Source organism: Streptomyces sp. NPDC004658, assembly GCF_040609555.1.
Lineage (GTDB): Bacteria > Actinomycetota > Actinomycetes > Streptomycetales > Streptomycetaceae > Streptomyces.
Genome location: NZ_JBEXKG010000026.1, coordinates 1 through 56,345 on the forward strand (window position 1 = coordinate 1; position 56,345 = coordinate 56,345).

The 56,345-nt window shown below is 72.2% G+C and carries 52 protein-coding genes, 1 pseudogene and 1 riboswitch (1 of these 54 running past the window's edge); of the genes and pseudogenes, 15 read left to right on the plus strand and 38 right to left on the minus strand.

Annotated elements, in window-relative coordinates; translation table 11 throughout:
- The 16 genes from ABZV94_RS12420 to ABZV94_RS12495 all read right to left on the minus strand — a co-directional run.
- Positions 1–2,741 (minus strand): AAA family ATPase (locus ABZV94_RS12420; protein ID WP_356340150.1); only part of this gene is annotated, 2,741 nt, incomplete at its 3' end.
- 137 nt (positions 2,742–2,878) lie between these two features.
- The gene (locus ABZV94_RS12425) at positions 2,879–3,058 is read right to left on the minus strand and encodes a hypothetical protein (protein ID WP_356340037.1); all 180 of its coding nucleotides are present in this window, start codon (positions 3,056–3,058) and stop codon (positions 2,879–2,881) included.
- Between the two features lie 256 nt (positions 3,059–3,314).
- Positions 3,315–3,908: a hypothetical protein gene (locus tag ABZV94_RS12430; RefSeq protein ID WP_356340039.1), complete on the minus strand. Its 594-nt coding sequence runs from the start codon at positions 3,906–3,908 to the stop codon at positions 3,315–3,317.
- Positions 3,909–3,943: 35 nt separating this feature from the next.
- A complete protein-coding gene (locus ABZV94_RS12435) occupies positions 3,944–4,516 on the minus strand; it encodes a GNAT family protein (RefSeq protein WP_356340041.1) in 573 nt (190 codons plus the stop codon).
- Positions 4,494–6,725, minus strand: a complete 2,232-nt coding sequence (locus ABZV94_RS12440) for an MMPL family transporter (protein WP_356340043.1) — start codon at positions 6,723–6,725, stop codon at positions 4,494–4,496. Before ABZV94_RS12440 ends, ABZV94_RS12435 begins: the two co-directional genes overlap by 23 nt.
- A 108-nt stretch (positions 6,726–6,833) precedes the next feature.
- Positions 6,834–7,142: a hypothetical protein gene (locus ABZV94_RS12445; RefSeq protein ID WP_356340045.1), complete on the minus strand. Its 309-nt coding sequence runs from the start codon at positions 7,140–7,142 to the stop codon at positions 6,834–6,836.
- A gap of 121 nt (positions 7,143–7,263) precedes the next feature.
- Positions 7,264–8,778 carry an Asp-tRNA(Asn)/Glu-tRNA(Gln) amidotransferase subunit GatB gene (gatB, locus tag ABZV94_RS12450; RefSeq protein WP_356340047.1) on the minus strand — a complete coding sequence of 505 codons (1,515 nt, stop codon included), beginning with the start codon at positions 8,776–8,778 and terminating at the stop codon, positions 7,264–7,266.
- A gap of 16 nt (positions 8,779–8,794) precedes the next feature.
- Positions 8,795–9,034 (minus strand): hypothetical protein, encoded by a 240-nt coding sequence (locus tag ABZV94_RS12455; RefSeq protein ID WP_356340049.1) that lies wholly within the window; start codon positions 9,032–9,034, stop codon positions 8,795–8,797.
- Entirely contained in the window at positions 9,031–10,533 is a 1,503-nt protein-coding gene (gene gatA / locus ABZV94_RS12460) for an Asp-tRNA(Asn)/Glu-tRNA(Gln) amidotransferase subunit GatA (RefSeq protein WP_356340051.1), read from the minus strand. The genes ABZV94_RS12455 and gatA overlap by 4 nt, the downstream gene beginning before the upstream one ends.
- Before the next feature lie 5 nt (positions 10,534–10,538).
- Complete coding sequence (gene gatC / locus ABZV94_RS12465) at positions 10,539–10,835, minus strand: Asp-tRNA(Asn)/Glu-tRNA(Gln) amidotransferase subunit GatC (protein ID WP_004925108.1); 297 nt, start codon at positions 10,833–10,835, stop codon at positions 10,539–10,541.
- A gap of 93 nt (positions 10,836–10,928) precedes the next feature.
- Complete coding sequence (locus ABZV94_RS12470; RefSeq protein ID WP_356340052.1) at positions 10,929–11,423, minus strand: cupin domain-containing protein; 495 nt, start codon at positions 11,421–11,423, stop codon at positions 10,929–10,931.
- A gap of 232 nt (positions 11,424–11,655) precedes the next feature.
- The gene (locus ABZV94_RS12475) at positions 11,656–13,893 is read right to left on the minus strand and encodes a bifunctional diguanylate cyclase/phosphodiesterase (protein ID WP_356340055.1); all 2,238 of its coding nucleotides are present in this window, start codon (positions 13,891–13,893) and stop codon (positions 11,656–11,658) included.
- A gap of 259 nt (positions 13,894–14,152) precedes the next feature.
- Positions 14,153–16,348 carry an NAD-dependent DNA ligase LigA gene (ligA, locus tag ABZV94_RS12480; protein ID WP_356340057.1) on the minus strand — a complete coding sequence of 732 codons (2,196 nt, stop codon included), beginning with the start codon at positions 16,346–16,348 and terminating at the stop codon, positions 14,153–14,155.
- Positions 16,349–16,363: 15 nt separating this feature from the next.
- Positions 16,364–17,371, minus strand: coding sequence for a methionine synthase (locus ABZV94_RS12485; protein WP_356340059.1), 1,008 nt, complete (start codon positions 17,369–17,371; stop codon positions 16,364–16,366).
- 31 nt (positions 17,372–17,402) lie between these two features.
- Complete coding sequence (locus ABZV94_RS12490; protein ID WP_356340062.1) at positions 17,403–18,101, minus strand: SDR family oxidoreductase; 699 nt, start codon at positions 18,099–18,101, stop codon at positions 17,403–17,405.
- Positions 18,102–18,108: 7 nt separating this feature from the next.
- On the minus strand, positions 18,109–18,648 hold the full coding sequence (locus ABZV94_RS12495; RefSeq protein WP_356340064.1) for a TIGR00730 family Rossman fold protein: 540 nt from the start codon (positions 18,646–18,648) through the stop codon (positions 18,109–18,111).
- A gap of 66 nt (positions 18,649–18,714) precedes the next feature.
- On the opposite strand from ABZV94_RS12495, the gene ABZV94_RS12500 reads away from it, so the two are divergent.
- Together ABZV94_RS12500 and ABZV94_RS12505 are read left to right on the plus strand one after the other, a co-directional pair.
- On the plus strand, positions 18,715–19,038 hold the full coding sequence (locus ABZV94_RS12500) for a DUF427 domain-containing protein (RefSeq protein WP_356340067.1): 324 nt from the start codon (positions 18,715–18,717) through the stop codon (positions 19,036–19,038).
- A gap of 63 nt (positions 19,039–19,101) precedes the next feature.
- Positions 19,102–19,884 (plus strand): alpha/beta hydrolase, encoded by a 783-nt coding sequence (locus ABZV94_RS12505; protein ID WP_356340068.1) that lies wholly within the window; start codon positions 19,102–19,104, stop codon positions 19,882–19,884.
- A gap of 25 nt (positions 19,885–19,909) precedes the next feature.
- Here the strand turns inward: ABZV94_RS12505 and mnmA are convergent, their stop codons facing one another.
- Positions 19,910–21,040: a tRNA 2-thiouridine(34) synthase MnmA gene (gene mnmA / locus ABZV94_RS12510; protein ID WP_356340070.1), complete on the minus strand. Its 1,131-nt coding sequence runs from the start codon at positions 21,038–21,040 to the stop codon at positions 19,910–19,912.
- Between the two features lie 106 nt (positions 21,041–21,146).
- Between mnmA and ABZV94_RS12515 the strand changes: the two genes are divergently transcribed.
- The gene (locus ABZV94_RS12515; RefSeq protein WP_356340152.1) at positions 21,147–21,833 is read left to right on the plus strand and encodes an N-acetylmuramoyl-L-alanine amidase; all 687 of its coding nucleotides are present in this window, start codon (positions 21,147–21,149) and stop codon (positions 21,831–21,833) included.
- Here ABZV94_RS12515 and ABZV94_RS12520 read toward each other — a convergent pair.
- The 3 genes from ABZV94_RS12520 to ABZV94_RS12530 all read right to left on the minus strand — a co-directional run bounded on the left by ABZV94_RS12520 (position 21,826) and on the right by ABZV94_RS12530 (position 23,980).
- A complete protein-coding gene (locus tag ABZV94_RS12520) occupies positions 21,826–22,995 on the minus strand; it encodes a cysteine desulfurase family protein (protein ID WP_356340073.1) in 1,170 nt (389 codons plus the stop codon). The genes ABZV94_RS12515 and ABZV94_RS12520 overlap by 8 nt on opposite strands.
- 470 nt (positions 22,996–23,465) lie before the next feature.
- A complete protein-coding gene (locus tag ABZV94_RS12525) occupies positions 23,466–23,750 on the minus strand; it encodes a DUF4190 domain-containing protein (RefSeq protein WP_356340075.1) in 285 nt (94 codons plus the stop codon).
- 62 nt (positions 23,751–23,812) lie between these two features.
- A complete protein-coding gene (locus ABZV94_RS12530) occupies positions 23,813–23,980 on the minus strand; it encodes a hypothetical protein (RefSeq protein WP_356340077.1) in 168 nt (55 codons plus the stop codon).
- Positions 23,981–24,127: 147 nt separating this feature from the next.
- Between ABZV94_RS12530 and ABZV94_RS12535 the strand changes: the two genes are divergently transcribed.
- Positions 24,128–24,754 (plus strand): TetR family transcriptional regulator, encoded by a 627-nt coding sequence (locus tag ABZV94_RS12535; RefSeq protein WP_356340078.1) that lies wholly within the window; start codon positions 24,128–24,130, stop codon positions 24,752–24,754.
- 27 nt (positions 24,755–24,781) lie between these two features.
- Here ABZV94_RS12535 and ABZV94_RS12540 read toward each other — a convergent pair whose 3' ends face one another.
- Positions 24,782–25,786 (minus strand): YafY family protein, encoded by a 1,005-nt coding sequence (locus ABZV94_RS12540; RefSeq protein ID WP_356340081.1) that lies wholly within the window; start codon positions 25,784–25,786, stop codon positions 24,782–24,784.
- Positions 25,787–25,886: 100 nt separating this feature from the next.
- On the opposite strand from ABZV94_RS12540, the gene ABZV94_RS12545 reads away from it, so the two are divergent.
- Positions 25,887–26,486, plus strand: coding sequence for a TIGR03086 family metal-binding protein (locus tag ABZV94_RS12545; protein ID WP_356340083.1), 600 nt, complete (start codon positions 25,887–25,889; stop codon positions 26,484–26,486).
- Here the strand turns inward: ABZV94_RS12545 and ABZV94_RS12550 are convergent.
- Positions 26,473–27,336, minus strand: coding sequence for a thioesterase family protein (locus tag ABZV94_RS12550; RefSeq protein WP_356340085.1), 864 nt, complete (start codon positions 27,334–27,336; stop codon positions 26,473–26,475). The genes ABZV94_RS12545 and ABZV94_RS12550 overlap by 14 nt on opposite strands.
- A 164-nt stretch (positions 27,337–27,500) precedes the next feature.
- Here ABZV94_RS12550 and ABZV94_RS12555 point away from each other — a divergent pair, with 164 nt between their 5' ends.
- Positions 27,501–28,760: an alpha/beta hydrolase-fold protein gene (locus ABZV94_RS12555; RefSeq protein ID WP_356340087.1), complete on the plus strand. Its 1,260-nt coding sequence runs from the start codon at positions 27,501–27,503 to the stop codon at positions 28,758–28,760.
- Here the strand turns inward: ABZV94_RS12555 and ABZV94_RS12560 are convergent.
- The 10 genes from ABZV94_RS12560 to ABZV94_RS12605 form a co-directional block, all read right to left on the minus strand.
- Positions 28,669–29,328, minus strand: a complete 660-nt coding sequence (locus ABZV94_RS12560; protein ID WP_356340089.1) for a trimeric intracellular cation channel family protein — start codon at positions 29,326–29,328, stop codon at positions 28,669–28,671. The two genes, ABZV94_RS12555 and ABZV94_RS12560, sit on opposite strands and share 92 nt — an antisense overlap.
- A gap of 47 nt (positions 29,329–29,375) precedes the next feature.
- Positions 29,376–30,767, minus strand: a complete 1,392-nt coding sequence (locus tag ABZV94_RS12565; protein WP_356340092.1) for a M1 family metallopeptidase — start codon at positions 30,765–30,767, stop codon at positions 29,376–29,378.
- A 97-nt stretch (positions 30,768–30,864) separates the two neighbouring features.
- Entirely contained in the window at positions 30,865–32,679 is a 1,815-nt protein-coding gene (locus ABZV94_RS12570) for a dipeptide ABC transporter ATP-binding protein (RefSeq protein WP_356340094.1), read from the minus strand.
- Positions 32,676–33,770: an ABC transporter ATP-binding protein gene (locus tag ABZV94_RS12575; protein ID WP_356340096.1), complete on the minus strand. Its 1,095-nt coding sequence runs from the start codon at positions 33,768–33,770 to the stop codon at positions 32,676–32,678. Before ABZV94_RS12575 ends, ABZV94_RS12570 begins: the two co-directional genes overlap by 4 nt.
- Complete coding sequence (locus ABZV94_RS12580; RefSeq protein ID WP_356340099.1) at positions 33,767–34,774, minus strand: ABC transporter permease; 1,008 nt, start codon at positions 34,772–34,774, stop codon at positions 33,767–33,769. The genes ABZV94_RS12575 and ABZV94_RS12580 overlap by 4 nt, the downstream gene beginning before the upstream one ends.
- 72 nt (positions 34,775–34,846) lie before the next feature.
- On the minus strand, positions 34,847–36,622 hold the full coding sequence (locus ABZV94_RS12585) for an ABC transporter substrate-binding protein (RefSeq protein WP_356340101.1): 1,776 nt from the start codon (positions 36,620–36,622) through the stop codon (positions 34,847–34,849).
- 34 nt (positions 36,623–36,656) lie between these two features.
- Entirely contained in the window at positions 36,657–37,655 is a 999-nt protein-coding gene (locus tag ABZV94_RS12590; RefSeq protein ID WP_132791285.1) for an ABC transporter permease, read from the minus strand.
- A gap of 350 nt (positions 37,656–38,005) precedes the next feature.
- Positions 38,006–38,824 (minus strand): enhanced serine sensitivity protein SseB C-terminal domain-containing protein, encoded by an 819-nt coding sequence (locus tag ABZV94_RS12595; protein WP_356340103.1) that lies wholly within the window; start codon positions 38,822–38,824, stop codon positions 38,006–38,008.
- Positions 38,825–38,960: 136 nt separating this feature from the next.
- Entirely contained in the window at positions 38,961–39,752 is a 792-nt protein-coding gene (locus tag ABZV94_RS12600) for an enhanced serine sensitivity protein SseB (RefSeq protein ID WP_356340105.1), read from the minus strand.
- 66 nt (positions 39,753–39,818) lie between these two features.
- A complete protein-coding gene (locus ABZV94_RS12605) occupies positions 39,819–40,487 on the minus strand; it encodes an AAA family ATPase (protein ID WP_356340107.1) in 669 nt (222 codons plus the stop codon).
- A 179-nt stretch (positions 40,488–40,666) separates the two neighbouring features.
- A riboswitch (glycine riboswitch) is annotated at positions 40,667–40,762 on the plus strand.
- A 155-nt stretch (positions 40,763–40,917) separates the two neighbouring features.
- Here ABZV94_RS12605 and gcvT point away from each other — a divergent pair.
- The 4 genes from gcvT to ABZV94_RS12625 all read left to right on the plus strand — a co-directional run bounded on the left by gcvT (position 40,918) and on the right by ABZV94_RS12625 (position 45,263).
- On the plus strand, positions 40,918–42,036 hold the full coding sequence (gene gcvT, locus ABZV94_RS12610) for a glycine cleavage system aminomethyltransferase GcvT (RefSeq protein ID WP_356340110.1): 1,119 nt from the start codon (positions 40,918–40,920) through the stop codon (positions 42,034–42,036).
- Positions 42,037–42,173: 137 nt separating this feature from the next.
- Positions 42,174–42,551 carry a glycine cleavage system protein GcvH gene (gcvH, locus tag ABZV94_RS12615; RefSeq protein WP_014675120.1) on the plus strand — a complete coding sequence of 126 codons (378 nt, stop codon included), beginning with the start codon at positions 42,174–42,176 and terminating at the stop codon, positions 42,549–42,551.
- Positions 42,552–42,565: 14 nt separating this feature from the next.
- Entirely contained in the window at positions 42,566–43,831 is a 1,266-nt protein-coding gene (gene glyA, locus ABZV94_RS12620) for a serine hydroxymethyltransferase (RefSeq protein ID WP_356340112.1), read from the plus strand.
- Positions 43,832–43,895: 64 nt separating this feature from the next.
- Positions 43,896–45,263 (plus strand): L-serine ammonia-lyase, encoded by a 1,368-nt coding sequence (locus ABZV94_RS12625; RefSeq protein WP_356340115.1) that lies wholly within the window; start codon positions 43,896–43,898, stop codon positions 45,261–45,263.
- An 86-nt stretch (positions 45,264–45,349) separates the two neighbouring features.
- On the opposite strand, the gene ABZV94_RS12630 is transcribed toward ABZV94_RS12625, so the two are convergent.
- Complete coding sequence (locus tag ABZV94_RS12630) at positions 45,350–47,110, minus strand: M28 family peptidase (protein WP_356340117.1); 1,761 nt, start codon at positions 47,108–47,110, stop codon at positions 45,350–45,352.
- Between the two features lie 237 nt (positions 47,111–47,347).
- Between ABZV94_RS12630 and ABZV94_RS12635 the strand changes: the two genes are divergently transcribed.
- A complete protein-coding gene (locus tag ABZV94_RS12635) occupies positions 47,348–48,379 on the plus strand; it encodes a phosphatidylinositol-specific phospholipase C domain-containing protein (RefSeq protein WP_356340120.1) in 1,032 nt (343 codons plus the stop codon).
- A 36-nt stretch (positions 48,380–48,415) separates the two neighbouring features.
- Positions 48,416–48,973 carry a glycoside hydrolase family 25 protein gene (locus ABZV94_RS12640; RefSeq protein WP_356340122.1) on the plus strand — a complete coding sequence of 186 codons (558 nt, stop codon included), beginning with the start codon at positions 48,416–48,418 and terminating at the stop codon, positions 48,971–48,973.
- Between the two features lie 29 nt (positions 48,974–49,002).
- Here ABZV94_RS12640 and ABZV94_RS12645 read toward each other — a convergent pair whose 3' ends face one another.
- Both ABZV94_RS12645 and ABZV94_RS12650 read right to left on the minus strand, forming a co-directional pair.
- Positions 49,003–49,716, minus strand: coding sequence for an NAD(P)-binding domain-containing protein (locus ABZV94_RS12645; protein ID WP_356340123.1), 714 nt, complete (start codon positions 49,714–49,716; stop codon positions 49,003–49,005).
- Between the two features lie 295 nt (positions 49,717–50,011).
- Entirely contained in the window at positions 50,012–50,704 is a 693-nt protein-coding gene (locus ABZV94_RS12650) for an FCD domain-containing protein (RefSeq protein WP_356340155.1), read from the minus strand.
- A 206-nt stretch (positions 50,705–50,910) separates the two neighbouring features.
- Between ABZV94_RS12650 and ABZV94_RS12655 the strand changes: the two genes are divergently transcribed.
- Together ABZV94_RS12655 and ABZV94_RS12660 are read left to right on the plus strand one after the other, a co-directional pair.
- On the plus strand, positions 50,911–52,596 hold the full coding sequence (locus tag ABZV94_RS12655) for a 2-isopropylmalate synthase (protein WP_356340125.1): 1,686 nt from the start codon (positions 50,911–50,913) through the stop codon (positions 52,594–52,596).
- Positions 52,593–53,426: an ATP-binding cassette domain-containing protein gene (locus tag ABZV94_RS12660; RefSeq protein ID WP_356340128.1), complete on the plus strand. Its 834-nt coding sequence runs from the start codon at positions 52,593–52,595 to the stop codon at positions 53,424–53,426. Before ABZV94_RS12655 ends, ABZV94_RS12660 begins: the two co-directional genes overlap by 4 nt.
- A gap of 51 nt (positions 53,427–53,477) precedes the next feature.
- On the opposite strand, the gene ABZV94_RS12665 is transcribed toward ABZV94_RS12660, so the two are convergent.
- Both ABZV94_RS12665 and ABZV94_RS12670 read right to left on the minus strand, forming a co-directional pair.
- Entirely contained in the window at positions 53,478–53,690 is a 213-nt protein-coding gene (locus ABZV94_RS12665) for an EF-hand domain-containing protein (RefSeq protein WP_189819657.1), read from the minus strand.
- 59 nt (positions 53,691–53,749) lie between these two features.
- A pseudogene (locus ABZV94_RS12670) lies at positions 53,750–54,540 on the minus strand (MerR family transcriptional regulator).
- Between the two features lie 48 nt (positions 54,541–54,588).
- On the opposite strand from ABZV94_RS12670, the gene ABZV94_RS12675 reads away from it, so the two are divergent.
- A complete protein-coding gene (locus ABZV94_RS12675) occupies positions 54,589–55,245 on the plus strand; it encodes a GNAT family N-acetyltransferase (RefSeq protein ID WP_356340130.1) in 657 nt (218 codons plus the stop codon).
- On the opposite strand, the gene ABZV94_RS12680 is transcribed toward ABZV94_RS12675, so the two are convergent.
- A protein-coding gene (locus ABZV94_RS12680; protein WP_356340132.1) for a beta-propeller fold lactonase family protein crosses the window boundary here: on the minus strand, positions 55,212–56,345 show its 3' portion. It continues 54 nt past the right edge of the window; 1,134 of the gene's 1,188 nt are visible here — the last part of the coding sequence; its start codon lies off the right edge, out of view; its stop codon occupies positions 55,212–55,214. The genes ABZV94_RS12675 and ABZV94_RS12680 overlap by 34 nt on opposite strands.

Consider the following 56,345-nt stretch of genomic DNA (forward strand, 5'->3'; position numbering starts at 1 on the left):
GCGACGGCGTCGGCGAGGGGGCGCGCGTCGAGGTGGGCGGCGACCGCGGCGGCCAGCCGGAGCAGTTCCACGGCGCGCTCGCGTTCGTCGTCGCCGCCCTCGGCCAGCAGCGCCGCGGCGAGGCGGTGCCGGACCCGGGCGAGGTCGTAGGGCCGGTCCAGGCATTCGAAGGCGGTGACGACCGGGGACCAGGTGTCGGCGGTGTCCCTGCCCTCGGCGCGGAGCAGTTCCGCCCGGGTCCACTGACCGTAGGCCTGCCAGAGCGGGACGCCGGTGGTGAGGGTCCGTACGGCCGTGGCGAGGCGGTCGAGGGTCTCGGAGCGGCCGGGCCGCGCGGCGGGCAGGCCGCGGGCGTCGGCCTCGGCGGTGGCGGCGGCCAGCAGCAGCGGCCAGCCGTAGCGGTGGGTGCCGGGCGGGAAGCCGGCGTCCAGGGCCGGGAGCAGTGCCGCGCGGGCGTCGGCGATCCGGCCCTCGGCGGCGGCGACGCCGAGGACGATGCGGGCCACGGGCAGGGACTGCTGGGGCATCGGGTCATGGGTGCCGTACCAGGCGCGAGAGGCGGCGAGGTGCCGGCCGGCCTCGGCGAGGTCGCCGCGGGCGAGGGCGAGGTGCGCCTGGAGCAGCGCTCCCGCGCCGCGGGGCATGGCTCCGTGGCCGACCCGGGTGGCGTGCGCGGCGGCCTCGGCGGCCTCGTTCCACTGGCCGAGCGCGTACAGCGCCTCCGACAGGTTGCCCCATATCCAGGCTCCGGAGTCCAGCAGCCCGTACGCGCGGCAGAAGTCGATGCCCTCGCGCAGCAGGGGGACGGCCTCCCGGTCCCGGCCGACGCTCTGCAGCACGGACGGCAGGTTCACGTAGGCGCGGGCCGCCACCTGGTGCATGCCTTCCGCGCGGGTGTCCCGCAGGACCTGCCGCATCTGCGCGAGGCCGGCCTCCGGCTCGCCGGACTCCACGGTCAGCCCGCCCAGGGTGAGGCGGGCGTCCAGTTCGGTCTCGCGGGCGCCCACCATGCGGGCGTACTCCACGGCCCGCTCGGCGGCGGCCAGGGCCTCGGGTCCCGGCCGGCGCTGCATGGACCAGCTGGCGGCGACCGCCAGCACCTCCGCGTGCACCTCGGACGGCGGCAGGCCGCGCACCATGTCCTGGGCGGTGGCCAGTTCCTGCCGGCCGTCGCCGCGCGCCATGGCTTGGACCAGCCGGGACCGCTGTACCCAGAACCAGGCGGCGCGCAGCGGGTCCGGTTCGTCCTCCAGCAGGCGCAGGGCCCGCTTGGTGATCTTCAGGGCGCGTTCCCGCTCGCCGCCGAACCGGCCCGCCACGGCCGCCTCGGCCAGCAGGTCGAGGTAGCGCAGCGGGGTGGTGGCCGGGTCGCAGCCGCACGGAGGGTAGACCTCGGCGTAGTCGACGGGGCGCAGGGCGGAGCGCACCTCCTCGGGGGCGCTGTCCCACAGCTCCATGGCCCGCTCCAGCAGCCGCAGCTGCTCGGTGTAGGCGTGCCGGCGGCGGGCGGCGACGGCGGCGGACAGGACGGCGGGCAGGGCCTTCGCGGCGTCGTGGGCGTGGTACCAGTAGCTGGCCAGGCGCATCACGCGGGCGTCGGCCGGGACCAGCGTCGGGTCGGCCTCCAGGGCCTCGGCGTAGCGGCGGTTGATCCGGGACCGTTCGCCGGGCAGCAGGTCGTCGGCCACGGCCTCGCGGACCAGGGAGTGCCGGAAGCGGTAGCCGTCGCCGGCCCGGGTGGCGGTGAGGATGTTGGCGCCGACGGCGGCCCGCAGCGCCTCGATGAGGTCGTCCTCGGCGAGCCCGGCCACGGCGGCGATCAGCCGGTACTCCACCGTGGAGCCGCCCTCGGCGACGACGCGGGCGACCCGCTGGGCGCTCTCGGGCAGTGCCTCGACCCGGACGAGGAGCAGGTCGCGCAGGGAGTCGGTGAGGCCGGCGCAGCCGCCCGCCGAGGCGGCGACGGCGAGTTCCTCGATGAAGAAGGCGTTGCCGTCGGAGCGGGCGTAGATCTCGTCCACCTGGGCGGGGTCGGGTTCGGCGGCGAGGATGCCCGCGATCTGGCGGCCGGCCTCCTCGCGGGTGAAGCGGGCCAGTTCGATGCGGCGGACGGTGCGCAGCCGGTCCAGTTCGGCCAGCAGCGGGCGCAGCGGGTGCCGGCGGTGGATGTCGTCGGAACGGTAGGTGGCCAGGACGAGGAGGCGGCCGGCGCGCAGGGTGCGGAAGAGGTAGGCGAGGAGGTGGCGGGTGGAGGCGTCGGCCCAGTGCAGGTCCTCCAGGACGAGCACGACGGTGTGCTCGGCGGCGACCCGCTCCAGCAGCCGGGCGGTCAGCTCGAACAGGCGGGCCGTGCCCTGTTCGTCGTGGCGGCCGGCGCCGGCCTCGCCGAGGTCGGGCAGCAGCCGGGCGAGCTCCTCCTCCTGGCCGGCCGCCGCGGCGGCGAACTCCTCGGGCAGGGCGTCGCGCAGGGCGCGCAGCGCGGCGGAGAAGGGCGCGAACGGCAGCCCGTCGGCGCCGATCTCCACGCAGCCGCCGACGGCGACGACGGCGCCGTGCCGGGTGGCGGCGGTGGCGAACTCCTCCACGAGGCGGGTCTTGCCCACGCCCGCCTCGCCGCCGAGCAGCAGCGCCTGCGGCTCGGCCGCGGCGGCACGGGCGAGCGCGTCGTTCAGCGTGTCCAACTCGTCGGTGCGGCCGACGAACACGGGACTGACGGACCTGTTCTCCACGGGCCCGAGCATCGCACGAGGCCGGAACGGCCCGGCACCGGTTTTCCACAGCCCCTGTGCGATGGTCGTACCGATGGCCGGCACTGCCGTACCCATGGCGGGCAGTGCCGTACCCGTGGCGGGCAGTGCCGTGCCGGCGGACCGCGGGGTCACGCGGTGCGGGGCACGCGGTGCCGGCGGGGGCGGCCGGTATGCGGCTCGGCGCCCGGGGCACCGTCGTCGGCGGACCCGGCGCGGCGGGACCGCACGGCCTCGCGGGCCAGGCGCTCCTCCTGGGCGGCGCGGCGCAGCTCGGCGGAGCGCAGGCGGTGCAGTTCAAGGGCGTACATGGCGGTTCCTCCGGAGAGAGACGGTGCGGGGTGCCGCTTTCCGCGACGCCTCCACCCTCGTCTCCCAGGGGGGTCCGCCACATCGGGAGAGTGCCGCATCTCCGGGCGGCCGGCGGACCGCACGCGCGCGTTAAGGGGCCTTAGGGCGGCGACGAGTCGCTCACGCGCGCCCTAAGGCCCCTCAGGCCCACGGTTCCTTCCTGGACGGCCCCCGCTGCCGGTCGCGGGCGGGTGCCGGGCGGTTCGCCGGCCCTTCTCAGCCGGTCGAGGGCAGGCCGAGCAGGGCGTCGGAGTACTTCAGGACGGCGAGCAGCAGCCCGATGACGCCGAGCGAGACGCCCGCCCAGGCGACCGACTTGATCCACGCGGCCTGCGGGCGGCCGGGGGTGCCGAAGGCGGGCCGGGCCAGCACGACCACGCCGGTGATCAGCGCGACCAGCGCGAACAGGCCGGCCCACAGGGCGGTGGTGTGCCAGGCGTCGCCGTAGACCTCCTTGATCTGCTTGGCGACGCTCGCGGTGGAGGACGTCTGGAGCTGGCCGACGAGCTGCTCGCGCGCGGACGCCACGGTGCCTATCCAGCCGCCGCTGAGCGAGACCAGGCCCAGCGCGGCGGAGACGACGGCGCCGGCGCCCTGGCCGACCCCGGAGGGCGCCTTGCCGCCGGCGGCTTCCGTCGCATCGCCCGCCTCGCCGCCGTCGGCCTCCGCGGCCCGCTCCTCGGCGGACCCCTCCTCGGACCGCTCCTCGGCGGCGGCATCGGCCGCCGCCGTCGTCGTCTCGTCGTCCTTGCGCGCCTCGGTGCCGGCCTCAGTGCCGCTCGTGGCGCCTTCCGCTGTCTTCGTTGCCATGCCTGGCACCGTACGGACGCTGTCTGAGAGGTCCCTTAATGATCGTCGTGCGCGGCACGCGCGCGGGCCGCGCGCCACTCGGGAGCGAGCACCGACCAGATCTCCGTGCTGGTGCGCTCACCGCGGTGCCGGTAGTTCTCGCGGAGCACGCCCTCGCGGGTCATGCCGAGCCGCCGGGCCACGTTGATGCTCGGCTCGTTGGCCGAGGACACGTACCACTCCACCCGGTGCATGCCGCGCTCCTCGAAGGCCCAGTCGAGCAGCACCCGCATCCCGCGCGTGACCAGCCCGCGCCCGGCCGCGGCCGGCTCCAGCCAGCAGCCGGCCTCGCAGACCCCGCCCGGTGTGTCCCAGACCCGGAACAGCAACCCGCCGACGAGCTTCCCGGCCAGCCAGATCCCGTGCACGCTGCCGGCGTCGGCGCCGCGCTTGTCGGCGTACGCCTTCAGCCAGCCACGGGCGCCGTCGAGGTCGGACACCACGTCGGGCAGCCCGACGTGCCGGCCGATGAACTCCCGCCCGCGCTCGATGTTGGCGAGCAGTTCCTCCGCGTGCCAGACCTCCAGGGGCCGCAGTTCGGCGCCGTCACCGAGCGGTATCGCGTACATCGTGCCGTTCTTCCTTCCGTGGTTCGTGCACCGGGACCCGGCCGGGCCCGTTCCGCGCCGCGCGGCACTCGGACGGCTCGATGCTGAGGCGCGGCAGGCGGCGCTCCAGCCAGCCGGGCAGCCACCAGTTGGCGGCGCCGAGCAGATGCATCAGGGCGGGCACCAGCAGCGTACGCAGGACGAAGGCGTCGAGGGCGACGGCGGAGGCGAGCGCGATGCCGAACATGGCGATGACGCGGTCACCGCTGAGCACGAAGGCGAGGAAGACCGAGATCATGATGACCGCGGCGGAGTTGATCACCCGGGTCGTCTCGGCCAGGCCCACGCGGACGGCGCGCCGGTTGTCGCCGGTGTGCAGCCACTCCTCGTACATCCGGCTGAGCAGGAAGACCTGGTAGTCCATGGAGAGCCCGAAGAGCACCGAGACCATGATCACGGGCAGGAAGGGCTCGATGGGGCCCGCGCGGCCGAGGCCGAGCGGTTCGCTGCCCCAGCCCCACTGGAAGACGGCGACGACGATGCCGAACGCGGCGGCGACGGCGGCGACGTTCATCGCGGCGGCCTTCACGGGGATGCCCAGCGAGCGGAAGGCGACCAGCAGCAGCAGGCAGCCGAACCCGACGACCGCGCCGACGAACAGCGGCAGTTTGCCGACGATCACTTCCGCGAAGTCGTCGTAGCCGGCGGTGACACCGCCCACCTGCACGGCGAGCGAGGTGCCGCGCTCCGCGCGCGGGAGCACACGGGTGCGCAGCCGGTCCACGAGGTCGCTGGTGTCCCGGGACTGCGGCGCGGAGTCGGGCACCACGGTGAGGTACGCCGTGTCGCCTCCGGTGGCGTAGGTGACCGGGGTGACGGAGGCGACGCCCGGGGTGGCGCGCAGGGTGGTGTCGAGGTTGTCGAGGGCGAGTTTGTCGTCGCCGCCGTCCACGTGTGTCACCAGGGTCAGCGGCCCGTTCACGCCGGGTCCGAAGCCTGCCGTGAGCAGGTCGTAGGCCTGGCGGGTGGTGGAGGTGCGGGGATCGTTGCCCTGGTCGGAGGTGCCGAGGCGGAGGGAGAGGGCGGGCAGGGCGAGCACGGCGACGACCGCGAGGGCGAGCGAACCGAGCAGCCGGGGGTGGCGTTCGACGAGCGCCGACCAGCGGGCGGCGAGGCCGGTGGGGAGTTCCGGGCGCGGCCCCTGCTCGGCGAGCCGGCGCCGTTCCCGCCGGCTGAGCGCGTACGGGCCGAGGTACGACAGCAGGGCGGGCAGCAGCGTCACGGAGGCCGCGACGGTGAGCACGACCGTCAGACAGGCCGCCACGGCGACCCCGTTGAGGAAGCCGAGCCGCAGGATCAGCATCCCCAGGAGGGCGATGCACACCGTCGCACCCGCGAAGACGACCGCGCGTCCGGTGGTCGCCACGGCGTGCGCCGCGGCCTCCGGGACGCTCAGGCCGCGCTTCAGGCCGCGCCGGTGCCGGGTCACGATGAACAGCGCGTAGTCGATGCCCACGCCGAGGCCGATGAGCATGCCGAGCACGGGCGCGAAGTCGGCCACGGTCATGGCGTGTCCGAGCAGTCCGATGCCGGCGTACGCGGTGCCGACGCCGACCAGCGCGGTGGCGATCGGCAGCAGGGAGGCGGCGAGCGAACCGAAGGCGAGGAACAGCACGACGGCGGCGACGAGCACCCCGACCGCCTCGGCGGTGTGCCCGCGCGCGGACTCGGTGAGCCCGATGGCGGTGCCGCCCAGTTCCACCTGGAGTCCCGCGCGCGCGGCGGCCTTGGCGGTGCGCACGACGGCCCGGGCCTCGGCTCCGGCGACGTCGTCGGCCTGCCGCGCGAAGGTGACGGTGGCGTAGGCCGTATGGCCGTCGGCGCTGATCCGGTGGGCGCCCTGGCCGCCGTACGGGCCGGACACCGAGGCCACGCCGGGCAGGGCGGCGATCCGGCGCAGGGTGCCCGCCACGGTCCGCTCGACGTCGGGCGCCCGTACGGTGCCGGTGACGGTGTGCCAGACGACGGTGTCGCTGTCCCCGCCCAGGCCCGGGAAGCCGTCCTGGAGCAGCCGGGTCGCGCGGCCGGACTCGGTGCCGGGGACCTCGTAGTCGTTCGAGTACGCCGAACCGGCCAGGGCGGCGCCCGCGGTGGCCCCGCCGAAGGCGAGGAGCCACAGCAGGGCGGCGATCAGGCGGTGCCTGACACACCAACGCGCGAGGTCTGCCACCGACGTGCTCCCAGAAGACGATGTGGGGATCTTTCGCCGGGAACAAACGCCAATAAACCGGACAAGCCGCAAAGAACATGAAGGGGTGGTGGTCGAACTGACAGACCCTCAGTCGAACTGGTCCCCGAGCGCCATGACCATCGTCCCGGCGATGAGCAGCCACAGGGCCCTGCGAGTACGGCCCTTGGAGCCGAGGACGGCCGCGAGCGCGCAGACGGCGGCACCCAGGGCGTAGGCGGCGGGGACCCGGGCGGGCGCGGAACCGCGGAGCCGCAGCAGTGAGGCGGCGAGCCCCGCGAGGCAGAGGAGCGCTCCCGAGCCGGCCGCGGTCCACCGTGCCCGCCGGGCGTCCTCGACGTACCCCTCCGGCTCCTCGGTTATCGGGGGCTCGATGTCGGAATCGGTGCGTCCACTCATGGCGGGCGAGCGTACCGTCCCCGGCCGGGACACCCTGGTGCGGGGCGGCGCCAGTGGGGACGCCGCACCAAGCCGAACGGCCCCGGAGGGCATCCCTCCGGGGCTGTGTGCCGTCGGTTCGTCAGCCCTCGCTGACGCCCAGCTTCTCCAGGATCAGTTCCTTGACGCGGGCGGCGTCGGCCTGACCGCGGGTGGCCTTCATGACCGCGCCGACCAGGGCGCCGGCCGCGGCCACCTTGCCGCCGCGGATCTTGTCCGCGATGGCCGGGTTGCCGGCGATGGCCTCGTCGACGGCCGTGCCGAGCGCGGAGTCGTCGGAGACGACCTTCAGACCGCGCTTGTCGACCACCTCGTCCGGGGTGCCCTCGCCCGCGAGGACGCCCTCGATGACCTGGCGGGCCAGCTTGTCGTTCAGGTCACCCTTCGCGACGAGCTCGGTGACCCGGGCGACCTGCTGCGGGGTGATCGCCAGCTCGTCCAGCGCCTTGCCGGACTCGTTGGCGCTGCGCGCCAGTTCGCCCATCCACCACTTGCGGGCGGAGGCCGCGTCGGCACCGGCGTCGATGGTGGCGACGATCGGGTCCAGCGCGCCGGCGTTGAGGATCGCCTGCATGTCGGTGGCGGAGATGCCCCACTCGGCCAGCAGCCGGGTGCGGCGGGCCAGCGGCAGCTCGGGCAGGGCCGCCCGGATCTCCTCGACCCACTCCCGGGAGGGTGCGACCGGCACCAGGTCGGGCTCGGGGAAGTACCGGTAGTCCTCGGCCTCCTCCTTCACCCGGCCCGAGGTCGTGGACCCGGTGTCCTCGTGGAAGTGGCGGGTCTCCTGGACGATCGTGCCGCCCGAGGACAGCACGGCCGCGTGCCGCTGGATCTCGAAGCGGGCCGCGCGCTCCACCGAGCGCAGGGAGTTGACGTTCTTCGTCTCCGAGCGCGTGCCGAACTTGTCGCTGCCCTTGGGCATCAGCGACAGGTTCACGTCACAGCGCATCTGGCCCATCTCCATGCGGGCCTCGGACACGCCGAGGGACCGGATGACCTCGCGCAGCTCGCGGACGTACGCCTTGGCCACCTCGGGGGCGCGCTCGCCGGCGCCCACGATCGGCTTGGTGACGATCTCGATCAGCGGGATGCCGGCGCGGTTGTAGTCCAGCAGGGAGTGGGACGCGCCGTGGATACGGCCGGTGGCGCCGCCGACGTGCGTCGACTTGCCGGTGTCCTCCTCCATGTGGGCGCGCTCGATCTCCACGCGGAAGACCTCGCCGTCCTCCAGCTGCACGTCGAGGTAGCCGTTGAAGGCGATCGGCTCGTCGTACTGGGAGGTCTGGAAGTTCTTCGGCATGTCCGGATAGAAGTAGTTCTTCCGGGCGAAGCGGCACCACTCGGCGATCTCGCAGTTCAGCGCGAGACCGATCTTGATCGCGGACTCGACGCCGGTCGCGTTGACGACCGGGAGCGCGCCGGGCAGGCCGAGGCAGACCGGGCAGGTCTGGCTGTTCGGGTCGGCACCGAGCGCCGTCGAGCAGCCGCAGAACATCTTCGTCTTGGTGCCGAGTTCGACATGGACCTCAAGGCCCATGACGGGGTCGTACGACGCCAGCGCGTCCTCGTACGACACCAGGTCGGTCGTGGTGGTCACGGTGAAAACTTCCCTCTCAGCCCAGCAGGACGTCGTCGTCGCCCAGCCGCTTCAGCTCGCGGTAGAGGATGGCGAGGCCGGTGACGATGCCGGCGGCGGTGACGACGGCGTCGACGAGCCGCAGCGTGTCGTTCTCGGCGCGGGCCTTCTTGATCTGCTTCATGGCGCCGACCGCGCCGAACGCGGTGGCGGCCATGGACAGGTACGTACCGGACTTGGACTTCTTGAAGCCCTTGGCCTTGGTCAGTGCGCTCACAGCGACGGTGCCTCCTCCAGCAGCGGGTGACCCCACTTTTCCACGAAGGCGGCCTCGACGGCGGCGCCCACCTTGTACAGCCTGTCGTCCTTCATCACCGGGGCGATGATCTGCAGGCCGACCGGGAGGTCGTCCTCCGGGGCGAGGCCGCAGGGCAGGGACATGGCCGCGTTGCCCGCCAGGTTGGTCGGGATGGTGCACAGGTCCGCGAGGTACATCGCCATCGGGTCGTCGGCGCGCTCGCCGATCGGGAAGGCGGTGGTCGGGGTCGTCGGGGAGACGATCACGTCGACCTGCTCGAAGGCCTTGTCGAAGTCCTGCTTGATCAGCGTGCGGACCTTCTGGGCGCTGCCGTAGTAGGCGTCGTAGTAGCCGCTCGACAGGGCGTACGTGCCGAGCATGATCCGGCGCTTCACCTCCGGGCCGAAGCCCGCCTCACGGGTGAGGGAGGTGACCTCCTCGGCGGAGTGCGTGCCGTCGTCGCCGGTCCGCAGGCCGTAGCGCAGGCCGTCGAAGCGGGCGAGGTTGGAGGAGCACTCGGACGGGGCGATCAGGTAGTACGCCGACAGGGCGAGGTCGAAGGACGGGCAGTCCAGCTCGACGATCTCGGCGCCCAGCTCCTTGAGCAGCGCGACCGACTCGTCGAAGCGCTGGATGACCCCCGCCTGGTAGCCCTCGCCGCGGAACTGCCTGACCACGCCGACGCGCATGCCCGCGACGCTGCCGTTGCGCGCGGCCTCGACCACCGGCGGGACCGGGGCGTCGATGGAGGTGGAGTCCAGCGGGTCGTGCCCGGCGATGACCTCGTGCAGCAGCGCGGCGTCGAGGACCGTGCGGGCACAGGGGCCGCCCTGGTCGAGCGAGCTGGAGAACGCGACCATGCCGTAGCGGGAGACCGCGCCGTACGTCGGCTTCACGCCGACCGTGCCGGTGACGGCGGCCGGCTGGCGGATGGAGCCGCCGGTGTCGGTACCGATGGCGAGGGGGGCCATGTGCGCGGCCAGCGCGGCGGAGGAGCCGCCGCCGGAACCGCCGGGGATGCGGGTCAGGTCCCACGGGTTGCCGGTCGGGCCGAACGCGCTGTTCTCCGTCGACGACCCCATGGCGAACTCGTCCATGTTGGTCTTGCCGAGGATGACGACGTCGGCGGCCTTGAGCCGCTTGGTGAGCGTCGCGTCGTACGGCGGGATCCAGCCCTCCAGGATCTTCGAGCCGACGGTCGTGGGCACGCCCTCGGTGGTGAAGATGTCCTTGAGCGCGAGCGGGACGCCGGCCAGCGGGCCGAGCTTCTCGCCGCGCTCCCGCTTCTCGTCCACGGCACGGGCCTGGGCGAGGGCGCCCTCGCGGTCCACGTGGAGGAAGGCGTGCACCTTCTCGTCGACCGCCTCGATGCGGGCGAGGTGGGCCTCGGTGACCTCGACGGCCGTCAGCTCGCCGGAGGCGATCTTCGCGGCGGTCTCGGCCGCGGTGAGCCTGATGATGCTGTTCTTGTCCGTCATGGCGGTCACTCCTCCCCCAGGATCTGCGGCACCTTGAAACGCTGCTGCTCCTGTGCCGGGGCGCCGGAGAGCGCCTGCTCGGGGGTGAGCGAAGGACGGACCTCGTCCGGCCGCATGACGTTCGTCAGCGGGAGCGGGTGGGAAGTCGGCGGTACGTCTTGGTCGGCGACCTCGCTGACGCGGGCGACCGCGCCGATGATGTCGTCCAGCTGTCCCGCGAAGTGATCGAGTTCTTCGGGCTTCAGCTCCAGACGCGCCAGCCGGGCGAGGTGGGCGACCTCCTCGCGCGTGATGCCAGGCATGCAGCGATCCTCTGGGGTGAGTGTGTGTGGTTTGGGCCCAATCCTATGGGGCGGGGCGCCGTGACCGTGAAACGGTTTCCCCGGGGCCCGGTCTCACCGGCGCCGTCCCTCCCACGCGTCGCTCTTCAGGAAGTGGTTGTCGTACAGGTCCTGGACCTCCAGCAGGCTCTCCGGGGTGGCCTCGCCGAGGCGGATGCGCTGGAGGTGGCGGAAGTACTCGAACCGCTCGACGCCCGGGGTGATGACGATGAGCAGGTCGGCGGTGCTGCCGGGGACGGCGGCGAAGGCGTGGGGCCGGTCCGGCGGCACGATGATCAGGTCGCCGCGCCCGGCGGTGACGACGTCGTCACCGGAGAGGACCTCGGCCTCGCCGTCGAGCAGGTAGAACATCTCGGCCGAGTTGTGGTGCACATGCGGACGGGCTCCGTCGGCGCCCTCGGCCAGCGTGACGCGGACGGTGGACAGCGCGCCGCCGCCGGCGCTGCTGTCCGCCAGCAGCTTCACGGCGACCGGCGCACCGCCGACGACCTCGGCCTCGGCGTCCCGGACGAGCACGGTGTCGTCGAACCTGGGCACGAACAGCGACATGACACATCCCCCTGGAAGAGCAGTGCGGCACTGGCCGGTACAACGATCGCGGTGGCGGAATGGATCCCGAGGGCGGCGGAGTCCGGGTCCCTCTGCGCGGGACCCTCAGCAGGACGACGAGCGGCAGGCCGCCGGAGCACGCGCACGAGCGCCCCCGGCGCTGCGGAGCGGCCCCTTCGCGGCGCGCCGGGCCGGGCCCGAACCGCTCGGCCGTGAGCCGCCCGGCGGGTGTCTACTCGGCCGCGGGCAACGCGGCGCGCGGCCGCTGCCATCCGCGGGAGCCCCGCGCCAGCAGCCACGCCGTGGTCTCCTCGGGCGGCATCGCCGCGGCGACCAGCCACCCCTGCACCGCGTCACATCCCAGGTCCCGCAGCCGTTCCCAGGTCTCGTCGTCCTCCACGCCCTCGGCGACGACCAGCAGGCCCAGCGAATGCGCGAGGTCCACCGTGCAGCGCACGATCTCCGCGTCCTGGGCGTCGACGGCGAGCCGGGCCACGAAGGAGCGGTCGATCTTCAGCTCGCTGACGGGGAGCCGCCGAAGGTGCACCAGCGACGAGTACCCGGTGCCGAAGTCGTCGAGGGACATCTTCACGCCGTGTCCGGTGAGCCCGGCGAGGGTGTCGGCGGCCCGCTGCGGGTCCTCCAGCAGCACGTGCTCCGTTATCTCCAGCTGGAGCGCTCCGGCGGGGACCCCGTGCCGGGCGAGGCGCGCGGCGACCGACCCGGCGAATCCCGGGGTGTGGACGTCGCGCGGGGAGACGTTGACGGCGACCGGCACCCGCAGGCCCTGCGCGCGCCACCGGGCGACCTGGCCGAGCGCGGTCTCCAGGACGTACTCGGTGAGGTGGGGCATCAGCCCCGAGGACTCGGCGATGGCTATGAACTCGTCCGGCGGCACCTTCCCGCGTTCCGGGTGCACCCACCGCACGAGGGCCTCCAGGCCGGCGACCTGTCCGTCGAAGCGGACCTTGGGCTGGTAGTGGAGCTGGACCTCGTGCGCGTCCAGCGCCCGGCGCAGGTCGCCCAGGAGGCCGAGGCGGTCGGGGGTGTTGGAGTCCCGCTTGGACTCGTACACCTCGACGCCCGTACGGTCCCTCTTCGCCTGGTACATCGCGACGTCCGCGCGGCGCAGGAGCCCCTCGGCGTCGAGCGCGTGGTCGGGGAAGACGGCGACGCCGGCGCTGGCCTCCAGGACGAGGGTGAGTCCGTCCAGGTCGAGCGGGGAGCTGAGGGCGGAGACGAGGCCGCGGGCGACGCGGGTCGCCGACGTGGTGGAGTCGGCTACGGGCAGTAAGACGGCGAACTCGTCACCGCCGAGCCGGGCGGCCTCGGCGCCGCGCGGCAGGGCGAGCCGCAGCCGGTCGGCGATCTGGAGCAGCAGCCGGTCGCCGGCCAGATGCCCGAGGGTGTCGTTCACCGACCTGAAGCGATCGAGGTCGATCAGCATGAGCGCGGAGCGTGCGCCGATGCGGTCGGCGTCGTCCAGGGCCGTCCAGATGCGCTCCAGCAGCCACTGCCGGTTGGGCAGCCCGGTCAGCGGGTCGCGCAGTTGCTCCTCGGCGCGGGCGCGGGCCATCCACAGCGTGGAGTCCAGGGCGATCAGCGGGATGGCGAAGAGCGGGAGCAGGACCGGCTGGGCGTCGGCCACGACGCACAGCAGGGGCGCGATGCCGAGCAGGGCGACGGCGACCAGGCCCTGCCGGACCACGGCGGTGCGGGCCACCTTGGGCACCCCGCCGCCGCGCGGGGCGTGCAGGTACCACAGCAGGCCGCGGCTGACGGCCAGGTACGCGACCGCGACCAGCACGACCTCGGGTGCCGTGGCGACGCTCCAGCTGTCGGGCCGCCAGGGCTCCTCGACGCTCGGGACCCGGCCGAACGCGCCGAGCAGCAGGGCGCCGACGCCGATGCCGAGGATGTCCACCGCGCCGTGCAGCACCCCTTGCCGCCAGCGGATGCGGCGGGCGACGCCGACCAGGACGACGACGGTGAGGCTGACCAGGCCGGCGGGCAGCCAGCCGTACAGCAGCAGGACGGCGAGGGTGAGGGCGGCGCCCGATCCGGTGCCGCCCCACCAGCGGGCGCGGCCCAGCATGACGAGGTGGCCGACGATGACGCCGGTGAGCAGGGCCAGCGACCAGCCGACCGTGCCGCCGGGGAAGAGGGCGTGGTGGCCGGTGTAGGCGCGGTAGAAGCCGGCGCCCAGGACGAATCCGGCGGCGGCCACGACGGCCGCGGGCAGGGCGGGCCAGGACAGGTGCCGTTCGCTGTCGGCGCCGGCCAGGCCGGGGGCGGGTGCGACGGCGGGCTGGGGCGCGCGGGCGTCGGTGGCGGTGCCCGATCCGGCCGGGCGCGGCTGCGCGGCCGCGCGCCCGTCGGCCCGTCCGGTCCACCGGTACCCCCGCCACGCGCCCGCGCGGCGGCGCAGGCGCAGCCATGAGTCCGGGGCGGCGCTCTCGGTCGGTTCCATTCCCGTCCCTCTCACAGCCGGCGGTGCCCACGCCACGCGGCCCGATGCCCGACAACCATCAGCAGCTCCGCGTCGAAGAAACCCTCTCCGCGCCCTCGGCGGGCACGGAGATGCCCCAGCCGCAGCTGGGCACGGCAGGCGCACACCTCAACAGTAGGCCGCGGAAGGCTTCCACGGGCAGCGGTCTCCGACGGTTGCCCGAATGCGCCCGGGCCACCCGTATGCATCTGATATGCGCCGATCGGGTGGCCTTCAACCGCTACTCCCCGGTCGGAAGCGCGACTTCGGCCGCCGCTTCGGGGCCCTGTTCCAACAGGACGCCGAAACCGTCCTCGTTCAGGACGGGAACCTTCAGTTGCATGGCCTTGTCGTACTTCGATCCGGGGTTGTCACCCACAACGACGAATGAGGTCTTCTTGGACACCGAACCGGTCACCTTCGCGCCCTGGCGCTGCAACGCCTCCTTGGCGCCGTCCCGGGTGAAGTTCTCCAGTGTGCCGGTGACGACGACCGTGAGCCCCTCCAGCGGACGCGGCCCCTCCTCCTCGCCGGACGACTGGTCCTCCAGTGGGACGCCCGCGGCCTTCCACTTGCGGACGATCTCGCGGTGCCAGTCCTCGGCGAACCACTCCTTGAGCGCGGCGGCGATGATGGGGCCGACGCCGTCGGTGGCCGCCAGCTCCTCCTCGGTCGCCTGTTCGATGCGGTCGAGGGAACGGAACTCACGCGCGAGGGCCTGCGCGGCCACCGGGCCCACGTGCCGGATCGACAGCCCGTTCAGGAAGCGGGCCAGCGGACGGGACTTGGCCGCCTCGATGTTCGCCAGCAGCGCGAGGGTGTTCTTCTTCGGCTCGCCCTTCTGGTTGGCGAAGACCGTGACGACCTTCTCCTCCCCGGTCTTCGGGTCGCGCTTGGGCAGCCCGCTGTCCGGGTCGAGGACGTAGGCCTTGATGGGCAGCAGCTTCTCCACCGTCAGGTCGAACAGGTCGCCCTCGTCGACCAGCGGCGGGTCGGCAGGCTCCAGCGGGCGGGTGAGCGCGGCGGCGGCCACCGCGCCGAAGTGCTCGATGTCCAGGCACTCCCGGCCGGCGAGATAGGACACCCGCTCCCTCAACTGGGCGGGACAGCCACGGGCGTTCGGGCAGCGCAGGTCGATGTCGCCCTCCTTCATGGGCCGCAGCGGCGTCCCGCACTCGGGGCACTCGCCCGGCATCACGAACTCCCGCTCGCTGCCGTCCCTGAGGTCGACCACCGGGCCGAGGATCTCCGGGATGACGTCACCGGCCTTGCGCAGCACCACGGTGTCGCCGATGAGCACGCCCTTGGCCTTGACGACCTCCTGGTTGTGCAGGGTGGCGAACTCCACCTCGCTGCCCGCGACCGTGACCGGCTCGACCTGGGCGTACGGCGTGACCCGGCCCGTGCGGCCGACGCCCACCTTGATGTCGACGAGCTTGGTGTTGACCTCCTCCGGCGCGTACTTGTAGGCGATCGCCCAGCGGGGCGCCCGCGCGGTGGAGCCGAGCCGGCCCTGGAGGCGGATCTCGTCCAGCTTGACCACGACGCCGTCGATCTCGTGCTCGACGGAGTGGCGGTTCTCGCCGTAGTAGGCGATGAACTCCCGTACGCCGGCGAGGTCGTCGACCACGCGGTTGTGCGGGGAGGTGGGCAGGCCCCAGGACTTCAGCAGGTCGTAGGCCTGGGAGAGCCGGGTCATGCCCGAGAAGCCCTCCAGGGCGCCGATGCCGTGGACGACCATGTGCAGCGGGCGGGTCGCGGTGACCCGCGGGTCCTTCTGGCGCAGCGAACCGGCGGCGGCGTTGCGGGGGTTGGCGAAGGGCTTGTCGCCGGCCGCGACCAGGCGCTCGTTCAGTTCGAGGAACTTCTCCATCGGGAAGTAGACCTCGCCGCGGATCTCCACCAGATCGGGCACCTTGTCGCCCGCCAGGCGGTCCGGGATCTCCGCGATCGTGCGGACGTTCGGCGTGATGTCCTCGCCGGTGCGGCCGTCACCGCGGGTGGCCGCGCGCGTGAGGCGGCCCTTTTCGTAGGTGAGGTTGACCGCGAGGCCGTCCACCTTCAGCTCGCACAGGAAGTGGTACGTCTGGTCGCCCAGCTCCCTGGCGATGCGGTCGGCCCAGGCGGCCAGGTCGTCGTCGTTGAAGGTGTTGTCGAGCGAGAGCATCCGCTCGCGGTGCTCGACCGCCGTGAACTCCGTCTCGTACGACCCCGCGACCTTCTGGGTGGGCGAGTCCGGGGTGCGCAGCTCCGGATACCGCTCCTCCAGGGCCTCCAGAGACTTCAGGAGCTGGTCGAACTCCGCGTCGCTGATGACGGGAGCGTCCTTCACGTAGTACCGGAAGCGGTGCTCCTCGACCTGCTCCGCCAGCTGCGCGTGCTTGTCGCGGGCCTCGGCGGGCACCGCCGTCGTCTCCGCTTGCTTGTCGCCGGCCACCGTGTTGTCCTCCCGTTACTCTGGGTTGTCCGCGAGGGATCTCGCCGCCCGGACGCAGTGGGCGAGCGCCTGGCGCGCGTACGCGGGGGAAGCGCCCGCCAGGCCGCACGCCGGGGTCACCGTGACCGCCTCCGCGAGCAGCCCCGGGTGCAGCCCCAGCCTGCGCCACAACGTCCTGACACCCATGACGCTACCGGCAGGGTCTGACAACGGGCCGTCCGTGCCCGGCACGACACCGGCGAACAGGCGCGTACCGCCCTCCACGGCCTCGCCGATCGCCTCGTCGTCACGCTCGGTGAGCAGTGCGAAGTCGAAGGAGACGGCCGCCGCACCGGCCCGCCGAAGGAGCGCGAACGGCACGTCCGGGGCGCAGGAGTGCACCACCACCGGCCCGCCGGCGTGCGCGCCGACGACGTCCCGGAGGGTCGCCTCCACGACCTGCCGGTCCACGGCCCGGTGGGTCCGGTAGCCGCTCGCCGTACGGACCTGCCCGCGCAGGACGGCCGTGAGGGAGGGCTCGTCGAGCTGGAGGACGATCCGGGCGCCGGGGACGCGGCGCCGCACCTCGTCGAGGTGCAGCCGCAGGCCCTCGGCGAGCGAGGCGGCGAGGTCCCGGCAGGCGCCGGGGTCCGACAGGGCGGCCTCGCCGTTCTTCAGCTCCAGGGCGGCGGCCAGCGTCCACGGCCCGACGGCCTGCACCTTCAGGTCGCCCTCGTAGCCCTGGGTGAACTCCTCCAGGGCGTCCAGGTCCTCGCCGAGCCAGGACCTGGCCCGCTTGGTGTCCCGGCCCGGCCGGTCCCCGATCCGCCATCCGCTGGGCTCCACGCGCGCGTACAGCTCGACCAGCATTCCGGCGGTCCGGCCGATCATGTCGGCGCCGGGCCCGCGCGCGGGCAGCTCCGGGAGGAACGGGAAGTCCTCGAAGGATCCGGTGGCGGTCTTGGCGGCCTCGCGGGCGTCGCCACCGGGCAGGGACCCGACACCGGTGGCTCCTGGGAACCTGAACTGGCTGTTTTCGCTCACCAGGGAAGCCTACGGAACCCTCCGGGGGAGGTCAGCGCCCCGGACGTACCGTCAGGTCGTTGATCTCGGCGTCCCTCGGGAGGTCCAGGGCGGTCAGGATCGTCGTGGCGACCGACTCGGGGTCGATCCACTTCGACGGGTCGTACTCCTTGCCCTCCTGCTGGTGCACCTTGGCCTGCATGGGGCTCGCGGTGCGGCCGGGGTAGACCGAGGTGACGCGGACGCCGTTCGCGTGCTCCTCCTGGCGCAGGGAGTCGGCGAGGGCCTTCAGGCCGTGCTTGGAGGCGGCGTACGCGGACCAGCCGGCGTGCGCGGTGAGGCCGGCGCCGGAGTTGACGAAGATCACATGCCCGCGGGCCGCCCGCAGCTGCGGGAGGAAGTGGCGGGTCAGCTCGGCGGGGGCGATCAGGTTGACGTTGAGCTGGTGGCGCCAGGACTTCGGGGTCAGGTCACCGACCGCGCCGAGGTCGACGACTCCGGCGATGTGCAGCAGGGAGTCGACCCGGTCCGGGAGCGTCTGGTGGGAGAACGCCCAGGACAGCCTGTCCGGGTCCGCCAGGTCGCCGACCAGGGTGCGCGCGCCGGGGAACTCGGCCGCCAGCTCCTTGGCGCGGCCCGCGTCGCGCGCGTGCAGCACGAGCTCGTCCCCGCGCGCGTGCAGCCGGCGGGCCACGGCCGCGCCGATGCCGGAACCCGCCCCGGTGATCACATGAGTAGCCATGCGTGCCATGCTCGCATCAGTGGGCGCCGAGCTGCTCCTCCAGGTGGGCGAGGGCCCCGACCGGCTCGTCGGCGAAGAAGACCAGCTCGGCCAGCGGGCGGGGCAGGAAGCCCTCGGCCTCCATGCGGCGGAACTGCTCGCGCAGGCCGTCGTAGAAGCCCGCCGTGTTCAGCAGCACGACCGGCTTCTCGGTGCGGCCGTGCTTCTTCAGCTCCAGGATCTCGGTGGCCTCGTCCAGCGTGCCGGTGCCCCCCACCATGATCACCACGGCGTCGGCCTTCTCCAGCAGCAGCTTCTTGCGTTCGGCGAGGTCGCCCGCGACGATCATCTCGTCGGCGCCGGGCCGCGCCTTGTTCGCGAGGAACTCCACGGAGACGCCCAGCAGCCTGCCGCCCGCCTCCTGCACGCCGTCGGCGACCACCTTCATCAGACCGACGTCGGAACCGCCCCAGACGAGCGTGTGGCCGGCCTTGCCGAGCAGTTCCGCGAACTCGCGCGCGGGGCGCGTGTAACGCTCGTCGAGGTCGGCGGCGGACAGGAAGACGCAGATGTTCATGGCCCCTACCGTACGGTCCCCGCGCCGGCCGGGAAGAAGCGCGGCCCTTCCCGGCGCTGAACCGGTATGACCCAAGGACACACGATCACGATCCAGAAGAGCGACCGGCACGTGCGCGTGGTGCACGGCGACCAGGTGCTCGCGGAATCCGACCGGCCGCTGGAGCTGCGCGAGACGGGCTGCCCGGTCCGGTACTACATCCCCGCCGAGGACGTCCGCCTCGATCTGCTGACGCCCTCCGACACGCACACTGTGTGTCCCTTCAAGGGCACGGCGTCCTACTGGTCGCTGCCGGACGCGCCCGACCTCGTCTGGGCGTATCCGGACCCCAAGGACGGGGTGGCGGAGATCAAGGACCACTACTGCTTCTACGACACCGAGGTCGCATGACCACCCCCCGCGTCGCCGTGTCGTGACCGACGAGTGCCGTGCCGTGCGGCAGTCTGCACGGCCATGGACAAGAAGACGACATCCCGCGACGGCACCTCCCTCGCGTACGGAGTGATCGGCCGGGGACCCACGGTGATCCTGGTGAGCGGCGCCCTGTCCACCGGGGGCACCGTGGCACCCCTGGCCCAGCGCCTCGCCGACCGCTGCACGGCCGTCGTCTACGACCGCCGGGGCCGCGGCGCGAGCGGCGACACGGCGCCGTACGAGGTCGACCGCGAGATCGAGGACCTGGCCGCGCTGATCGACGCGGTGGGCGGCGAGGCGGGGCTCTTCGGGGTCTCGTCGGGCGGCGCGCTGGTCCTGCGCGCGGCGGCGAGCGGTCTGCCCGTCGCCCGCGCGGCGGTGTACGAGGTGCCGTACGCCGACCACCTGGCGGGCGGTGCCGCCCGCGAGGCCACCTACAAGGAGCAGCTGAACAAGGCGCTCGGCGAGGGCCGGCGCGGGGACGCGGTGGAGCTGTTCCTGCGCCTGACGGGCCTCGGCGAGGACATGATCCAGCGTGCCCGGGAGTCGCCGATGTGGGCCGGCATGGAGACCGTCGCCCCCAGCCTCGCCCACGACGACGCGGTCATGGGCGACGGCCTGCTCCCCCGGGACCGGCTCGCCTCGATCGGCGTGCCCGTGCTCGCGGTCGCGGGCGGCGCGAGCCCCGAGTGGATGCGGGCGTCCTCCCGGGACATCGCCGAGACGGTGCCCCGGGGCACGTACCGGGTCCTGGAGGGCCAGACCCACGCGGTGGAACCGGATGTGCTGGGGCCGGTGCTGGCGGAGTTCTTCGCGGGCTAGGCGCTCCGCGCGGGACGGAGACCGGTCAGACCACCGCCGCCGTCGCGCGCGTGGTCGACGCGATCGTCGCCGAGCCGACCACGCGCGTGCCGTCGTACAGGACGATCGCCTGGCCGGGGGCGACGCCGCGGACCGGCTCGGTGAACGTCACGCGCAGCTCGCCGTCGACCGGCTCGGCCCTCACCTCGGTCTCGCCGCCGTGGGCGCGCAGCTGGGCGGTGTAGGTGCCGGGGCCGGTGGGGGCGGTGCCGCACCAGCGGGGCTTGATCGCGGTGAGAGCGGTGACGTCCAGGGCGTCGGCCGGGCCGACCGTGACGGTGTTGGTCACCGGGGAGATGTCCAGCACGTAGCGCGGCTTGCCGTCCGGGGCCGGGGTGCCGATCCGCAGGCCCTTGCGCTGGCCGATGGTGAAGCCGTACGCGCCCTCGTGCGTGCCCAGCTTGGCGCCGGACTCGTCCACGATGTCGCCCTCGGCCTTGCCGAGCCGCTTGGCGAGGAAGCCCTGGGTGTCGCCGTCGGCGATGAAGCAGATGTCGTGCGAGTCGGGCTTCTTGGCCACGGCCAGGCCCCGGCGCTCGGCCTCCGCACGGATCTCCTCCTTGGTGGTGACCGTGTCGCCGAGCGGGAACATGGCGTGCGCGAGCTGCCTCTCGTCCAGCACACCGAGGACGTACGACTGGTCCTTCGCCATGTCGGAGGCGCGGTGCAGCTCGCGGGAGCCGTCCGGGTTCACGATCACCTTGGCGTAGTGGCCGGTGCAGACGGCGTCGAAGCCGAGGGCCAGCGCCTTGTCCAGCAGCGCGGCGAACTTGATCTTCTCGTTGCAGCGCAGGCACGGGTTCGGGGTGCGGCCCGCCTCGTACTCGGCGATGAAGTCCTCGACGACGTCCTCGCGGAAGCGGTCGGCGAGGTCCCAGACGTAGAACGGGATGCCGATGACGTCGGCCGCGCGGCGGGCGTCACGCGAGTCCTCGATGGTGCAACAGCCCCGCGCGCCGGTGCGGAACGACTGCGGGTTCGCGGAGAGCGCGAGGTGGACGCCGGTGACGTCGTGGCCGGCTTCCGCGGCGCGCGCGGCGGCGACGGCGGAGTCGACTCCGCCGGACATGGCGGCGAGGACGCGGAGGGGGCGGGTGCGCTGCGGGGTGTCAGTCATAGCCCTTCCAGGGTACGGGGCGCGGGAACCGCGTCGGCCTGATATCCGTTGACGATCGCAGAGGGTGACGACGGGGCCGGCGACGCCGGTGGCGACGGGGGCGGGCATGGGTACGGCGAAGGACGACACGGACCGGCGGCTGGGGCGGCGCGCGCTGCTGGTCGGCGGGGCCGCGGCGGCCGTGGGCACGGCCGTGCTGGCCCGTCAGGAGCTGTCCCGGCTGTGGTGGCGGATGCCCGGCGTGGACAAGCCGCGGGTGGCGGGCACGGTGGACTTCCGGGGCGCGCGCTGGGTGGCGGCCTCGGCGGCGAACTACCGGCTGGCGGACCGGCCGTCCGACTACCCGGTGGACCGGGTGGTCATCCATGTCACCCAGGGCGGCTACGCGTCCGCGGTGAAGGTCTTCCGGGACCCGGGGCACGGGGCGGCGGCGCACTACATCGTGCGCAAGGACGGGCGGGTCACCCAGCTGGTCCGGGAGCTGGACGTGGCCTTCCACGCGGGCAACCGGCAGTACAACGAACGCAGCGTCGGCATAGAGCACGAGGGCTTCGTGGAGGACGCCTCGTCCTTCACGGACGCGATGTACGCGGCCTCGGCGCGGCTGACGGCGGCGATATGCGAGCGGTACGGCATCCCCGTGGACCGCGAGCACATCATCGGACACGTGGAGGTGCCGGGGACGGACCACACCGATCCGGGGCGGTTCTGGGACTGGGAGCGGTACATACGCCTGGTCCGCGCCGAGCGGGAGAAGACCGGGGCGTCCGCGTCCCCCCGCGCGGCTACGTGAGCCCGGCCGCGCGGGCGCGTTCCACCGCCGGGCCGATCGCCTTGGCCACGGCCTCGACGTCCGCCTCCGTGGAGGTGTGGCCGAGGGAGAAGCGCAGGGTGCCGCGGGCCAGGTCCGGGTCGGTGCCGGTGGCGAGGAGGACATGGCTGGGCTGGGCGACGCCCGCGGTGCAGGCGGAGCCCGTGGAGCACTCGATGCCCTGGGCGTCCAGCAGGAGCAGCAGGGAGTCGCCCTCGCAGCCGGGGAACGTGAAGTGGGCGTTGGCCGGGAGCCGGCCCCCGGGCGCCGGGTCGCCGCCGAGGATCGCGTCCGGCACGGCGCGGCGCACGGCGTCGATCAGCTGGTCGCGCAGCGCGCCGATCTCGCGGGCGAACCATTCGCGCTGATCGGCGGCGAGCCGGCCGGCGACGGCGAAGGAGGCGATGGCCGGCACGTCCAGCGTGCCGGAGCGCACGTGCCGCTCCTGGCCGCCGCCGTGCAGGACGGGGACGGGGGCGTGCTCGCGGCCGAGGATCAGCGCGCCGATGCCGTACGGGCCGCCGATCTTGTGGCCGGAGACGGTCATGGCGGCCAGGCCCGAGGCCTCGAAGTCGACCGGGACCTGGCCGAAGGCCTGGACCGCGTCGGCGTGCAGCGGGACTCCGAACTCGGCGGCGACATCGGCCAGTTCGCGGACCGGCATGACCGTGCCGATCTCGTTGTTGGCCCACATCACGCTGGCGAGGGCGACGTCGGCGGGGTTGCGGGCGATGGCCTCGCGCAGCGCCTCGGGGTGGACGCGGCCGTAGGAGTCGACGGGGAGGTACTCGACGGTGGCGCCCTCGTGCTCGCCGAGCCAGTGCACGGCGTCCAGTACGGCGTGGTGCTCGACGGGGCTGGCCAGGATGCGGCTGCGGCCCGGGTCGGCGTCGCGGCGGGACCAGTACAGGCCCTTCACGGCGAGGTTGTCGGCCTCGGTGCCGCCGGAGGTGAAGACGACCTCGCTGGGGCGGGCGCCGAGGGCCTCCGCGAGGGTTTCGCGGGATTCCTCGACCGTACGGCGTGCCTGGCGGCCGGATGCGTGGAGGGAGGAGGCGTTGCCCGTGATGCTCAACTGGGCGGTGAATGCCTCCGCCGCCTCCGGGAGCATCGGGGTGGTCGCGGCGTGGTCGAGGTAAGCCATGGTGAGGCGATTCTACGGCTCCCCTGCGGCCGGCTTCGGCCGCGAGTGGGCACGTGGGCTCCGGGCGCCTCGCATGGGCTGCGCCCGCTCGGCTCTGGGCGCCTTGCACTGGCTGCGCCCGCTTGGCGTTGGGGGCCTTGCGTGGGCTGCGCCCGCTCGGCGTTGGCGCCCTGGGTCGACGGCACCCGCTTGGCTCTGGGCGCCCTGCGTGGGCTGCACCCGGCTTGGTGGCGGCGCGCCCGGCGCTGTCGGCCGTGCCCACCCGTTCCGCCCTGCGGAACGACTGCCCACGGCGGGGGCGGCGGCCGTGCGCGGGCGCCCGAGCGGCGGGGGCCGGCGGCCGGGCCGGTGTGGCGGCCGTACGGCGGGACCGTCAGCCGGGCCGGTGTTTCGCCGGGGCGGCCGGTGCGGTGGCCGTGCGGGGCGAACCGGGATGGTGGGGCGGGAACGCGGGCGGGGTGCCGCGGGGGTCACAGGCTCCAGGACACCGTGCCCGAGAGTTCCATGGCCACCACCAGGACCGCCAGGTCGGCGACGCCGAGGGCCAGGCCGAGGTAGGCGCGGCCCCGGCGGGCCGTACCGCGCCAGAGGGCGACTGCGGCCAGGACGATGGCGATCGGGCCGAGGAAGAGGTTGAGGACGAGCAGGCCGAGGAGGCCGAGGATGAAGGACGCGACGGCCATGCCGTCGGCGTCGCGGGTGCGCGGTCGGGTGTCGGTGCGGGTGCGGCCGGTGGCCGGTGCGGTGAGGTGCATGGCGCTCAGCTCCTGGAGTCCTTTCCGGTGATCGGCTGGCCGGGGATCCGTCGGATCCGGGGTCAGTTGGCCGAGGTGTGGCGGCGGCGCCCGTGGCGCTCGCGGAGCGCGAAGACGCCGAGCCAGACGGCGACGACGGCGGCCAGGACGGCGGTGACGGTCAGCGGTGCGTGAGCGACGGTGCCCAGCACGACGCCGAGCAGCATGAGTGCGGCGACGAGGAACAGCATGGGATCAGAATCCCCCCTCCGATTTGCCTCGTGTTCAGCCGGTGTGAAGTTTGGGTGAACAGTTGTAGTAACAGTTGTTCACTGACTTCGAGTCTAGCGCTCCCGACGGGCTTTTCAATTCCAGAGAACAGTTGTTAACTGGATGACATGAGTCACACCCTCGGCATCCGGCAGGCCCAGAAGCAGAAGACGCGGCAGGCGTTCCTCGACGCGGCGCTCGCGCTGCTGGAGGAGCAGAGCCTGAGCAGCCTGGGTCTGCGCGAGGTCACCCGGGCCGTCGGTGTCGCCCCGACGGCCTTCTACCGCCACTTCCGCTCGACCGCCGACCTGGGGGTGGCCCTGGTCGACGAGGCACTGGGCAGCCTGCATCCGATGGTGCGGACGACGGTGTCCACCACGGGCGACAGCGAGGAACGCATCGCGCGCGCCGTCGAGTTGATCGCCCGTCACGTAGACGCGTACCCCGCACATGTCCGTTTCATCGCCCGGGAGCGACATGGCGGAGTCCAGCCGGTGCGCGAGGCCATCCGGGCCCAACTGCACCGGTTCGCCGAGGAGGTGAAGGCCGAGCTGGCCAAGGACCCCGAGGCGGCGGGCTGGAGCGACGACGACCTGCTGATGCTGGCGCACCTCTACGTCGACCAGATGCTCATCACCGCCTCCCTGTTCCTGGAGGCGCCCGAGGCCCCGGCGGCGGAGCGGGAGCGGGTGACGCAGCTCGCCACCCGTCAGCTGCGGCTCATCAGCGTCGGCCGCAGCCACTGGCTGGACTGAGCCGTCCCGGTACGGCCGCGCCGCCGCTCAGGGCTCCGCCGGGCCTGTCCCGTCCCCGCCCCCGCCCCCGCTCTGCCCTTGATACAGGGCCGTGACGGCGCGGGCCCCGGCGAGCAGTTCCGCGCGGGCCTCGGGCGGCTCCAGGATCTCCACCCGGTCGGAGAAGGCCAGCAGTTGACGAACCGCGCGCAGCACCGGGTAGGCCAGCCGCGCGGTGACCCACTCGCTCGTGCCGTCGTCCTCGGGCGGAGCCGTCAGCTGGGCGGCGGCCATGCGCTGGAACATGTCCAGCAGTTCACGCCGTACCCGCACGGTGACCTCGACCTCGTTCTCCCGCTCCTCCACCTCCCGGCGCAACAGCTCCCAGACGTCGGCGAGTTCGACTCCGGGCCGGCGCCGTACGGGTTCGTCCAGCGGACGGGCCGAGCGCACCCGGTCGGCGCGGAACAGCCGCGGCCGGCCCCGGCGGTCGGCGACCAGGTACCAGATCCCGGCCTTGGCGACGAGGCCGTACGGATCCACGGTGTACGTCCGCGGTTCCGGCTCCCCGCTGTGCCGGTAGCGCAGCCTCAGGCGCCGGTCGGAGAACACCGCGTCCCGGAGCACGTCCAGGTCGACGGACTGCCGCGGGCCGCTCTTCCAGCGGGTGGCGTCGACCAGGACGCGGCGGCTGGCCACCTCGGCGGCGGGCCGGTGCGGCGCCGGCAGCGCGGCCATCACCTTGCGCAGGGCCGAGCCGAGGGCCGCGTCGAGGCCGAGCGCGGCGTGGGCGCCCTGCGCGGCCAGGATGAACAGGGCGCGGGACTCGTCGGCGGTCAGTCCCGTGACATCGGTGCGGAAGCCGGGGAGGAGTTCGATGCCGCCGTGCCGGCCGCGCTCGGCGTAGACCGGGACTCCGGCGGCGGACAGCGCCTCCACGTCCCGGTAGATGGTGCGGACCGACACCTCCAGCCGGTCGGCGAGTTCGGGCGCGGGCACGCGGCCCCGGGTCTGGAGCAGCAGCAGGATCGACAGCAGCCGGTCGGACTTCACCGCGCCAGGATCCGCCGCCCGAGGGATCGCGGCAAATGCTGACGCTGGTTGTCAGGTTATCCGGGCATCCTCGCCTCACCGACCGAGGGAGAGGCACACCATGACCCGCACCGGCTTCATCGACCCGCGCCCCGTGTACGTCCGCGCCACCGAGCAGGCGGCCGCCCTGATCAGGACGGTGCGCCCGGAAGACCTGACCCGGCCGACGCCCTGTTCCGAGTTCGACGTCCGCGACCTGCTGAGCCACATCGTCGGCGGCACGCGGCGGATCGCGGTGGTGGGCGAGGGCGGGGACGGGCTCGCCGTGCACCCGTCCGCGGACGGCGTCGAGGGCGACGGCTGGGCCGCGGCCTACGACGAGGTGCGGGCCCGTGCCCTCAAGGCCTGGGAGAGCGACGAGCGGATGGTGACCCCGGTGCGGGTGCCCTGGGGCGAGGTCCCCGGCCACGCGGCACTCTCCGGTTACGTCATGGAGATCGTCACGCACGCCTGGGACCTGGCCGAGGCGATCGGCGCGACGGAGGAACTCGACGCGGAACTGGCCGAGTTCGCGCTCGCGACGGCCCGTGCCGTGCTGCCGGACACCCGTCCCCGCGGCACGGAGACGCCCTTCGAGGCCCGCCGCGAGGAGCCGGTGGGAGCCGGCCCCTACGAGCGGCTGGCGGCCTGGCTGGGGCGCCGGCCGCTCAGCCGAGCCTGACCCGGGCCAGCTGACGGGACTGCGCGACCAGGCGGTCTGCGCTGTCCCACACCTCGGCGTCCTCCTCCAGGAAGCCGCCGGCCAGGTTGCGGGTCGTGATGGACACGCGCAGCGGGCCGGGGGCCGGGCGGTGACGGACGTGGACCGTGAGTTCCACGGTCGGCACCCAGCCCTTCAGGCCCAGTTCGAAGGCGGTGGGCGGGAGCGCGTCCACGGCGAGCAGCAGCGAGAGCGGGTCGGCGTCCCGGCCGTCGGCGAGGCCGAACCAGGCCCGCATCTCGCCCTTGCCGGAGGGCGCGCCGAGGGCCCAGCCGAGGGTGGCGGGGTCGAGCTTGAGCATCAGCCGGTCGGTGATGGCGGAGCTGCCCTCGACCGGGGCGGGCCCGTCCTCGGGGCCGAAGCACTGCTCCAGCGGGGGCATAGCGGGCGGGGTGGCGGTCGTACGGACGTCGTCGGGGAGGGTGGCGAGGTCGCCGTAGGAGGCGAGGACGCGGATGCGTTCGACCTCGTTGCCCTCGTCGTCGTACTGGAAGAGCGAGGCCTGGCCGGTGGAGAGGGTGCGGCCGGTGCGGACGGTCTCGGTGCGGACGACCGCCGGGCCCGGCTGGGAGGCGGTCAGGTAGTGCGCGGTGACGGAGAAGGGGTCCGGATGCGGGAGGGTGTCCGCGAGGGCCCGGCCGAGCACGGCCAGCAGATAGCCGCCGTTGACGGCGCTGATGATGGTCCAGCCGGCCGAGAGGTCGATGTCGTAGACACCGGGTTCGCGCCGGGTGACCGCGGTGTCGCGGTCGAACTCGCTGTCGCCGATCGGGGCCCGCGACGGGGAGGGGGCGGAAGCTGCTTCTGGCATGGCTGAACCGTACAGCAGAAAACTACTAAGCGGTAGCTTTTCCAGTCGGCGCGAGGCGATCAGCGGGCGACCCGCTCCCACTCCCGGGTGAGGTTCCGGCAATTTCTCGGTAAGTGTCCGGACTCGTCCACAACCTCCGCCTCCGGATTCCCCTCTATGGGGACATGAGTCTCACCGGGACCTCGTTCCTCTACACGACCGTCCTGCTGTCGGTCGTCGCCCTCATACTGCCGCTCGTCCTGTGGTCGCGGTTGCGCGGGCCCAAGCCCCTGCGGATCGCGGCCCGGGTCCTCATGCTGCTCTTCGCCCAGGGCACGGCGGTCACGCTGGTCTTCGTACTGGTCAACAACCAGAACAACCTCTACGACAACTGGGCCGACCTGCTCGGCACCGGCAACCACGTCCAGCAGGCCGCCGACCTCGGCAAGGACGGCACCGGCGGCATCACGGTGACCCGGCTGCCCAGGGTCAGGCAGACCTTCACGGCCGCCGACGGGCCCGGCATGCGCGCGGCCGGCGGAGTCCGCGTCACCCAGCTCAAGGGCCGGGTCTCCGGCGTGAACGCCGAGGTCTACGTCTGGCTGCCACCGCAGTACGACGACCCGGCCTACCGGAACAAGAAGTTCCCGGTGGTGGAGCTGCTGCCCGGCTACCCCGGTTCCGCGAAGGCGTGGTTCGGGTCGCTCAAGGCGCACGAGCAGCTGCTGCCGCTGATGAGGAGCGGCCGGGTGGCGCCGTTCATCCTGGTCGCCCCGCGCACCAACCTGCTGGCCGGCGTGGACACGGGCTGCGCCAACATCCCGGGGCAGGTCAACGCGGACTCCTGGCTCAGCATCGACGTCCCGAAGATGGTCATGGACAACTTCCGGGCCCAGCCGGCCCCCCAGGGCTGGGCGGTGGCCGGGTACTCGGCGGGCGCGCACTGCGCGGTGAAGCTCGCGGTCGCCCACCCCGACCGGTACCGGGCCGCGGTGAGCATGTCCGGCTACAACGACCCGATCGGCGAACGCAACTCCCTCGCCGCCCAGACCCCCGCCCTGCGCGCCGCGAACAACCCCTATCTGCTGCTCCGGCAGGCGCCCGTGCCGCCGCGGATCGCGCTGTACCTCTCCGGCGAGTCCGGCGACGGCTACCAGGCGGGCATGGCCCTGGAGGCCGTCGCCAAGGCGCCGACCACCGTCCGGGTGGTGTTCCTGCCGCGCAGCGCGGGCGGTCACACCATGGCGCTGTGGCGCCCGCAGGTCGGCACCGTCTTCCGCTGGCTGACCCTCCAGATGGGCCAGAGCCGTGCCGGAGGGCAGGACACCTCCGTCGCCGGGACCGCTCCCGGCACTACTCCTCGGTCACCGTCGACCGGCGGTTCCACGCACGCGGCGCTCGCCAGTGGAACCGCATCGCGAGCAGGCGCAGCACGAAAGCGGTGATCACCGCGAGGCCGCTGGTGAGCGGGGTCAGGACGTCGTAGCGGATGCACAGCACGACCATCGTGGCGCCCACCATCGCCGGGACCGCGTACAGGTCGCGGTCCCAGCGCAGCAGTGAGGGCACCTCGTTGGCCAGCACGTCGCGCAGGACGCCGCCGCCCACGGCGGTGGCGAGGCCCAGCGTCGCCGACGCGGTCAGGCCCAGGCCGTAGCTGTACGCCTTCGTCGTCCCGCTGACGCAGAACAGGCCGAGGCCGGCGGCGTCGAAGACGAGCACCGCCGCCTGGATGCGCTCCACGTGCGGGTGCAGGAAGAACACGACGAGCGTGGCGAGCAGCGGGGTGACGAAGTACCCCAGGTCCGTGAAGGCGGCCGGGGGCACGGCCCCGATCACCAGGTCGCGGAACAGCCCGCCGCCCAGCGCGGTGACCTCGGCGAGGACGGCGATGCCGAAGACGTCGAAGTTCTTCCGCACGGCCAGCAGGGCGCCGGAGATCGCGAACACGAAGATGCCGATCACATCGAGCGTGTGCTGGACGGAGGGACTGAAGAGTTGCTGGAGCTGCACCCTGACATTCTCACCCGCCGGAGTGCGTGAACCTTACAAAGCCAGGCTCACAGGGCGGGTTTCCCTGTGGTGAACAGCCAGGTGTCGAAGAGATCGTCCAGCTGCTGCCCGCTGACGCGCTCGGCGAGGCGGATGAAGTCGGCGGTGTCCGCGTTGCCGTACCGGTGGAGCTTCGTCCAGGCCGGCAGCAGCTTGAAGAAGGCCGTGTCACCGATGCGCTCGCGCAGCACCTGGAGCGTCATCGCGCCGCGCTGGTAGACGGCGGAGGCGAACATCGTGTCCCGCTGCGGGTCGGCGACCTTGATCTGCCAGAAGGCGGAGTCGGCGGGGCGGGAGTCGTATCCGGCCAGGAAGGAGTCGTGGGCGGTACGCGTGCCCTGGTGCTCGGCCCACAGCCACTGGGCGTAGGTGGCGAAGCCCTCGTTGAGCCAGATGTCCTTCCACTGCGCCACGCTCACCGAGTCGCCGAACCACTGGTGGGCCAGCTCGTGCACGATCGTCGACTCGCTGCGCACGGCCGAGTAGGCGGGCTTGCTCTGCACCTCCAGCGAGAACCCCGCCTCCGGCATGTCGTCGACGATCGCGCCGGTCTCCTCGAAGGGGTACGGCCCGAAGACCTGCGACCAGTAGTCGGTGGCGGCGGCCGTGACGGCGTACACGTCGACGTTGTTGCCGTTCTTCAGCACGGGATCGATGGCGACGTAGATCGGGATGCCGCCGGGGGTGCGCCCGGTGCGCACGTCGAACTTCCCGATGGTGGCCGTGGCGAGGTAGGTCGCCATCGGCTTCGACTCCCGCCAGTGGGTGTACGTCGAGCCGCCCTTGTCGTACGTCGACACCAGCCGGCCGTTGGAGACGCCGGTCAGGCCCCGGGGAGCCTTGATCCGGATGTCGTAGGTGGCCTTGTCGGCGGGATGGTCGCTGGACGGGAACCAGGTGGAGGCGGCGTTGGGTTCGCAGGCGACGAAGACGCCGTCGGGGGTCTTCATCCACCCGTAGGAGGAGCCGAAGACGATCGGACCGCCGAGGGCCTGCGGTACGCCGCCGTAGGTCACGGAGACCGTGAAGTCCCGCCCCTCGCCGAGCGGGTGGCGCGGGGTGACGGTGATCTCGTCGCCGTCGCGCGTGAACCGCGCGGGTCTGCCGTCGACCTGCACCCCGGTCACCTCCAGCTGCTGGAGGTCGAGGTCGAAGGAGGAGAGCTTCTGGGTGGCGCGGGCCGTGAGGGTCGTACGGCCGTCCAGGCGGCCGGCGTCCGGGGCGTAGGCGATGTCCAGGTCGTAATGGCGGGCGTCGAAGCCGCCGTTGCCAAGCCGGGGGAAGTAGGGGTCGCCGATGCCGGGGGCGCCGGGGGTGGGGGCGGAGGAGGCGGCGATGACGAGGAAGGAGGCCGCCGCGGTCGCGACAGCCCCCAGACGTGCCGAACGGGAGAGTGCCATGGTCGTCCCTTTCGAGCGTGCCGATCAGTGGTCGGGCACGGACGACTCTGCACTCCCCCGCTGGGGCATGTACATGACTTTACCTAGTTGTCATGTGCTACTTGTCGGTTGACTCCTGGGAGTCGGCGCCGGATCCCTTGCCGGTGGCCTCGGCCTCGCGGCCGGCCTCCTCGGCGACGGCCTCGGCGTCGCCCGAGCCCTCCGCCGGGGCGTCGGCCGCGGCGCCGGTGGCGGCGGTGGGCTCCTCGGCGGGGGCGTCGGCCGCGGGCGCGGCCTTCCCGGCCGAGACCTTCGCGCCGGGACCGGTCTTCGCTCCGGAAGCCGCCGCCTCAGAAGCGGCCTTCTCCTCGGAGGCGTCTTCTTCGGAGGCCGTCTCCTCGGTGGAAGCCGCCTCTTCGGACGCCGTTTCCTCGGACGCCGTGTCTTCGGAAGCCGCCTTGGCAGAAGCGGCCTCGGTGTCCGTAGCCGCCTCCTGCTCGGAAGCCGCCCCCTCCTCGGAAGCGTCCTCTCCGGAAGCCGCCTTGGCAGAAGCGGCCTTGGTGTCGGAAGCCGCCTCCTCCTCGGAGGCCGCCTCCTCCTCGGAAGCCGCCCCGTCCGAAGCCGCCTCTTCCCCGGAAGCCTTCGCTTCGGGAGCCGCCTCCTCCTCGGACGCCGCCGGCTTCTCGGAAACCGCCGCCGCCTCGGCGGCGACCGTCGCCGCGGCGGCCGCCTTCTCGGCGTCCGTCGCCTTCTCCGCAGCCGCCGCCTTCTCCGGCGCCGGCTCCGTCCCGGCCGCACCCTCGGAGAGCACCGCGTCCGGTACCAGCTCCGACGCCTCCTTCGCCGCCGTCAGCAGGACCGTGTCCTGCGGGGCCTGGTCGGCGAAGTTCTCCGGGTGGTGGCAGGCGACCCGCTGGCCCGGCCGCAGCTCCACGAGCTGGGGCTCGGTGGTCTTGCAGATCTGCGTCGCCTTCCAGCACCGGGTGTGGAAGCGGCAGCCGGAGGGCGGGGCGATGGGCGAGGGCACGTCGCCGCGCAGCAGGATGCGTTCGCTCTTCTGGCCCCGGCGCTTCGGGTCCGGCACCGGTACCGCCGACATCAGCGCCTTGGTGTACGGGTGCATCGGCGACTCGTACAGGGACGTGCGGTCGGCGAGTTCCACGATCTTGCCGAGATACATCACCGCGATGCGGTCCGAGACGTGCCGGACGACCGAGAGGTCGTGCGCGATGATCACGTAGGTCAGGCCCAGCTCCTGCTGGAGGTCGTCCATGAGGTTCACGACCTGCGCCTGGATCGACACGTCCAGCGCGGAGACCGGCTCGTCGGCCACGACCAGCTTCGGCTTCAGGGCGAGCGCGCGGGCGATGCCGATGCGCTGGCGCTGACCGCCGGAGAACTCGTGCGGGTAGCGGTTGTAGTGCTCGGGGCTGAGGCCGACCAGGTCGAGGAGCCGCTGGACCTCCTTCTTCACCCCGCCCTCGGGCTCCACGCCCTGGAGCCGGAAGGGCGCCGAGACGATCGAGCCGATGGTGTGGCGGGGGTTCAGGGAGCCGTACGGGTCCTGGAAGATCATCTGGATGTCGCGGCGCAGCGGGCGCATCTGCCCGGTGCTCAGCCGCGTGATGTCCTGGCCCTCGAAGGTGATCTTCCCGCCGGTCGGGTCCTGGAGGCGGGTGATGACCCGGCCCATGGTCGACTTGCCGCAGCCCGACTCGCCGACCACGCCCAGGGTCTCGCCCTTGCGCACCTCGAAGTCGATGCCGTCGACGGCCTTCACGGCGCCGACCTGCCGCTGCAGGATGCCCTTCTTGATCGGGAAGTGCTTGGTCAGCCCCTCGACCTTGAGCAGCACGTCCCGCTCCTCGGGAGCCGACGCCTGCTTCGGGACCGCGGCCTCGGCGACGGTGTCCGTCTTCTTGGTCTCACTCACAGCTTGGGCGCAATCTCTTCGGTCCAGATCCGCTGGCGGTCCTCGGCCGAGAGGTGGCAGGCGGACCAGTGCCCGCTGCTCACCTGCTCCAGCTCGGGGCGCACCGTGCGGGTGACGTTCCCCTTCGGGATGTCCGCGTACGGGCAGCGGGGGTGGAAGGCGCAGCCCGAGGGGACGTTGATGAGGCTCGGCGGCGAGCCCTTGACCGGGATGAGCCGTTCGGAGGTCTCGCGGTCGATGCGGGGCATCGAGCCGAGCAGGCCCCAGGTGTAGGGGTGCTGCGGCTGTTCGAAGACCTCGGCGGCCGGACCGCGCTCCACGCACCGGCCGCCGTACATCACGAGGACGTCGTCGGCGATCTCGGCGACCACACCGAGGTCGTGGGTGATCATGATGACCGCGGAGCCGAACTCCTTCTGCAGGTCGCGGATCAGGTCGAGGATCTGCGCCTGGACGGTGACGTCGAGGGCGGTGGTCGGCTCGTCCGCGATGAGCAGCTCGGGGTTGTTCACCAGCGCCATGGCGATCATGGCGCGCTGGCGCATACCGCCGGAGAACTCGTGCGGGTAGCCGTCGACACGCTTGGCCGGCTCCGGGATGCCGACCCGGTCGAGCATCTCGATGGCCCGCGCGCGGGCGACCTTCTTGCTGACGTCGTGGTGCACCCGGTAGGCCTCGACGATCTGGTCGCCGACCTTGTAGTAGGGGTGCATCGCGGACAGCGGGTCCTGGAAGATCATCGCCATCTCGCGGCCGCGGAGCTTGCGCACCTCGTCCGGGGCGGCGGAGACCAGTTCCTTGCCGTCCAGCCAGATCTCGCCGGACATCCGCACGTTCTTGCCGCGGGTGCCGAGCCGGTGCAGGCCCATGATGGCCTGCGAGGTGACGGACTTGCCGGAGCCGGACTCGCCGACGATGGCGAGGGTCTTGCCCTTCTCCAGCGAGAAGCTGAGCCCGTCGACGGACTTGACCAGGCCGTCGTCGGTCGGGAAGTGCACCTTGAGGTCGCGGACCTCCAGGAAGGCTTCGGGAGCCTTGCCGGAGTCGGTGGGCTCGCCCACCGCGGCGCCGGTCTTGGAGAGTTCGGTCACGAGAGCCTCACCCGCGGGTCGGCGGCGGCGTAGAGCACGTCCACCACAAGATTTGCGATCACGACGAAGAAGGCGGCGAGCAGGGTCACGCCGAGGATGGGGGGCAGGTCGTTGTCGGTGATGGCCTTCACCGCGTACTCGCCGATGCCGTGCAGCGAGAAGACGTACTCGGTGATCAGGGCGCCGCCGAGCAGCAGACCGAGGTCCATGCCGAACACGGTGATGATCGGGGTGAGGGCAGCGCGCAGTCCGTGCCGGACCACGACGTTGCGCTCGCGCAGGCCCTTGGCGCGGGCCGTGCGGATGAAGTCCTCGTTCATCGTCTCCAGCATGCCCGAGCGGGTGAGCCGGGCGTAGATGGCGGAGTACAGGAGTGCGAGCGAACACCACGCCGGGAAGAGGGTGTTGGCCCACTGCGAGGGGTTCTCGGTGAACGGGACGTAGGTCGTGCCGAAGATCGGCCACTGGTAGGTGAAGAGCAGGAGCGCCAGGTTGCCCGTGAAGAACATGGGGAGCGATACACCGGCGAGCGCGACACCCATGAAGGCGCGGTCGAAGAAGGAACGGGGCTTCAGCGCCGAGACGACACCGATCGCCACGCCCGACAGCACCCACAGCACGGCGGCACCGACGGCCAGCGAGATCGTCACCGGCATCCGGCTGGTCAGCTGCGGCCAGACCGCCTCGTGGGTCTTGAAGGAGTAGCCGAAGCACGGGGCGTCGCAGTGCACCGTGGTGGGACCGATGTTGTAGTCGGCACCGGCCACGATCCCCTTGATGAAGTGCCAGTACTGGACGTAGACCGGCTGGTCCAGACCGAGATTGTGCTTGACCGCGGCGATGTCCGCCTTCGACGGGCTCTTGCCGATGTACTGCTGCGCCAGCTGATCCGCTGTCTGGCCGGCGAGCCGTGGCAGCAGGAAGAAGATGGCAAAGGTGACCGCGGAGACGACCAGCAGCAGGATCACTGCCGCGACCGTCCGGCGGAGGATGTACGAGATCACGGGGACCGGCGCTGGTGCCCGCGGGCCGCGAAGCCCGCGGGCACCAATGCCTTCACCTGCCTTCCGGGGCTGCTACTTCGACGCGACGCCGATGTTGAGGTAGTCGTACTGACCGCTGAAGGCCGCCGTGGAAACCAGGTTGGTGTAGCTCTGCGGGCGGCCCAGGAGGACCTTGAAGTAGGTCAGCGGGACCAGGACGGCGTCGTCCATGGTCTTCTTGTCGATCTGCGTGTAGAGGCTGTTGCGCTCGTTGGTGTCCTGCGTGCCGATCGCCTTGCCCAGCAGCGCGTTGACGTCCTTGTTGTTGTACTGCGACAGGTTGGTGTTGCCGGACTGGCTGATCGCCTTGCCGTTCAGGATCTGCTGCAGGAAGCCGTAGCCGGAGGGCCAGTCGGCACCCCACTGCATCATGATCAGGCCGATGTTCTGCTTCTCGGTGAACTTCGGCACACCCGCGTAGTCGGTGAAGTACTTGCCGGACGGGTACTGCTTGAGGGTGGCGTTGATGCCGACCTTCTTCAGCGAGTTGATGATCGCCGTGGCGGCGTCGATCTCCTGCGGACGGTCCGAGCGGGCCGTGATGTTCGTCGAGATCGAGGTCTTGCCGCAGGCCTTCAGCTGCTCCTTGGCCTTGGCGACGTCACCCTTGTTGCCGGGGGTGGCGTAGACGTCGGCCTTGCTGTAGCCCGGGATGTCCGGGGGCAGGACGGTGGTGGCCACGTCACCGCGGATCGGGCCGCCCTCGGCGGTCTGCACCGAGACCTTGTCGATCGCGTACTGGACGGCCTTGCGGCACTCGACCTTGTCGAACGGCTTCACCTTGGTGTTGATCGCCATGTAGACCAGGCGGCCACCGTAGGTGTTGTCCGTGTTGGCCTTCTTGGCGGGGTCGGTGAGCACGTCGGCCTGGGTCGAGGCCTGGACACCGGTGCCGGCCAGGTCGATGGCGTCGCCCGCCATGACGTCCTGGTCGATCTTCTCCGGGTTGACCTTCAGGTTGACGACGATCTTGTCCGGCAGCTGCTTGCGCAGCGGGTCGGTCTTCGGGTCCCAGTTCTCGTTGCGGACGAGGACGGCCTGCTTGCCGTCGTCGTAGCTCTGGAACTTGTAGGAGCCGGAGGACACGATGTGCTTGACGTAGTCGACGCCGGTGTCCTTCGCCTTGGGCACCGGGGCCGTCTGCGGAGCGGCGACCAGGTAGTCGAACTCCTGGAAGGCCTGCTTCAGGTGGAAGACGATCGTGGTGTCGTCCGGCGTCGCGATGGAGGACAGGCCCTTGTCGCTCTTGTCCTTGTACGGGCCCTTGTACTTGTCGCCGCCGGCCAGGAACTGCTGGAAGTAGTTCGGGCCGAGGGAGAGCACGTCGCGCGCGAAGTTGGAGCGCTCGACGGCGTACTTGACGTCCTTCGAGGTGATCGGCGAGCCGTCCTCGTACTTCAGGCCCGAACGCAGCTTGTACGTCCAGGTCTTGCCGCCGTCGCTCGGGACGCCCTTGCTCGCGGCGAGGTCCGGGACCAGGGTGTTGCCCTCCTGGCCGGCACCCGGCTTGAAGGTCATCAGCGGGCGGGCGTACAGCCGGCTGAGGTTGTACATGTAGGCGTAGTACGTGTTGCCCGGGTCGAAGGAGTCCGGCACGTCGGACATCTCGTAGGTGACCGTGCCGCCCTTCTTGTCGGACACGTTCACGATGCCCTTGGTCGCGGCGTTGGCACCGGCCGACTTGGTGTTGCCGTTCTCGTTCTTGTTGTCATCGGCCTTGCTGCAACCCGCAAGAAGCAGGCTGGCGGAGCCGATGGCCGCGATCGCGGCCAGCGCTGACCTTCGCATGATGGGCGCTTTCCCCTCCATTGTTGGAAACTTTTCGGGCTCTCCGCGGCAGGCGTCAGCGGCTGCGCGGGTCGAGAGCATCGCGGAGACCGTCACCGAGCAGGTTGAAGGCCAGGACGGTCACGAAGATGGCGAGACCGGGGACGATCATGTACTGGGGGTCGACCTTGTAGTAGGTGACCGCCTCACGGAGCATGCCGCCCCAGGACGCCTGCGGGGGCTGGATGCCGACGCCGAGGAAGCTCAGGGACGCCTCGAAGAGGATGTTGGTCGGGATGAGCAGCGTCGAGTAGACGATGATCGGGCCGACCAGGTTGGGCATCAGCTCCCGGAACAGGATGTACGGGGCCTTGGCGCCCATGCCCCGGGAGGCGTCCACGAACTCGCGCTCGCGCAGGGCGAGGGTCTGGCCTCGCACGATCCGGCCCAGGTAGGGCCAGTTGAAGAAGCCGATGACGAAGATCAGCACGCTCAGGTGGAGCGGCAGCCCGTTGAGACCGAACGCGCCGCCCTGGAGGGTGGCGGAGATGGCGATCGCGAAGAGCAGGAGGGGGAAGGCGAGGAACGTGTCCATCAGCCGGCTGATGACCGAGTCGACCCGCCCGCCGTAGTAGCCCGCGACGACACCCATGATCGCGCCGATGACGTTGGACAGCACGGTCGCGCCGAACGCCACCACCAGCGACACCCAGGAGCCCTCCAGGATGCGGGTGGCGATGTCACGGCCGAACTTGGGGTCCACGCCGAGCGGGTGGTCGAGGCTCATGCCGCCCCAGCCGCCCTTGGGCAGCGAGGTGTCGGGCGTGATCAGGTCCTGGTGGAAGGCGTTGGGGTCGAGGCCGAAGAGGGCCTGGATGGGGCGGGAGAGGATCGCGAGAAGGATCAGCAGGATCACGATGACGCCGCCCGCGACGGCGACCTTGTCCTTCTTGAACCGGGTCCAGGCGATCTGGCCCAGGGAACGACCCTCGATCTGCCCCTTACCGGCACCCTCCAGCACAGCCTCCGGCTGTGCCTCGGCTGCCGCCCCGGTGGTCTCGATCGGTGCGGTCACGGTGAGCGACCCCTCTCGCCGGTGGTGACCGGCCTGCGCCTGCCGCGGATTGCGGCTTTGTCGACTTGCCATCGAGCATGAGGTCTCGACCTCATGTCTGAGTCGGGAGTCTTCAGCGTCTTTGCGATCACCCGCCAGAGCTGACGGCGAAAGTATGCGCAACCGTGATGCAGTCCAGGGGATTCCGTTATCCGATCAGTGGGTAACGGGCATCGGACGCGGGTCAGTTGGGACAGATCGGTGAATCCACGCGATTCAGGGCGTTCGGGCGATGTCTACGCGCGAAGAAGTGTGTCGACCATGTAAATTCTGTGACCCGGACTCAAGATCCGTATCGCTCCGCTTGGTTGTCAGTAACCGCCGTGCACCGGTGGGTAGCCGTATCCGCCGGCCGGGGCCTGCGGCGGGACCGGCGCCTGGAGCTGGGGCTGCGGTGCGGGGGCGTGCGCCTCGCGGTCGTAGAAGGGGCGCGCGTTGGCCCGCATCCACATCACCACCGGGTCGTAGTCGTCGGTCATCACGACCGTCGACACCGGCAGCCCCTCCGGGACCGCGCCGATGGACTGCTGCATCATCGCGCGCACCGAGTCGACCGCGGCGGGCGAGGTCTCGTACACGTCCAGGCCGATGACGAGATACGGCGCCCCGAGCGCGGGCTGCACCCAGGCGCGGCGCAGCGAGCGCAGCGCGGGGGTGCGGTGGGCGTTCTGCGCCAGCAGGGCGTAGAACTGGGGGATCTCGATGCCGGGCTCCGACAGGCGGAGCGGGCCGGCGGGCTGGCGGTCCAGGCCGGTGGCGATGCGGCGCAGATCCAGCCAGGGGATGCCGACGCCGCCGCCCGGGGCGTGCGGGTTGAGCCAGAGGCCGTAGTGGTCGGGGTAGAGGGTGCGGGCCACGTCGAGGCCGTCGACCACTTCGTACGAACGGTTCCAGCCGCTGGCCGACAGCTCCTGGGCGGAGGTGACGCACGGGGCGTAGTGGCAGCCGTCCACCTCCATGTCCCCGTACTGGGCGTCCGGGGAGCCGGCCTGGCCGTGCCACAGGAGCATCCAGATCTGGCCGGAGGAGGGCGTGGCGAGGGCGCGGAGCAGGGCCTCGTAGGCGTCGTAGCGTCCGGGGGTGACCTGGCGCAGCATGTGCTCGACGCTGCCGCTGTGGCTCGCGCTCACCTGGTGTACCGGCCCTTCTTCGTTTGCCCCTCGTTTGGAGACAGCTTAAGCGCCTGGCAGCTCGGGGCTTCGGGTTCGTGCGCGGGCGCGGGTCGTCTGCGGCTGGTCGCGCAGTTCCCCGCGCCCCTTCGGTGCGTCAGTGGCCGTACTGGTAGAAGGGCCGGACGTTCGTCTTCAGCCAGTCGGAGACCGGGTCCTCGGCCACGTCCATGAGGATCAGGTTGACCGGCCACTTGACCGGGACCGTGCCGAGGGCCCGGCCGAGGGCGTCCAGGGGCAGGTTCCGGACGTCCCCCTCCCACTGGGAGAGTTCCACGCCCACGAACAGCACCGGGTCGGCCGTCTCGATCGCGGCCAGGCAGCGACGGGCGGTGAGGACCACGCCGGTGCCCGCGAACTCGGCGGAGGCCGCGGAGAGGAAGTCGACCGGGTCGTCCTGCCAGTCGGGCTCGAAGAGGCGGACCCGGCCGCCGGTGCCCGGCCCGTCGAGCGGGGTGCGGCCGGCGCGGCACAGCTCGGCGACGGCGTCGGGCGGCAGCGGGATGCCGACGACACCGCCCGGGTTCACCGCGATGCCCGCCTGCGGCGGCAGGCCACGCGCGAACTCCACGGCGGGGGCGATGGTGTACGACATGTGGGAACCGGCGACCTGGCGCAGCTGCTCCTCGGAGCTGAACACCGGGACGTACACCTGGCCGTCGATCTCCGTCGTCGGCAGGTCCAGCGGGCCGCTGTGCGGGCCCCCGCCGTTGGGCAGCGGTATCCACAGAAAGCTCCGGCCGAGGACCTCGATGATCCGGCCGCCCGCCGAGGGGATGCCGAGGGAGGCCGACAGCACCTCCTCCAGCTCGTTGCCGGGCCAACCGCCGTGCGAGTGGGGGTGCGCCTGTGCCGGGAAGTCCGCTGGGATGTCCGCCGGGAAGTCCATCTGCCTACCGCCTGCTGGGAACCACTGCTGGGAGCAAGAAGGCTAGCGGGTGGCTGTGACAGTGCCTCACCGTGCGAACCCGACGCTGCTCAGGACGTCCGCCGCGTCCCGGTCCAGCAGCACCGCCGCGCCGCAGCCGGCGGGCAGCTCCCCCCTCTCCACCGCGCACAGCAGCCGGGCGGTCGTACGGCGGTGGCGGCGGAAGGCGTAGCGGGAGACGCCCCGGCCGCGTTCGCGCTGGCCCGCCCGGGCCGTCTCGGGGGTGACGTCGAGGAGGAGCAGGTGCAGGGTGGCGCCGCGGCGCCGGGCCTCGCGGGCCAGCCAGGCGCGCACCCAGGGCTGGGTGCCGCAGTCGTGCACGACGACGCCCTCGCCGGTGCGCAGGGCGCGGCGCAGTCCGGCGTAGTGGGCGAGGCGGACCAGGGGGCGGTAGAGCGCGTAGGGGACGAGGCGGGGGACGCGGGCGTCCCAGCGGTCGCGGGTGTCCTGGGAGTCGACACGGTGACCGGTGACCGCGCGGTGCATCAGGGTGGACTTGCCGCTGCCGGGCAGACCGGTGATGACCACCAGGTCGCGGGGGCCGAAGAGCAGGGCGTGCGGGCTGCGGCCCGCGCGGTCGCGCAGGTCGCGGACGACCGGGGCGGGGCGGTCCGCGCGGCGCTCGCGGGCCAGGGCGGAGGGCTGTCCCGGCACCGCGATGCCGGCGTCGGTGGCGTAGGCCGATGTCCTGTTCACCGTGATCGTCCTCCCCAGTGGGCTCGGTCATCCCCATGCCCGCTCTATGTAAAGAGAAGGTAATGGGCAAGGGTAGGAGCTTCGTGTGCGTTCTGCCACAGGTCGGTCACAAGGAGCGCGCTCTGGATGGGCGGGGTGCGGCGTGCAATGATGTGCCCGCCAACTGCATACCGGCCGCTTGAATCCGCGCGGGAGAGTTCCCAGCCCCGGGCTGGGACGCCGAAGGAGCAAGTCCCTCCCTTGAATCTCTCAGGCCCCGTTACCGCGCGGGCGAGGCACATCTGAAAAGCGGGCCGCTGTGTCAGTGGCTCCACCCAAGGTGCAAGCCGTGATCGTCCCTGTGGCGGTCGCGGCGAACCTCTCAGGTTCCGATGACAGATGGGGAGGAACGTTCCTCGCCTGTCCGCTCGCCTTGGGAGACGACCGTCCGATGAGCAGCACTGAACTCCGCCACACCGCGCTCGATGCCGTGCATCGCGCGCTCGGTGCGACGATGACCGACTTCGCCGGCTGGGACATGCCCCTGCGCTACGGCTCCGAGCGCGACGAGCACCTCGCCGTGCGGACCAGGGCCGGTCTCTTCGACCTCTCCCACATGGGCGAGATCACCGTCACCGGCGACCAGGCCGCCGCGTTCCTGAACCACGCCCTGGTCGGCGACATCGCCTCCGTCGGCGTCGGCCGCGCCCGGTACACGATGATCTGCCAGGCCGACGGCGGCATCCTGGACGACCTGATCGTCTACCGGCTCGCCGAGACCGAGTACATGGTCGTGGCCAACGCCTCCAACGCCCAGGTGGTGCTGGACGCGCTGACCGAGCGCGCCGAGGGCTTCGACGCCGAGGTCCGCGACGACCGGGACGCGTACGCGCTGATCGCCGTGCAGGGCCCGGAGTCCCCCGGGATCCTGAAGTCCCTCACCGACGCCGACCTCGACGGCCTGAAGTACTACGCCGGCCTGCCCGGCACGGTCGCCGGCGTCCCCGCGCTGATCGCCCGCACGGGCTACACCGGCGAGGACGGCTTCGAGCTGTTCGTGAAGCCCGAGCACGCCGTCGAGCTGTGGCAGGCGCTGACCAAGGCGGGCGAGGGCGCCGGACTGGTCCCGTGCGGGCTGTCCTGCCGGGACACGCTGCGCCTGGAGGCGGGCATGCCGCTGTACGGGCACGAGCTGACCACCTCCCTCACCCCGTTCGACGCCGGGCTCGGCCGCGTGGTCAAGTTCGGGAAGGAGGGCGACTTCGTCGGGCGCGAGGCGCTCGCCGAGGCCGCCGCCCGCGCCGAGCAGAACCCGCCGCGGGTCCTGGTCGGCCTGGTCGCCGAGGGCCGCCGGGTGCCGCGCGCCGGGTACGCCGTCGTCGCCGGCGGCGAGGTGATCGGCGAGGTCACCTCCGGTGCCCCCTCCCCCACCCTGGGCAAGCCGATCGCCATGGCCTACGTCGACGCGGCGCACGCGGCGCCGGGCACCGAGGGCGTCGGCGTGGACATCCGGGGCACCCACGAGCCGTACCAGGTCGTGGCGCTGCCGTTCTACAAGCGCCAGAAGTAGACACTGGGCGCGGTCGCGCCTCCCGGGTCCCCGGTCCCGTGGCCGAGGCGTGACGCTGCGCACATTCGCCCGCTCACCAGCGGTTTCCGTAGTCCCCCCGTCATCAGCACCCTCGCGTGTACAGGAGAATTCAGGCCATGAGCAACCCCCAGCAGCTGCGCTACAGCAAGGAGCACGAGTGGCTGTCGGCCGCCGAGGACGGCGTCGCGACGGTCGGCATCACGGAGCACGCGGCCAACGCGCTCGGTGACGTCGTCTTCGTCCAGCTCCCCGAGGTCGGCTCCACGGTGTCCGCGGGCGAGACCTGCGGCGAGCTGGAGTCGACGAAGTCGGTGTCCGACCTGTACTCGCCGGTCACCGGTGAGGTCACCGAGGTCAACGAGGACGTCGTCAACGACCCGTCGCTGGTGAACTCCGCCCCCTTCGAGGGTGGCTGGCTGTTCAAGGTACGCGTCGCGGAGGAGCCGGCCGACCTGCTCTCCGCCGACGAGTACACCGCCTTTTCCGCCGGCTGAGGAGTCGTAGCCGTATGACTGTCCTGAACACGCCCCTGCACGAGCTGGACCCGGAGATCGCCGCCGCGGTCGACGCCGAGCTGGTCCGCCAGCAGTCGACCCTGGAGATGATCGCCTCCGAGAACTTCGCGCCGCTCGCGGTGATGGAGGCGCAGGGCTCGGTCCTGACCAACAAGTACGCCGAGGGCTACCCGGGCCGGCGGTACTACGGAGGCTGCGAGCACGTCGACGTCGCCGAGCAGATCGCCATCGACCGGGTCAAGGAGCTGTTCGGCGCCGAGTACGCCAACGTGCAGCCCCACTCCGGCGCCTCCGCGAACCAGGCGGCCCTGTTCGCGCTGGCCCAGCCCGGGGACACCATCCTCGGCCTGGACCTGGCGCACGGCGGCCACCTGACCCACGGGATGCGGCTGAACTTCTCCGGCAAGCAGTTCGACGTGGTCGCCTACCACGTGGACGCCGAGACCGGCCTGGTGGACATGGCCGAGGTGGAGCGGCTCGCCAAGGAGCACCGCCCCAAGGTGATCATCGCGGGCTGGTCGGCGTACCCGCGGCAGCTGGACTTCGCCGAGTTCCGCCGGATCGCCGACGAGGCCGGCGCGTACCTGTGGGTCGACATGGCGCACTTCGCGGGCCTGGTCGCGGCCGGTCTGCACGCCAACCCCGTGCCGTACGCCGACGTGGTCACCTCCACCACCCACAAGACGCTGGGCGGCCCCCGCGGCGGCATCATCCTGGCCAGGAAGGACTTCGCGAAGAAGCTGAACTCCTCCGTCTTCCCGGGCTTCCAGGGCGGCCCGCTGGAGCACGTGATCGCGGCCAAGGCGGTGTCCTTCAAGGTCGCGGCCTCGGAGGACTTCAAGGAGCGCCAGCGTCGTACGGTGGAGGGTGCCCGCATCCTCGCCGAGCGCCTGACGGCCCCGGACGCCCGCGAGGCCGGCGTGAACGTGCTGTCCGGCGGCACGGACGTGCATCTGATCCTGGTGGACCTGCGCGCGTCCGAGCTGGACGGGCAGCAGGCCGAGGACCGGCTCCACGAGGTCGGCATCACGGTCAACCGCAACGCCGTCCCGAACGACCCGCGCCCGCCGATGGTCACCTCGGGTCTGCGCATCGGTACGCCGGCCCTGGCGACCCGCGGCTTCACGGCCGAGGACTTCGCCGAGGTCGCGGACGTGATCGCCGAGGCGCTGAAGCCGTCCTACGACGCCGAGGCCCTGAAGGCGCGCGTGAAGGCGCTCGCCGACAAGCACCCGCTGTACCCGGGCCTGAACAAGTAAGTCCCCGGTGGGGCACCCGTGAGGAGGGTGCCCCGCCACCCCCCTGCTGTCTTGAGGAGTGACCGTGGCCATCTCGGTCTTCGACCTGTTCTCGATCGGCATCGGCCCGTCCAGCTCCCACACGGTCGGCCCGATGCGCGCGGCGCGGATGTTCGCCCGCCGCCTGCGCAACGAAGGCCTCCTGGAGCGGGCCGCCGCCGTCCGCACGGAGCTGTACGGCTCCCTCGGCGCGACCGGCCACGGCCACGGCACCCCGAAGGCCGTCCTGCTCGGCCTGACCGGCGACTCGCCGCGCACGGTGGACGTGGAGACGGCGGACGCGCGCGTGGAGGCCATCAAGGCCCAGGGGCGGATCCGGCTGCTGGGCGAGCACGAGATCGCCTTCGACTTCGACCGGGACCTCGTGCTGCACCGCCGCAAGGCCCTGCCGTACCACGCCAACGGCATGACGCTGTGGGCCTACGACGCCGACGGCGAGGAGCTGCTCACCAAGACGTACTACTCGGTGGGCGGCGGCTTCGTCGTCGACGAGGACGCGGTGGGCGCGGACCGGATCAAGCTCGACGACACGGTCCTGAAGTACCCCTTCCGCACGGGCGACGAGCTGCTGCGCCTGACCAAGGAGACCGGCCTGTCGATCTCCTCGCTGATGCTGGAGAACGAGCGGGCCTGGCGCTCCGAGGAGGAGATCCGCGCGGGCCTGCTGGAGATCTGGCGGGTGATGCGGGCGTGCGTGGAGCGCGGCATGTCCCGCGAGGGCATCCTGCCGGGCGGTCTGAAGGTCCGCCGCCGCGCGGCCGTCTCGGCCCGCCAGCTGCGCGCCGAGGGCGACCCGCTGGCGCACGCCATGGAGTGGATCACGCTCTACGCGATGGCGGTGAACGAGGAGAACGCGGCGGGCGGCCGGGTCGTCACCGCCCCGACGAACGGCGCGGCCGGCATCATCCCGGCGGTCCTGCACTACTACATCAACTTCGTGCCGGGCGCCGACGAGGACGGCGTCGTGCGGTTCCTGCTGGCCGCGGGCGCGATCGGCATGCTCTTCAAGGAGAACGCCTCCATCTCCGGCGCCGAGGTCGGCTGCCAGGGCGAGGTGGGCTCCGCCTGCTCCATGGCGGCGGGCGCGCTCGCCGAGGTGCTCGGCGGCTCCCCCGAGCAGGTGGAGAACGCGGCCGAGATCGGCATGGAGCACAACCTCGGCCTGACCTGCGACCCGGTCGGCGGTCTGGTCCAGATCCCGTGCATCGAGCGCAACGGCATGGCCGCGGTGAAGGCCGTCACGGCCGCGAAGATGGCGATGCGCGGCGACGGCTCCCACAAGGTGTCCCTGGACAAGGTCATCAAGACGATGAAGGACACCGGCGCGGACATGAGCGTGAAGTACAAGGAGACGGCCCGGGGCGGGCTCGCGGTGAACATCATCGAGTGCTAGCCCGGCCGGACCGGCTCACGTGAGGGCCGGGGCGGAGGGGAGGCGGATTCCGGGAATCCGCCTCCCCTCGCCGTCTGGCGGGCGGGTCAGCCGGTCGTCAGGGTGGCGTCGTCGACGACGAAGCTGGTCTGGAGACCGGAGTCCTCGGTGGCGGTGAAGCCGAGCGTGATCTGCCGGCCGAGGTACGGGCTCAGGTCCAGGGTGCGCTCGGTGTAACCCGTGGCCGCGTCGACGTTGGAGTACGTCTGCTTCGCGGTTCCGTCGACCTTGACCTGGAAGGTGTCGTACGCCGTCGTGCCCGACTCGTCGGTGTCGATGTGCAGCCAGTACTTCAGGGTGGCCCTGGTGCAGCCGGACGGCACGGTCACCGTCTGGCTGATGGTGTCGGTGGCCGCGTAGCCGTAGCCCGCCAGCCAGGCGTACCGCGTGCCGGAGTGGGCGGTCTGGCCGCTGAACGCGCCGATCGCGCCGGTGTCACCGGTCCACGGCGCGGTGCCGCTCTCGAAACCGCCGTTGGAGAGCACCTGTGCCGCGGTGCAGCCGCCCGCGCCCTTGACGGTCAGGGTGTACGGCGCGGTGTGCGTGGTGGTGCCGGTGCCGGTGATCGTGAGGTTGTACGTGCCGGGCGGTACGGAGGAGCCGACGGTGACCGTCGCGGTCGAGGAGGCGCCCGAGGTCACCGAGGCCGGGCTGAAGGCGACGGTGACGCCGGAGGGGGCGCCCGAGGCGGACAGGGTCACCGTCTGCGCCGAGCCGCTGGTGGTGGCCGTGGACACCGTGGTGGTCAGGGAGGTGCCCGGGTCGGCGCTGCCCGTGGCGGGGCTCGCCGAGACCGAGAAGTCGTTCGCCGGGGCGGTGTCGGAGACCGCCTGCTTCCACAGCGTGTAGGCGACACCGTCGGCGCTGCGGTTCAGGCCGGTGGCGTTGATGTTGCCGGTGGTGTCGCACGAGGAGTGGTAGCAGCCGTCGTAGGCGGCGCCCGCCGTGCCGCCCCACTTGGCCGCCTGCGCCGAGGTCTTGCGGGCGCTCGCGCCCATGGCGTAGCCGGAGGTCGGGATGGAGTAGGCCTCGAAGGAGTAGTCGTCGGAGCGGCCCGCGCCCTCGGTGTTCTCCTCCGGCTGGAGGTTCAGCGAGTCCCAGTACGCCTTCATCGGCGCCGCGGCGGTGGAGTTCAGGTGGTTGATGAAGTAACCGCCGTTGGGCGAGGCGACCATGTCGAAGTTGTAGTACGCCTTGATCGCCGAGCGCTGGGCGGAGGTCAGGGAACGGACGTAGAAGTCCGAGCCGTTGAGGCCGGCCTCCTCGTCCGTCCACCAGCCGAAGCGGACGCGGGCCGCCATCGAGGGGCGGGTCTCGGCGAGCTTCAGCGCGACCTCCAGCAGGGTGGCGCTGCCGGAGCCGTTGTCGTTGATGCCGGGTCCGGCGGAGACGCTGTCCAGGTGGGAGCCGAACATGTACACCTTCGACGCGTCGCCGTAGGGCCACTCGGCGATCAGGTTGGGTCCGGCGCCACTGGTGCAGCCGGAGGTGCAGGCCTGTTCGGTGACGGTGTAGCCGGCCGCCTGGAGCTTTCCCTTCACGTAGGCGACCGAGTCGCGGTAGCCCTGGCCGGTGGATCTGCGGTTGCCGCCGTTGCGGCTCGCTATGGCGCCCAGTTCGGTGAGGTGCGCCTGGATTCTGGTGACGTCGATGTCGGGCGCGGCCGCGGTCAGGGCGGGGGCCGAGGCCGCCGCCGTACGGGGGTGCGGGGAGGCCGCTTCGGCGCTCGCGGGCAGGGCGGCGAGGCCCGCGACGGCCGTGACCAGCGCGAGGCCTGCCAGGGGGAGTCTTCGCAGTCGTAGCACCATGTCTCCTTGTGGGGTGGAGGAAACGGGAGGGTGGGCGCCGGGCCTGGGTGGGCCGCGCCGCTTCACCCCTGATGAGCATGCGCATGCCAAGCGCTTGCCAAGCCTCGATCCGCCGGACCGGCCGGATCAGGAGCCTCGGCCCGCCCCTGCGGCGGATGTTCCCCACGGGGCTACCGCACGATAACCACACCCCTCTACGCTGCCGCCAATTCTCCGTCTACCAAGGGAAGTTGGCGCATGCGCGGATTGAGACGGCCGGCGACGCTCGTGGGAGCCGCCGCCCTGCTGGCGGTGATGCCGGGCAACGCCCACGCGGCGTCGCCGAAGTTCTCCGAGACGACCGCCATCGGCACGCACAACGCGTACGACAAGGCCAAGTACACCTACTTCGCCCAGGCGTTGGACTCCGGCGCCTCGCTGCTGGAGCTGGACGTCTACGTCGACAGCATCAGCCACCGCTGGCGGGTCAGCCACAGCAACCCGCTGGGCAACGACAACAACTGCGAGGCGGCGAAGACCCCGGGCGAGCTGTACAGCAAGAACCGCAACCAGGACCTCGGCGGCTGCCTGGACAACATGGCCGCCTGGAACCAGCTCCACCCCGACCACCCGCCGATCGTCGTCAAGGTCGAGATGAAGGTCGGCTTCAACGACAAGGCGGGCCTCGGACCGGACGAGTTCGACACGCTGGTCGCGCAGAAGCTGGGCAGCAGCGTCTACAAGCCGGCCGATCTGCTCGGCGGGACGTACGGCACCCTGGACGCGGCGGCGAAGGCAAACGCCTGGCCCGCCCGGGACGCCCTCAAGGGCAAGTTCGTCTTCGACCTGATCCCGGGCACGGTGGAGCAGTCCAACCCGTTCGACAGCTACTGGACGGACGAGGAGTACGGCGACCACCTGCGCGATCTGAAGGCGGCCGGGACCATCTCGGCGGCCCAGGCCTTCCCGGTCGTCCTCGGTGCCGCGAACGGCGACCCGCGCACCAGCCGCTACGACGCCTCGATCCGCCCGTGGTTCGTGTTCTTCGACGGTGACGCGGCCACGTACGTCAACAACGGCTACGACACCTCGTTCTACTCCGCGAACCACTACATCCTGATCACCACGGACGCCCACAACGTGTCCCCGGCGATCTCCTCCACCAACCCGACGGACGCCGAAGTCGCCGCGCGCCTGTCGCTGTTGGCCAACCACCACGCGAGTCTGATCACCTCGGACTGGTCGGCGAAGCCCGCCTCGGTCCTGAGCGCGGTGACCACCCGAAGCTGAGGTTCCGGAACGGCGCCGACGGGGGACAACCCTCACATGCTGCATGGCATCGACGTGAGCGCCTACCAGTCCTCCTCCTACGCGACGAACGGTCTCTCCTTCGTCTTCATCAAGGCGACGGAAGGCCGTTCGTACGTCAACCCCAGACTCGCCGCGCAGACCAAGCACGGGCGCGACGCGGGGCTGGTCGTCGGCTTCTACCACTTCCTGTGGCCCGGCGACCTCACCGCACAGGCCGAGTACTTCCTCAGCCACGCCCCGGAGCGGCGCGGCGACCTCCTCGCCGTCGACTGGGAGACCACCGGCGACGGCACCCACGCGAGCAACGCGGAGAAGGACCGCTTCATCCGCAAACTGAAGGAACTACGGCCGGACAACCGGGTCGTGCTCTACTGCAACCGCCACTTCTGGCTGAACGTCGACACGACGTCCTACGCCGGGGACGGGCTGTGGATCGCCGACTACGTCACCGCGGGCAAGCCCCGCATCCAGGCCAAGTGGCGCTTCCACCAGTACACCAGCGAACCCCACGACAAGGACGTGGCGAACTTCGCGAGCAAGGCGGCACTGAAGGAGTGGGCCACGAGCGCCTGACGGCTCATGGCCCACCCCCCTCGCCCAGGTCAGCCCCGGAAGTCCGCCGGGCGTTCCGGGGAGGCCTCGGCGAGCGCCTTGCGCACCGCTTCCGCACCGGCGCGGAGGCCGTAGACCGGGGTGCCGGGCTGCTGGCGCCAGGAGTCGTCGATGCTGCCGGCGTCGACCGTGTCGAAGCCGAGTTCGTCGATCAGGTCGCGGACGATCCGCTTGGCCGCCTCGTCGTCGCCGGCCACCGGGAGGGCCATGCGCTCGGGGTCGCCCGCGGGACGGGGCCGGTCGAGGATGTCCTGGGCGTAGGTGCCGTTGAAGGCCTTGATCACCGGGTGGCCGAGGTGCTGCTCGGTCCAGCGGCTCTCGGTGAGGCCCTCGTCCTCGATGGCCGCGATCCGGCCGTCCCGCTGCTGCGGGTAGTAGTTGCCGGTGTCGATCACCGCGACGCCCTCGGCCGCGCCGTCCAGCAGGCCGGCGGGCAGGTCGGGGACCGCCTTCAGCGGCACGGTGACCACCACGACCTGGGCGCCCTTGGCCGCGTCCTCGGCCCGGACCGCGGTGGCGCCGGTCTCCTGCGCCAGGTCGCGGAGCGTCTCGGGGCCACGGGAGTTGGCCACGGACACGTCATGGCCGAGGGCCGTGAGCCGCCGGGTGAGGTTGCCGCCGATGTTCCCCGCGCCGATGATGCCGATCTTCATGGCTGACCCTCCGGATGATTTATGCACGTGCATGCGATGTTCCCGGGTCAACCTCGCCGCACCCCGGACTATTCCGCACCGTGCGCCGCATCGGTGACGGCCGCCCGGCCGGTGCGCGGCGCGCTCGGATCCACACCATGGTCTGTCCCGTGTGCGCGTCGGACTCCGTCAGCCGGTGGGCGGCCGCGAGCGGGGGGCGGGCGGCGCGGTGCCGGCCCCCGGACCGCCGGTGACCGCGCCGTTCGCGTACCCGTGGACGGTGAGGTACGGGAGCACGGGCTGGCGCCGGGCCGGTACCGCGGCAGGGTCCGCCCAACCGCCTCGGCCGGCCCCGCGCACCCGGGCGTCATCCCCGCTCGCGCAGCAGCTCCAGTGTCCGGTCCAGCTCCGTCAGCAGGACGGCCGCCGCCCGGCCCGCGTCCGCCGCCGCGATGGCGTCGACCAGCGCGGCGTGGGTGTCGTCGCCCGTGCCCGGGTCCTCCGCGCGCAGCCGGGTGAGGTCCAGCAGGGTCACCAGCCCCTCCCGCAGCACGGGGAGGAACTCGGTGAACAGGCCGGTGAGGACGGGGTTGTGGGCGGCGGCGACCACGGCCGTGTGCAGGGCGATGTCGGCGTTCACGAAGCCCGTGTCGTCCCCGGCGGCGGCCGTACGGCGGTCCTCCAGCGCGGCCCGCAGCGCCGTGACGTCCTCGGGGGTGCGGCGCCGGGCGGCGAGCCGGGCCGCCTGCACCTCCACGCCCATGCGGACCTCGTAGACATCGGTGACCGCGGCCCGGCGCAGCCGGGCGGGCCAGTCCTCGGCGGGCTCGGTGGCGACGACGAAGACGCCGGCGCCGTGCCGGGGCCGGACCAGCCCGGCGCCGGCGAGGGCGCGCAGGGCTTCGCGGACCGTGGAGCGGCCCACGCCGAGTTCCCTGGCGAGGGTGGTCTCGCCGGGCAGCTTGGCGCCGACGGGCCAGTGCCCGGCGGTGATCTGCTCCCGCAGGCGCTGCGCGGCCTGTTCGACCAGCGGGCTGGGGCGGAGGGCACCGAGCGGCATCGAGGTCACCAACTTGCTGTGGAGGGCGGGGGTGTACGGACGAATCTGACTTGTCTGAGGAGCTGAGGTGTCGCTAGCGTACCCGGCATGACGCTGCGCGGCCTGCTTCTCCTCGGCTGCCGCGGCGGGGTTTGACGCGACCGGCGCCCCGCCGCGGGGCCCCGTGCTGCCGGTCACCGTCCGACCGAGCCGAGAGGCAGCCGACGATGACCACCACCCCCCTCTGGAACCCCCAGCGGCCCAGCCCGATGCCGTACCACCGCTACCGCCCCTTCCAGGACCGGGTCAGCGTGCCCGTGGCCGACCGGGCCTGGCCCACCGCCCGGATCGAGCGCGCCCCGCTCTGGGTGCCCGTCGACCTGCGCGACGGCAACCAGGCGCTGGCCGAGCCCATGGACACCCCCCGCAAGCGCCGCTTCTTCGACCTGCTGGTGGCGATCGGCTTCAAGGAGATCGAGGTCGGCTACCCGTCCGCGAGCCGTACCGACTTCGACTTCGTCCGGCACCTGGCGGACGGCGGGGCCGTACCGGACGACGTGACACCCGTCGTCTTCACGCCCGCCCGCGCCGACCTGATCGACCGGACCTTCGACGCGATCCAGGGACTGCCGCGCGCCGTCGTCCACCTGTACATCGCCACCTCGCCGGTGTGGCGGGAGGTGGTGCTCGGCCGCGGCCGGGCCGAGGTGTGGCGGACCGTGCGCGCCGCGGCGGAGCACATGGCCCGGCGCGCCGGTGACGCGCCCGGTGTCCGCTTCCAGTTCTCGCCGGAGACGTTCAACCTCACCGAGCCGGACTTCGTCCTGGAACTGTGCGACGGGCTCACCGAGGTGTGGGACGCGAGCCCGGACCGCCCGGTCACCCACAACCTCCCGGCGACCGTGGAGATCGCCACGCCGAACGTCTACGCCGACCAGATCGAGTACGCCCACCGCAACCTCGCCCGCCGGGACTCCGTGATCCTCTCGGTGCATCCGCACAACGACCGCGGGACGGGCGTCGCCTGCGCCGAACTGGCCGTCCTGGCCGGTGCCCAGCGGGTGGAGGGCTGCCTGTTCGGCAACGGCGAGCGCACCGGTAACGTCGACCTGGTGACCCTCGCCCTCAACCTCTACGCCCAAGGCGTCGATCCCATGGTCGACTTCGGCGACATCGACGCCGTACGGGAGACGGTGGAGCAGTGCAACCGGCTCCCCGTGCACCCGCGGCACCCCTATGCCGGGGAGCTGGTCCACACGGCGTTCTCCGGCACCCATCAGGACGCGATCGGCAAGGGGCTGGCCGAACACGCCCGCCGCGCCCGGGAGTCGGGCGTGCCGCAGGCACAGGCGCCGTGGTCGGTGCCGTACCTGCCGATCGACCCGGCTGACCTGGGGCGGTCGTACGAGGCGGTGATCCGCGTCAACTCCCAGTCCGGCAAGGGCGGGGTGGCGTACCTGCTGCGCACGCACCACGGCATCGACCTGCCGGCGCGGATGCGGGCCGACTTCGCGCGGGTCGTCCAGGAGGCGACGGACGACAGCGGGCGGGAGGCGACGCCGAAGGAGCTGTACGAGCTGTTCCGGGCGACCTACCTGGCCGACGGGGAGGCGGTACGGCTGCACGCCTGGTCCGCGCACGAACAGGCCCCCGGCGTGCACCGCTTCGTCTGCACCCTGGAGGCCGGCGACCGCGTCGGCGACCACGAGGGCACGGGTCCCGGCCCGCTGACCGCGTTCGTCGACGCGCTGGCCGGTGCGGGTCTCGCGGTCGACGTCCTGGACTTCACCGAGGACGGGACGGCGGCCTTCGCCGAGTGCCGGGTCGACGGTGTCACGGCCTGGGGCGCGGGCACGGGCCCGTCGGCCGCCGTGCACGCGGTGCTGTCCGCGGTGAACCGGGCGGTGCGATGACGCATCCGATGCCGGAGGTGCTGGAGGTGCCGGAGGTGCTGCGCGCCGAGGACGTGCACGTCGTCCGGGACGGGCGGGCCATCCTCCAGGAGGTCTCCCTGACCGTCCGGGCCGGTGAGCACTGGGCGCTGCTGGGCGCCAACGGCGCGGGCAAGTCCACGCTGCTGGGGCTGCTCGGCGCGGTGGTCCATCCGACCCGGGGCGCGGTGGAGGTGCTCGGACACCGGCTGGGCCGGGTGGACCTGCGCGAGCTGCGGGCCCTGGTCGGGCACGTCGACCCGCGCCATCGGCTGACCTCGCCGCTGCGGGTACGGGACGTGGTGCTCACCGGGGTGACGAACTCGATCGAGCCGGTCCCCCGGTGGCGGCCCACCCCGGAGCAGACGGAGCGGGCCGAGGCGCTGCTGGCCACGCTGGGGCTGGGGGCGCTGCGGGACGCGCGGTGGCCGACGCTCTCGCAGGGGCAGCGCGGCCGGACGCTGATCGCGCGGGCGCTGATGCCCGAGCCCCGGCTGCTGCTCCTGGACGAGCCGGCGACCGGCCTCGACCTGCCCGGCCGGGAGCGGCTGATCGAGGCGCTGGAGGAGCTGCGGGCGGCTCACCCGGAGCTGGCGACGGTGCTGGTCACCCACCACCTGGAGGAGCTGCCGGCGGGCACCACGCACGCCGTGCTGCTGCGCGACGGACGGGTGCTGGCCTCGGGGCCGGTCGCGTCGGTGCTCACCGGCGACCAGGTCGGCAAGTGCTTCGACCTGCCGTTGACGCTGGAGCGGCACGAGGGGCGCTGGAGCGTGCGGATCCGGCGCACGCGCGACGGCGTGACGGCGTGACGAAGGGGGTGCCCGGGCCGCTCGCGGCGGGCACCCCCTGTCGCCGGCGGATCACTTGCTCAGGTAGGCCCAGAACTCGTCGAACGACAGCACCTTGTCGCCGTTGAGGTCGCGGGTCTTGATGACGGCCTCCGCGACCGCCTCGGTGACGTTCCAGTCACCTTGCTGCGCGAGGGCGGACTTGAACTCCGCTGCGGTGATGAATCCGTCACCGTCCGCGTCGATCCGCTGGAACTGCTTGCGTGCTTCCTCGATGTCCGCCACCGATCCGCCCCTTTTGGTCGTGTTTCTCATGCCGTGCTGGCGTACTGACGCTGGTCAGATTAACGGCCCGCACGAGCGCGGAGTGCGGCGACCACCCAGGCGAAGTCCTCGGCGTGTGGTGGCGCGGACTGCCGGTTCACCACGGCGACCAGTTCCCGGTAGCGGGCCACGCGCTCGTCGAAGCCGGCCGTCATGCGGTCCAGCACGTCGCCCCGGTCGGCGTCGCCGAACAGGTCGTCCAGCACCTCCTGCGCCCCGGGCCCGGTGGGGTCGACGCCGCGCTCGCGGACCGGCGCCACCAGCTCCACGAGCCGCTTGGCGAACCACAGGGACCGCCCGCGCGGCTCGCCGGGCCGCCGGTCGGCCGCGTTGAACTCGACGGCCCGGCGCCAGGTGGACGGCGGTGCGCCGCATCCGTTCCCGGATGTCCGGGTCCACGGTGTCGAGCCCGTGCAGCGTCTCCGCCGCGAACTCCTCCATGATCCGCTGCCGTTCGGCGGCGGACAGTCGCACCGCGTCGCGCCACGGCCGACAGCACCGCACGGGTCACCCGCAGCGACCGGATCTGCGCGTCCAGCGCGGCCACGTGCCTGGCCGCGACCTGGGCCACGGTCCGCTCACCGGCCGGCACCGCGCGCACGTCCGCCAGGCCCAGGCCCAGTTCGCGCAGGGTGCGGACCAGCTCCAGGCGGGTGACACCGCCGGCGTCGTAGAGCCGGTAACCGCCGGGAGACCGGGCCACCGGGGTGAGCACGCCCGCGTCGGACCAGTAGCGGATGGTGCGCACGCTCAGGCCGGTGGCGCGGGCCAGCTCGCCGATGGTGAGAAGTCCGGTGCCGTCCTCGATCATGTCTGCGAGTCTGGGGCCTCCAGTGGGTGGAGACTCAAGGAGCGGGCTGTGGAGACGTTGCGTGACCTTCTCGACGCGGTGGCGGCCGGCGTGTTCCCGCCGGCGGACGGCGGTACGACGGTCGTACCGCAGCCCTCACCGCGGGACGCCGGCGTGCTGTCCTTCACCGCGCACTCGGTGGTCTTCACCGACGAGGACCCGGAGTGGGTGCGCGCGACGCTGCGCGGCCTGGACTGCGATCCCCTGGCCGCCACGATGAACCCGCGCTTCCTGACCGCCCTCATGGACCGGACCGGACGCCGGGCCGAGACCGTCGACGCGGTGCTGGTGGGCGACCCGCTGCCGGGTGAGCCTCCGCTCGCGCTGACGGAGATCCAGGACGCCGGCCACCCCCGGATCCGGTACGCCCGGGGGCGCCGGGACGAGGTGCGGGCCTGGCTGGCCGACGGCGGCGGGGTGCTGGTGATGGGGCGCGGGGTCGCCGGGCGGCTGGAGGTGTCGGTCGAGGTGGCCGAGGACGCCCGGCACCGGGGGCTCGGACGGCTGCTGGTGACGGCCGCCCGGCACCTGGCCACGGAGCCGCTGTGGGCGCAGGTCGCCCCGGGGAACGCCCGCAGCCTGCGGGCGTTCCAGGCCGCCGGGTACCGTCCGGTGGGCGCGGAACTGCTGCTTCAGCGGAAGATGCCGGTGTGCCCCAGTGAGTAGCGGCCCGGCTGGGGGTAGACGGCGAGGCCGTGCGGGCCGCTGCCGACCTTGACGCGGGCCACTTCGGCGCCGGTGCGGGTGTCGATGGCGTACACCTCGGAGTTGTAGCGGCCGGACAGCCACAGGACCTTGCCGTCGGCGGAGACCCCGCCCATGTCGGGGCTGCCGCCGCCGGGCAGGCGCCACTTCTTGGTGAGCCGGTTCCGGGTGAAGTCGAAGATGGAGATGGTGCCCTCGCCCCGGTTGGAGACGTACATCTCGCGGGAGTCGCGGCTGACGTAGAGGCCGTGGGCGCCCTTGCCGGTGGCGAGGAAGCGGGGCCGGGTGAACCTGTCGCCGTCGAGGATCCACAGGCCGCCCGCCATCATGTCGGCGATGTAGAACAGCTTGCCGTCCGGTGAGATCTTGACGTCCTGCGGCATGGCGCCGTGCAACGGCAGCTTCTCCTGGGCGACGACCTTCATCCGCGCCGTGTCGACCTTGAGGATCTCGCCGCTGAACTCGCAGGAGACGATGAAGTAGCGGCCGTCGATGGAGAAGTCGGCGTGGTTGACGCCGTAGCAGCTGACCGGGACGGCCTTGACGACCTTCATGGTGTGCGCGTCGCGGAAGACCAGTTGCCGGTCCATGGAGGCCATGACGACGGCGTACTTGCCGTCGGGCGTGAAGTACAGGTTGTACGGGTCGTGCACGGCGACCGGCTTGCCGGCCCGGCCGGTGCGCGGATCGATCGGGGTGAGGCTGTTGCCGAGGTCGTTGTTGACCCAGAGGGTCTTCAGGTCCCAGGACGGCACGACGTGCTGGGGCTGGCGGCCCACCGGGATGGTCTCGACGACCCGGTAGGTGGCGGGGTCGATGACGGTGACGGTGTCGGAGTTGGTGTTGGGGACGTAGACCCGGGAGGGGAAGTCCTTGACCACGGGCGAGAGCCGGTTCGGCCGGTCGGCGGAGTAGAGGTCGGCCGGGTCGTCCACCGGCGGCATCCCCGGCAACACGTCGACCAGCGGCTTCTTCACCTGCGGCTGGACCGGCGCCTTGCTGCCGGCGGGCTCCTGCGCCCGGTCGCGGGACCCGCCGCCGCACGCGGAGAGCAGCGTCAG

Excerpts from the sequence above, each read along its gene's own strand:
- ABZV94_RS12470 (WP_356340052.1), bottom strand. The coding sequence starts at position 11,423 with ATGTCGCTGTTCGTGCCCAGGTTCGACGACACCGTGCTCGTCCGGGAC.
- gcvH (WP_014675120.1), top strand. The coding sequence starts at position 42,174 with ATGAGCAACCCCCAGCAGCTGCGCTACAGCAAGGAGCACGAGTGGCTG.
- ABZV94_RS12630 (WP_356340117.1), bottom strand. The coding sequence starts at position 47,110 with ATGGTGCTACGACTGCGAAGACTCCCCCTGGCAGGCCTCGCGCTGGTC.
- ABZV94_RS12555 (WP_356340087.1), top strand. The coding sequence starts at position 27,501 with ATGAGTCTCACCGGGACCTCGTTCCTCTACACGACCGTCCTGCTGTCG.
- ABZV94_RS12530 (WP_356340077.1), bottom strand. The coding sequence starts at position 23,980 with ATGCTGTTCCTCGTCGCCGCACTCATGCTGCTCGGCGTCGTGCTGGGC.
- ABZV94_RS12650 (WP_356340155.1), bottom strand. The coding sequence starts at position 50,704 with ATGCCGCTCGGTGCCCTCCGCCCCAGCCCGCTGGTCGAACAGGCCGCG.
- ABZV94_RS12535 (WP_356340078.1), top strand. The coding sequence starts at position 24,128 with ATGAGTCACACCCTCGGCATCCGGCAGGCCCAGAAGCAGAAGACGCGG.
- ABZV94_RS12655 (WP_356340125.1), top strand. The coding sequence starts at position 50,911 with ATGACCACCACCCCCCTCTGGAACCCCCAGCGGCCCAGCCCGATGCCG.
- gcvT (WP_356340110.1), top strand. The coding sequence starts at position 40,918 with ATGAGCAGCACTGAACTCCGCCACACCGCGCTCGATGCCGTGCATCGC.
- gatC (WP_004925108.1), bottom strand. The coding sequence starts at position 10,835 with ATGCCTGGCATCACGCGCGAGGAGGTCGCCCACCTCGCCCGGCTGGCG.
- ABZV94_RS12600 (WP_356340105.1), bottom strand. The coding sequence starts at position 39,752 with ATGGACTTCCCGGCGGACATCCCAGCGGACTTCCCGGCACAGGCGCAC.
- ABZV94_RS12550 (WP_356340085.1), bottom strand. The coding sequence starts at position 27,336 with ATGCCAGAAGCAGCTTCCGCCCCCTCCCCGTCGCGGGCCCCGATCGGC.
- ABZV94_RS12475 (WP_356340055.1), bottom strand. The coding sequence starts at position 13,893 with ATGGAACCGACCGAGAGCGCCGCCCCGGACTCATGGCTGCGCCTGCGC.
- ABZV94_RS12505 (WP_356340068.1), top strand. The coding sequence starts at position 19,102 with ATGGACAAGAAGACGACATCCCGCGACGGCACCTCCCTCGCGTACGGA.
- ABZV94_RS12640 (WP_356340122.1), top strand. The coding sequence starts at position 48,416 with ATGCTGCATGGCATCGACGTGAGCGCCTACCAGTCCTCCTCCTACGCG.
- ABZV94_RS12635 (WP_356340120.1), top strand. The coding sequence starts at position 47,348 with ATGCGCGGATTGAGACGGCCGGCGACGCTCGTGGGAGCCGCCGCCCTG.
- ABZV94_RS12545 (WP_356340083.1), top strand. The coding sequence starts at position 25,887 with ATGACCCGCACCGGCTTCATCGACCCGCGCCCCGTGTACGTCCGCGCC.
- ABZV94_RS12565 (WP_356340092.1), bottom strand. The coding sequence starts at position 30,767 with ATGGCACTCTCCCGTTCGGCACGTCTGGGGGCTGTCGCGACCGCGGCG.
- mnmA (WP_356340070.1), bottom strand. The coding sequence starts at position 21,040 with ATGACTGACACCCCGCAGCGCACCCGCCCCCTCCGCGTCCTCGCCGCC.
- ABZV94_RS12430 (WP_356340039.1), bottom strand. The coding sequence starts at position 3,908 with ATGGCAACGAAGACAGCGGAAGGCGCCACGAGCGGCACTGAGGCCGGC.
- ABZV94_RS12445 (WP_356340045.1), bottom strand. The coding sequence starts at position 7,142 with ATGAGTGGACGCACCGATTCCGACATCGAGCCCCCGATAACCGAGGAG.
- ABZV94_RS12490 (WP_356340062.1), bottom strand. The coding sequence starts at position 18,101 with ATGGCACGCATGGCTACTCATGTGATCACCGGGGCGGGTTCCGGCATC.
- ABZV94_RS12495 (WP_356340064.1), bottom strand. The coding sequence starts at position 18,648 with ATGAACATCTGCGTCTTCCTGTCCGCCGCCGACCTCGACGAGCGTTAC.
- ABZV94_RS12435 (WP_356340041.1), bottom strand. The coding sequence starts at position 4,516 with ATGTACGCGATACCGCTCGGTGACGGCGCCGAACTGCGGCCCCTGGAG.
- glyA (WP_356340112.1), top strand. The coding sequence starts at position 42,566 with ATGACTGTCCTGAACACGCCCCTGCACGAGCTGGACCCGGAGATCGCC.
- ABZV94_RS12520 (WP_356340073.1), bottom strand. The coding sequence starts at position 22,995 with ATGGCTTACCTCGACCACGCCGCGACCACCCCGATGCTCCCGGAGGCG.
- ABZV94_RS12660 (WP_356340128.1), top strand. The coding sequence starts at position 52,593 with ATGACGCATCCGATGCCGGAGGTGCTGGAGGTGCCGGAGGTGCTGCGC.
- ABZV94_RS12425 (WP_356340037.1), bottom strand. The coding sequence starts at position 3,058 with ATGTACGCCCTTGAACTGCACCGCCTGCGCTCCGCCGAGCTGCGCCGC.
- ABZV94_RS12515 (WP_356340152.1), top strand. The coding sequence starts at position 21,147 with ATGGGTACGGCGAAGGACGACACGGACCGGCGGCTGGGGCGGCGCGCG.
- ABZV94_RS12500 (WP_356340067.1), top strand. The coding sequence starts at position 18,715 with ATGACCCAAGGACACACGATCACGATCCAGAAGAGCGACCGGCACGTG.
- ABZV94_RS12585 (WP_356340101.1), bottom strand. The coding sequence starts at position 36,622 with ATGGAGGGGAAAGCGCCCATCATGCGAAGGTCAGCGCTGGCCGCGATC.
- gatA (WP_356340051.1), bottom strand. The coding sequence starts at position 10,533 with ATGACGGACAAGAACAGCATCATCAGGCTCACCGCGGCCGAGACCGCC.
- ABZV94_RS12525 (WP_356340075.1), bottom strand. The coding sequence starts at position 23,750 with ATGCACCTCACCGCACCGGCCACCGGCCGCACCCGCACCGACACCCGA.